Origin of the sequence: Lentzea sokolovensis (assembly GCF_033949975.1) — a bacterium.
Taxonomy (GTDB): domain Bacteria; phylum Actinomycetota; class Actinomycetes; order Mycobacteriales; family Pseudonocardiaceae; genus Lentzea; species Lentzea sokolovensis.
The window spans coordinates 919990-977660 of record NZ_JAXAVU010000001.1 but is presented as its reverse complement, the minus strand read 5'-3'; the positions used below and the strand labels follow the sequence as shown (position 1 = coordinate 977660).

General features: G+C 69.4%; 47 protein-coding genes (2 of these 47 only partly in view). 31 read left to right on the top strand and 16 right to left on the bottom strand.

Going from position 1 to position 57671, the window contains the following annotated elements; all coding sequences use genetic code 11:
• The 4 genes in view from SK854_RS04060 to SK854_RS04045 are tightly spaced (each overlapping or abutting the next) and all read right to left on the bottom strand, a layout consistent with a single transcriptional unit that may run on beyond the window.
• Positions 1–697, bottom strand: partial view of a glycosyltransferase gene (locus tag SK854_RS04060; protein WP_319973577.1) — the 5' portion only. Its footprint begins 332 nt before the window's first position; only the first 697 of its 1029 coding nucleotides appear in the window; its start codon is at positions 695–697; the stop codon falls past the left edge of the window.
• Positions 679–1851, bottom strand: coding sequence for an O-antigen ligase family protein (locus SK854_RS04055; protein ID WP_319973576.1), 1173 nt, complete (start codon positions 1849–1851; stop codon positions 679–681). Before SK854_RS04055 ends, SK854_RS04060 begins: the two co-directional genes overlap by 19 nt.
• A complete protein-coding gene (locus SK854_RS04050) occupies positions 1842–2786 on the bottom strand; it encodes a polysaccharide deacetylase family protein (RefSeq protein ID WP_319973575.1) in 945 nt (314 codons plus the stop codon). Before SK854_RS04050 ends, SK854_RS04055 begins: the two co-directional genes overlap by 10 nt.
• Complete coding sequence (locus tag SK854_RS04045; protein ID WP_319973574.1) at positions 2783–3610, bottom strand: hypothetical protein; 828 nt, start codon at positions 3608–3610, stop codon at positions 2783–2785. Before SK854_RS04045 ends, SK854_RS04050 begins: the two co-directional genes overlap by 4 nt.
• Positions 3611–3734: 124 nt before the next feature.
• On the opposite strand from SK854_RS04045, the gene wecB reads away from it, so the two are divergent.
• The gene (gene wecB / locus SK854_RS04040) at positions 3735–4859 is read left to right on the top strand and encodes a non-hydrolyzing UDP-N-acetylglucosamine 2-epimerase (RefSeq protein ID WP_319973573.1); all 1125 of its coding nucleotides are present in this window, start codon (positions 3735–3737) and stop codon (positions 4857–4859) included.
• On the opposite strand, the gene SK854_RS04035 is transcribed toward wecB, so the two are convergent.
• On the bottom strand, positions 4792–5658 hold the full coding sequence (locus SK854_RS04035; RefSeq protein WP_319973572.1) for a sporulation-delaying protein SdpB family protein: 867 nt from the start codon (positions 5656–5658) through the stop codon (positions 4792–4794). The two genes, wecB and SK854_RS04035, sit on opposite strands and share 68 nt — an antisense overlap.
• Entirely contained in the window at positions 5643–6203 is a 561-nt protein-coding gene (locus SK854_RS04030) for a hypothetical protein (RefSeq protein ID WP_319973571.1), read from the bottom strand. Before SK854_RS04030 ends, SK854_RS04035 begins: the two co-directional genes overlap by 16 nt.
• Positions 6204–6650: 447 nt before the next feature.
• Between SK854_RS04030 and SK854_RS04025 the strand changes: the two genes are divergently transcribed.
• From SK854_RS04025 to SK854_RS03955, 15 genes are all read left to right on the top strand, one after another.
• Complete coding sequence (locus SK854_RS04025; RefSeq protein ID WP_319973570.1) at positions 6651–9695, top strand: AfsR/SARP family transcriptional regulator; 3045 nt, start codon at positions 6651–6653, stop codon at positions 9693–9695.
• Between the two features lie 101 nt (positions 9696–9796).
• The gene (locus SK854_RS04020; RefSeq protein WP_319973569.1) at positions 9797–12694 is read left to right on the top strand and encodes a BTAD domain-containing putative transcriptional regulator; all 2898 of its coding nucleotides are present in this window, start codon (positions 9797–9799) and stop codon (positions 12692–12694) included.
• Between the two features lie 105 nt (positions 12695–12799).
• On the top strand, positions 12800–13531 hold the full coding sequence (locus tag SK854_RS04015; RefSeq protein ID WP_319973568.1) for a thioesterase II family protein: 732 nt from the start codon (positions 12800–12802) through the stop codon (positions 13529–13531).
• Positions 13528–16689, top strand: coding sequence for a non-ribosomal peptide synthetase (locus SK854_RS04010; protein ID WP_319973567.1), 3162 nt, complete (start codon positions 13528–13530; stop codon positions 16687–16689). Before SK854_RS04015 ends, SK854_RS04010 begins: the two co-directional genes overlap by 4 nt.
• The gene (locus tag SK854_RS04005; protein WP_319973566.1) at positions 16686–19910 is read left to right on the top strand and encodes a non-ribosomal peptide synthetase; all 3225 of its coding nucleotides are present in this window, start codon (positions 16686–16688) and stop codon (positions 19908–19910) included. The genes SK854_RS04010 and SK854_RS04005 overlap by 4 nt, the downstream gene beginning before the upstream one ends.
• Positions 19907–22882, top strand: a complete 2976-nt coding sequence (locus SK854_RS04000) for a type I polyketide synthase (RefSeq protein ID WP_319973565.1) — start codon at positions 19907–19909, stop codon at positions 22880–22882. Before SK854_RS04005 ends, SK854_RS04000 begins: the two co-directional genes overlap by 4 nt.
• Complete coding sequence (locus tag SK854_RS03995; protein ID WP_319973564.1) at positions 22879–28605, top strand: condensation domain-containing protein; 5727 nt, start codon at positions 22879–22881, stop codon at positions 28603–28605. The genes SK854_RS04000 and SK854_RS03995 overlap by 4 nt, the downstream gene beginning before the upstream one ends.
• Entirely contained in the window at positions 28605–29951 is a 1347-nt protein-coding gene (locus SK854_RS03990; protein WP_319973563.1) for an MFS transporter, read from the top strand. Before SK854_RS03995 ends, SK854_RS03990 begins: the two co-directional genes overlap by 1 nt.
• 9 nt (positions 29952–29960) lie before the next feature.
• On the top strand, positions 29961–30137 hold the full coding sequence (locus tag SK854_RS03985) for an MbtH family protein (protein ID WP_093588364.1): 177 nt from the start codon (positions 29961–29963) through the stop codon (positions 30135–30137).
• Entirely contained in the window at positions 30134–30361 is a 228-nt protein-coding gene (locus tag SK854_RS03980; protein ID WP_319973562.1) for an acyl carrier protein, read from the top strand. Before SK854_RS03985 ends, SK854_RS03980 begins: the two co-directional genes overlap by 4 nt.
• Positions 30361–31662, top strand: a complete 1302-nt coding sequence (locus tag SK854_RS03975) for a hypothetical protein (protein ID WP_319973561.1) — start codon at positions 30361–30363, stop codon at positions 31660–31662. The genes SK854_RS03980 and SK854_RS03975 overlap by 1 nt, the downstream gene beginning before the upstream one ends.
• Positions 31659–32675, top strand: a complete 1017-nt coding sequence (locus SK854_RS03970; RefSeq protein ID WP_319973560.1) for a 3-oxoacyl-ACP synthase III family protein — start codon at positions 31659–31661, stop codon at positions 32673–32675. The genes SK854_RS03975 and SK854_RS03970 overlap by 4 nt, the downstream gene beginning before the upstream one ends.
• A gap of 13 nt (positions 32676–32688) precedes the next feature.
• On the top strand, positions 32689–34542 hold the full coding sequence (locus SK854_RS03965) for an HAD-IIIC family phosphatase (protein ID WP_319973559.1): 1854 nt from the start codon (positions 32689–32691) through the stop codon (positions 34540–34542).
• Positions 34535–34780, top strand: coding sequence for an acyl carrier protein (locus SK854_RS03960; RefSeq protein ID WP_093588359.1), 246 nt, complete (start codon positions 34535–34537; stop codon positions 34778–34780). The genes SK854_RS03965 and SK854_RS03960 overlap by 8 nt, the downstream gene beginning before the upstream one ends.
• A complete protein-coding gene (locus SK854_RS03955; protein WP_093588358.1) occupies positions 34777–35193 on the top strand; it encodes a VOC family protein in 417 nt (138 codons plus the stop codon). The genes SK854_RS03960 and SK854_RS03955 overlap by 4 nt, the downstream gene beginning before the upstream one ends.
• Here the strand turns inward: SK854_RS03955 and map are convergent.
• Together map and SK854_RS03945 are read right to left on the bottom strand one after the other, a co-directional pair.
• Entirely contained in the window at positions 35175–36002 is an 828-nt protein-coding gene (map, locus tag SK854_RS03950) for a type I methionyl aminopeptidase (protein WP_319973558.1), read from the bottom strand. The genes SK854_RS03955 and map overlap by 19 nt on opposite strands.
• Before the next feature lie 70 nt (positions 36003–36072).
• Complete coding sequence (locus tag SK854_RS03945; protein ID WP_319973557.1) at positions 36073–37668, bottom strand: hypothetical protein; 1596 nt, start codon at positions 37666–37668, stop codon at positions 36073–36075.
• Here SK854_RS03945 and SK854_RS03940 point away from each other — a divergent pair.
• The 5 genes from SK854_RS03940 (at position 37648) to SK854_RS03920 (ending at position 42721) form a co-directional block, all read left to right on the top strand.
• A complete protein-coding gene (locus tag SK854_RS03940; RefSeq protein ID WP_319973556.1) occupies positions 37648–38202 on the top strand; it encodes an EF-hand domain-containing protein in 555 nt (184 codons plus the stop codon). The two genes, SK854_RS03945 and SK854_RS03940, sit on opposite strands and share 21 nt — an antisense overlap.
• Positions 38203–38265: 63 nt before the next feature.
• Positions 38266–38970, top strand: a complete 705-nt coding sequence (locus SK854_RS03935) for an NUDIX hydrolase (RefSeq protein ID WP_319973555.1) — start codon at positions 38266–38268, stop codon at positions 38968–38970.
• 101 nt (positions 38971–39071) lie between these two features.
• Entirely contained in the window at positions 39072–39569 is a 498-nt protein-coding gene (locus tag SK854_RS03930; protein WP_319973554.1) for an NUDIX domain-containing protein, read from the top strand.
• 240 nt (positions 39570–39809) lie between these two features.
• Entirely contained in the window at positions 39810–40694 is an 885-nt protein-coding gene (locus SK854_RS03925) for a 5'-methylthioadenosine/S-adenosylhomocysteine nucleosidase family protein (RefSeq protein WP_319973553.1), read from the top strand.
• Positions 40691–42721, top strand: a complete 2031-nt coding sequence (locus SK854_RS03920; RefSeq protein ID WP_319973552.1) for a hypothetical protein — start codon at positions 40691–40693, stop codon at positions 42719–42721. Before SK854_RS03925 ends, SK854_RS03920 begins: the two co-directional genes overlap by 4 nt.
• Positions 42722–42760: 39 nt before the next feature.
• On the opposite strand, the gene SK854_RS03915 is transcribed toward SK854_RS03920, so the two are convergent.
• Positions 42761–43585: an alpha/beta fold hydrolase gene (locus SK854_RS03915; RefSeq protein WP_319973551.1), complete on the bottom strand. Its 825-nt coding sequence runs from the start codon at positions 43583–43585 to the stop codon at positions 42761–42763.
• A 222-nt stretch (positions 43586–43807) separates the two neighbouring features.
• On the opposite strand from SK854_RS03915, the gene SK854_RS03910 reads away from it, so the two are divergent.
• From SK854_RS03910 to SK854_RS03900, 3 genes are read left to right on the top strand one after another with little or no spacing between them, the layout of a single operon-like run.
• Positions 43808–44278, top strand: coding sequence for a MarR family winged helix-turn-helix transcriptional regulator (locus SK854_RS03910; RefSeq protein WP_319973550.1), 471 nt, complete (start codon positions 43808–43810; stop codon positions 44276–44278).
• A 39-nt stretch (positions 44279–44317) separates the two neighbouring features.
• Positions 44318–44608, top strand: coding sequence for an antibiotic biosynthesis monooxygenase (locus SK854_RS03905; RefSeq protein WP_319973549.1), 291 nt, complete (start codon positions 44318–44320; stop codon positions 44606–44608).
• On the top strand, positions 44605–45459 hold the full coding sequence (locus SK854_RS03900; protein ID WP_319973548.1) for an alpha/beta hydrolase family protein: 855 nt from the start codon (positions 44605–44607) through the stop codon (positions 45457–45459). The genes SK854_RS03905 and SK854_RS03900 overlap by 4 nt, the downstream gene beginning before the upstream one ends.
• A gap of 6 nt (positions 45460–45465) precedes the next feature.
• Here the strand turns inward: SK854_RS03900 and SK854_RS03895 are convergent, their stop codons facing one another.
• A complete protein-coding gene (locus SK854_RS03895; RefSeq protein WP_319973547.1) occupies positions 45466–46023 on the bottom strand; it encodes a hypothetical protein in 558 nt (185 codons plus the stop codon).
• 28 nt (positions 46024–46051) lie between these two features.
• Here SK854_RS03895 and SK854_RS03890 point away from each other — a divergent pair, with 28 nt between their 5' ends.
• Positions 46052–46459, top strand: a complete 408-nt coding sequence (locus tag SK854_RS03890) for a winged helix-turn-helix transcriptional regulator (protein WP_319973546.1) — start codon at positions 46052–46054, stop codon at positions 46457–46459.
• A gap of 51 nt (positions 46460–46510) precedes the next feature.
• On the opposite strand, the gene SK854_RS03885 is transcribed toward SK854_RS03890, so the two are convergent.
• Positions 46511–47986: a tannase/feruloyl esterase family alpha/beta hydrolase gene (locus SK854_RS03885; protein WP_319973545.1), complete on the bottom strand. Its 1476-nt coding sequence runs from the start codon at positions 47984–47986 to the stop codon at positions 46511–46513.
• Between the two features lie 93 nt (positions 47987–48079).
• Between SK854_RS03885 and SK854_RS03880 the strand changes: the two genes are divergently transcribed.
• Complete coding sequence (locus SK854_RS03880; protein ID WP_319973544.1) at positions 48080–49642, top strand: serine/threonine-protein kinase; 1563 nt, start codon at positions 48080–48082, stop codon at positions 49640–49642.
• 66 nt (positions 49643–49708) lie between these two features.
• Positions 49709–50182 (top strand): cupin domain-containing protein, encoded by a 474-nt coding sequence (locus SK854_RS03875; protein WP_319973543.1) that lies wholly within the window; start codon positions 49709–49711, stop codon positions 50180–50182.
• 2 nt (positions 50183–50184) lie between these two features.
• On the opposite strand, the gene SK854_RS03870 is transcribed toward SK854_RS03875, so the two are convergent.
• Together SK854_RS03870 and SK854_RS03865 are read right to left on the bottom strand one after the other, a co-directional pair.
• A complete protein-coding gene (locus SK854_RS03870; protein WP_319973542.1) occupies positions 50185–50379 on the bottom strand; it encodes a ferredoxin in 195 nt (64 codons plus the stop codon).
• A gap of 3 nt (positions 50380–50382) precedes the next feature.
• Complete coding sequence (locus SK854_RS03865) at positions 50383–51591, bottom strand: cytochrome P450 (protein WP_319973541.1); 1209 nt, start codon at positions 51589–51591, stop codon at positions 50383–50385.
• 74 nt (positions 51592–51665) lie between these two features.
• Between SK854_RS03865 and SK854_RS03860 the strand changes: the two genes are divergently transcribed.
• The 3 genes from SK854_RS03860 to SK854_RS03850 all read left to right on the top strand — a co-directional run bounded on the left by SK854_RS03860 (position 51666) and on the right by SK854_RS03850 (position 56074).
• Complete coding sequence (locus SK854_RS03860; RefSeq protein ID WP_319973540.1) at positions 51666–52304, top strand: TetR family transcriptional regulator; 639 nt, start codon at positions 51666–51668, stop codon at positions 52302–52304.
• Between the two features lie 458 nt (positions 52305–52762).
• Positions 52763–53167 (top strand): hypothetical protein, encoded by a 405-nt coding sequence (locus SK854_RS03855; RefSeq protein ID WP_319973539.1) that lies wholly within the window; start codon positions 52763–52765, stop codon positions 53165–53167.
• A 6-nt stretch (positions 53168–53173) separates the two neighbouring features.
• Positions 53174–56074, top strand: coding sequence for an ATP-binding protein (locus SK854_RS03850; protein ID WP_319973538.1), 2901 nt, complete (start codon positions 53174–53176; stop codon positions 56072–56074).
• On the opposite strand, the gene SK854_RS03845 is transcribed toward SK854_RS03850, so the two are convergent.
• Together SK854_RS03845 and SK854_RS03840 are read right to left on the bottom strand one after the other, a co-directional pair.
• Positions 56061–56282 (bottom strand): hypothetical protein, encoded by a 222-nt coding sequence (locus SK854_RS03845; RefSeq protein WP_319973537.1) that lies wholly within the window; start codon positions 56280–56282, stop codon positions 56061–56063. The genes SK854_RS03850 and SK854_RS03845 overlap by 14 nt on opposite strands.
• A 64-nt stretch (positions 56283–56346) precedes the next feature.
• The gene (locus SK854_RS03840; RefSeq protein WP_319973536.1) at positions 56347–56661 is read right to left on the bottom strand and encodes a hypothetical protein; all 315 of its coding nucleotides are present in this window, start codon (positions 56659–56661) and stop codon (positions 56347–56349) included.
• Positions 56662–56730: 69 nt separating this feature from the next.
• Here SK854_RS03840 and SK854_RS03835 point away from each other — a divergent pair, with 69 nt between their 5' ends.
• Complete coding sequence (locus tag SK854_RS03835; protein ID WP_319973535.1) at positions 56731–57594, top strand: aminoglycoside phosphotransferase family protein; 864 nt, start codon at positions 56731–56733, stop codon at positions 57592–57594.
• On the opposite strand, the gene SK854_RS03830 is transcribed toward SK854_RS03835, so the two are convergent.
• On the bottom strand, positions 57584–57671 hold the 3' end of the coding sequence (locus tag SK854_RS03830; protein WP_319973534.1) for an SRPBCC domain-containing protein. 365 nt of this gene lie beyond the right edge of the window; 88 of the gene's 453 nt are visible here — the last part of the coding sequence; the start codon falls outside the window, past its right edge; the stop codon is at positions 57584–57586. The two genes, SK854_RS03835 and SK854_RS03830, sit on opposite strands and share 11 nt — an antisense overlap.

The following is a 57671-nucleotide window of genomic DNA, read 5'->3' as shown; positions in this document are numbered from 1 at the left end:
TGCCCAGAAAGCGCACGCGGCCAGGCGCCGAAGACTCCAGCGAGGAACGCAGGCTGCCGTCGCCGGCCAGCCACAGTTCGGCGTCGCCGGGGATCTGGGCCCACGCGTCGAGCAGCACGTCGTGCCGCTTCTGCGGTTCCAGGCGGGCCGGGCAGAGCGCGACGGGCACGTCGAGCGGGGTGCCGAGCCGGGCACGCACGGTCGCGCGGTCCGCCGATGGCACAGAAGGGAAGGCCGCGTTCGGGATCACGACCACGGAGTCGAGACCGGACAACCGTTGGGCGGCGGCCGAAGCGACCGTCACGACGACGGTCGACACTCGCCGCAGCACCCGGACGGCACCGGGCACGTCGGCCTCGGCCACGCCGTGGAACACCGTCACGACCGGCCGTCGAGGCGAGGCCAGACGGGCGACGAGCGACGCGGAAACGTTGTGCGCCACCACGACGTCCGGGCGGAACCGGCGCACGGCCACCCGGACCGCCCACGTCGCGCGCAGCACGCCCAGCGCGGAGCGGCGCGCCACCGGCACGTCGAAAACAGGGACTCCCGCGGCGCGCAACGCATCGACGCGGAATCCGCCGCCGCTGGCCACCGCCGACTCCCAGCCGACGTCGCCGCCCGCGAGAGCCATGCCGGCCACGAGCGCCTCCGCGCCGCCCGCGCCCATCTCGCTGATCACGTGGAGGACGCGCATCGACTCTCCTCAGAAGAACGCCGCTCGATCGCGACCGCGATGGCGACGAGCGACCACAGGGGCAGGTAGTACTGCTCGGACAGGAAGATCGAGGCGACCAGCACCGCGATCAGCGCCGCCTGCACGGCCACGGCCTCACGCCGGTCCGCCACCCGCCGCCACGCCCGTTCGCTGGACACGAAACCGACCGCGATCAGCCCGATCAGCAACGCGAACCCGGGAACCCCGAGTTCGGCGGCGACTTCGAGGAACAGGTTGTGCGCCACCGGGGTCTGCTCGTCGATCTCCGCGTTGTGCCCGGCCGCCGCGTACTCCTGGCGGAACCCGCCGGGTCCGACGCCGAGCACCGGGTTGTCGGCCAGCATCCGCGACGCCGCCTGCCAGCGCAGCATCCTGGTGTCCGCGTTGGTGCCCGCGATGTGGCTCTTCTCCTGGAACGCCCGCGACAGCTCGGCCTGCGCCGTCGACGCGAACACCAGCGCCGCCACACCGGTCACCGCGGCTGTCACCACCACCGCGCGGACCGGCAGCCCGCGCCGCACGATCAGCCACACCAGCGCACAGGCCAGCGCGATCCCGCCGCCACGGGAGAACGTCGCCGCGGCACCGGCCAGCAACACCGCGCCCAGCAACAACAACACGATCCGCGACCGCCCCCTGGCGGGCAGCGCGACCAGCAACGGCAGCGCCGCCACGAGGAAGAACGCCAGGTCGTTGGGGTCCTCCAACGGCCCGGTGGCGCGCAACGAGCCGCCGACGACGCTGAACAGCCCACCCGCCGCCGCCACCACCGCGCCGGCCACCGTCGCCGCGAGCAGCGCGCGGACCGGCACCTCCCGCGCGGCCACGTCGGCGAGCACCACCGCCATCACCAGGAACGGCACCCACCGCACCAGGTACTCCAGCGTGAACGGCTCTGCCTCGTGCACCGCGGAGGTCGCCAGCAGCACCACCGCCAGCAACGCGATCAGCAGGTGCAGCGGATGCGGGGCGGGCAGCCGCCGTTGCCGGTACAGCGAGAACAGCCACCCGCCGATCAGCAGTGCGGGCACGACCTTGGCCGACTGCCCGTGCACCTGCAGCAGATAGCCCTCCAACGGGGCGAGCGCCACCGTTCCGCAGGCGAGGACGCGCAGCAGGGCGGTCAGCCACATGCGACCGGATCCCGTTCGCGCAGCAGGGAGCCCGCGACCCGTTCGACGTGCTCACCGGTGCCGACCACGTCGAAGTGCTTGCGCAGCAACGACAACACCCAGCCCAGCAGCTCGACCTTCGCGGCTCCCGGCAGGGCCATGCCGGGGAAGAACTCCATTCCGGGCGCCTCCGCACCCGAGAGCACGTCCGTCGGATGCAGCAGCAACGACGGGGAGACGTTGCGCGCCAGGCACAACCGCAACGCCGTGCGGAAGTACCCTCGTGCCAGCCGGGGCGAGATCTGGTGCAGCTGCAACAGGTACGCGCCGTGGATCGGCACGCGCAGCAACGGCATCGTCGTCACCGGCAGTTCGATCAGCCCGTTGTCCCGCCAGCGGTACGCGGTGTTGGGAGCCCGGACCTTGCCGAAACCACCGAACAGGTCCTCGCCGCCGTCGGTCGACCCCGCCGTCCGGTTGTGGTAGGCACGGGCCAGCGGTCCGATCCACGTCGGCAGAACGCTGGCGTCGTACCGGTAACCGCGCCGCGCGAGCACGTCGAGCAGGGCGGGCGTGACGCTGTAGCCGGGACCGCGGAACCCGATCGGCTTCGGAGCTCCGGCCGCCATGATCGCCTCCTCGGCGCGCATGACCTCCTTCTCGACGTCCTCGTCGGAGAACCGGTGCAGCCAGGGCTGGTGCCAGAACGAGTGGTTCGCGATCTCGTGCCCGGCCGCGGTGATCGACGCGACGGCCTCGGCGCCGTCGTCGCGTTCCGCGTCCGCGCCGACCACGAAGACCGTGGTGGTCAACCGGTGTTCGCCGAAGACGTCCAGCAGGCGCGGCACCGCGGACGGCAGGAAACTCGGCCTGCTCTCCCATCGGGAGTCGCCGTGCGTGCGCAGATACGCCCACAGGTTGTCGAGGTCGAGCGAGACACTGGCGACGGGCTTCATCGCTCACCTCTGGCGGAGACCAGTTCGGCGGCGGGCTTCGCGACGGACCCGAGCACCAGCACGCCGGACACCACCAGCAGCACGCCCAGCACGACCCACCACTCCCGCCCGGCCGCGATCTGGTCGCCCATCAGCGCGAGCCCGGCCACCGAGCCGATCACCACGGTGGTCGCGTCCATCGACGCCACCGCGGACGTGGCCGAACCGCGCTGCAACGCCGTCGCGAGGCACGCCTGCCCGACGAACGCGGCGATCACCATCAGCCAGGTCAGCGGGTGCAGCACCAGGTCGAGCGCCGGTTTGCCGGCGACGTTGCGCGCGGCCACCGCGACCACGGCGAACGCGATTCCGGCGAGCACCGGCGTGACGGTCTTGAACGTCCGCGCCAGCGGCAGCACCGCCAGGGTCAGCAGCCCCAGCACGACCAGGGCGGGCACCAGCGGCAGCTCGTGGGCCGTCGACGGCGCCGCCGCACCCGTCAGCAACAGCAGGCCGCACGCCATCACCACCAGCACCGCGATCTCGACCCGCCGGATCCGCCAGCCGAGCAGCAGCACGCCGATCACGGTGGCCAGGCCGACCGCGCACGACGACCCCGCCTGCACCAGATAAAGGGGGAGGTCCTCACGAGCCAGGAACGCGAACAGGAAACCGCCGACCTGACCGGTGAACCCCAGCAGGTACACCCGGTCCGCGGCGAGGCGCGCGAGCAGCCCGACCCCGGTGCCGGGACGTTCGTCGGCCCTCCGCGCGGCGACGGTCTGCGCGACTATCCCCAGGCCGTAGAGGACAGTGGACACCGCAAGTGCCAGATGACCGGACATGAGCGCGGACACTACGACACGCCTGTGCCGCAACACTTTCGAGCGATATCCCAGGCAACTCTTTCGGGTGAACGCCGGTGAGAATCGCCCGGATTCGTCAAGATCGATGAAGTACCTTGCCGCGGTGCGGGAAACGAACATCGTGACGATCGTCTGCGGCACCAGGCCCGAACTGATCAAACTCGCGCCGCTCGTCGAACACTTCGGCAGCGCGTGCACCATGATCTACACCGGCCAGCACTACGACCGCTCGATGTACTCGCTCATCCGCCGCGATGTGCCGGAACCGGGCGGCTTCCACGAACTGCGGCTGGGCGGCCTGCGCCGGGGCGACCAGCTCGGCCGCGCCGTCTCGGCCGTGGACGAGGTGCTGGCCGCGGAACGCCCTGCCGCCGTGATCGTGCAGGGCGACACGACCTCCGCACTCGCCGGCGCGCTGGCGGCCAACGCCTGCGACGTGCCGCTGGTGCACGTGGAGGCGGGCCTGCGCAGCTATGACCGCGCGATGCCGGAAGAGCACAACCGAGTGCTCATCGACCACCTCTCCGACCTCTGCTGCGCGCCCACGTCGCTGAACCGCACCAACCTCCTGGCCGAAGGCGTCGCGGACGCCCGCATCGCCGTCACCGGCAACACCGTCGTGGAGGCGCTGGCGCACGCGTTGCCGTCCGCGGAGGAGGAGGACGTGGTCCTGGGCGACCTCGGCCTCAAGCACGACCGCTACGTTCTCGCCACGATCCACCGCCCGGAGAACGTCGACGACGCGGGCAACCTGGAGACCGTCCTGCGCGAGCTCGGCCAGCTGCCGCTCCCGGTCGTGCTGCCACTGCACCCCCGCACCGCGCAACGCGTCGCCGCCTTCGGTCTCGACAGCCTGCTGCACGGCCTGCAGGTGATCGAACCCCAGCCGTACCGGACCTTCCTGGCCCTGGCGCACGGATCCGCGGTGATCGTGTCGGACTCGGGCGGCATCCAGGAAGAGGTGAGCGTGCTGAAGCGCCCCGTCGTCGTCGTGCGGCGCAGCACCGAACGGCCGGAGATCGAGGGCACGTTCGGCACGCTCGTCCCTCCCGGCCCACTGGTGGGCGACTCGGTGCTGGCCTGGCTGGACGACGTGGAGGGGCATCGGGCCGCGCTGCGGGAGATCCCGTCCCCGTACGGCACCGGCTCGCCCTCGGAGCTCATCGCAGCGGCAGTGCGGGCGCTCGGCACTCCGAACGGCCACTGCCGGCCGCGGCCACGAGGCTGATCATCACCAGTCCGAAGCTCACCAGGCCGAGCGCGAGGACGATGCCGCCGTGCAGCACGACGGCGAGTGCGAGGCCGATGTGGCGCAGTCTCGAATTTCCGAGTACGCAGACCACGATCGCCGATTCGAGCAGGATCGTCCCCCACGTGACCGACGTTGTCAGGACGTTCCATTCCAGTAAGCCCGTGAGTTCGGAAGCGACTCCGAAATACGCGTCCTGCATCACATGACGCATCGCGCTGCCGTCACGCCATTCCGGCTCCACGACCTTGAGCCAGACCGCCTGTCCGTAGACGATCGCGACCTGCAGGCGGATTGTCAGATGGGTGATGTAGGCGCTGCCCCGCGACCACTCCGGTAATGGGGTGGCGGGACGTCTCCAATGCCAGGTCCGGTCGTCGGCGAGGCACAGCGGGATGAGCAGCAGAGTGAGGAATCGGGCCACGTTCTCGCCGCCGTTCGGCACGTGGATCGCGGCCGCCAGACTGAAGGTGGCGTACCAGTGCGGAATGCACGTCCAGCGCGGGCGGTAACCCGAGGCGGCGAGCACGAGTGCGGCGATCGTCACGAACCGGGAAATCGTCTGGGCGGTCGCCGACGAGTCGAAGCACCACAGTGAAAGGGCGCGCAGGCCGTCGCAGCGAGGACCCGTTGGTCCATTCGGTACAACGGGGAACAGGTCGGTGTCCGAGGTGAACACGAGTACGGTCAGTTCGGCGATCGCGACCAGTGAACGGGCGATGCCGAACGCCGGCGTCCTGGGTTCGAACGCCAGCGCGCGGGCTACCGGGGTGCGCATGTGAGGTCCACGGCGGCGACGCGGACGACCTGTCGCGACGAGGTGTCACGGCTGGGGCGCTCGATCGCGAACACTGTCGGGCCGCAGGGTGTCTCGGCGGAGAAATAGCTGTTCAAAGCCACTCTTGGGGCCTGGGAGAGGACGGCGGCGCAGTCGGAGACGGTCGCCGCCGCGCAGTTCTGCCAGGACTCGCCGGGAAGCTCGTCCACGGTGGCCAGCAGCCGGGTCAGGTCGGCGTACGACGCCCGGTCGAGTCCCGCCAGGTAGTCCCGGTCACCCGCGGTCCGGGTGATCGGGACGAACGTGCCGGCGGATTCGTCGTGGTGGTACGCGACCGTGAACTCACGCCCCGCCGCATTCGTGAAGAGCTTCATTCCCTGCGGCCAGAACAGCCGGAAAGCATCCCGCTGTGCGCCCATGCGTTGCCCGACGACATCGGCGGGCAACTGGGCGACGGTGGTCGCGAGGAGAAGCATCCCGAGTGCGGCACCGGTGAAGGCCATGCCTTTCGCGGCACGAGCCTGGGAATCCATTTCGGCGGACATCGGACCTGTTTTCCGGTCGGTCAGCACTCGCCCGTCGTGCAGGGCCCGATGATGAGTGCGGTCCTGTTTCCTGAATCAGTGGGTTGAACGTCCGACGCGGAACTCGCGATGGTCACGGCGACAAGTGCCGCGGCAGCCAGCAGTGCGCCAAAAAAACCGGCCCGTCTCATCTTTCTTGATCCCCTCCTGGATGCGACGAGGAACCTCCCTTCCTCATCGCTGCGGAGGGAATATGGCAGCGTTTGTCCACTTCGTCAACTGATAACGGGCCGTGTTCGACCGGCTGCTCTGCGTGATTCCACGTGACACTGAATCGGTACAGGGAATCGGGCGTATCTTTCCGCCTCATGCCGACTCTTAAAGGTGATATCTCATATCACCGCTGCGGTGCCACTGGTGTCTCCGCCGGCTCCACCGTCGTACTCCGAGATGGAAGCGTGCGTCCGAATGGATTATCGCATTTTGGGCCCGCTGGAACTGCGGTCCGCCGGGCGCCCCGTCGCGCTCGGCGGAGAACGTCAGCAGAAGCTGCTGGCGCTCCTGCTGCTCGGCACGGGCACCGTCGTGTCCTTCGACCGCCTGATCGACGAACTGTGGGAGGACCCGCCGCAGACCGCGCGCCGCCAGGTCTGCAACGCGGCGGCCGCGGTGCGCCGCGTCGTCACCAGGGGCGGCGGCCGCCTGACCACCAGCACCCACGGCTACCGCCTCGACCTGCCGGACGGGCGGCTCGACGCGGATCTGTTCCGCGCCCAGGTCCGTGACGCCGAGGTTGCGGCGCGGGAGGGCACACCGGCACAGGCCGTGGCGCTGCTGCAAAGCGCGCTCGACCTGTGGCGAGGGCCTGTGCTGGCCGGGCTCGGCTCGGCGTCGATCGACGCGGCGGCGGAGGGCCTGCGCGAACAACGCCTCCAAGCCGTGGAACGACTCGCGGAACTGCGCCTGGAGCTGGGTGAGGTCGCCTCGCTGCTGGGTGAGCTCACGGGCCAGGTGGCCGAACATCCGCTGCGGGAGTCGTTGCGCGCCACACTGATGCGCGCACTGGACCTCGCCGGCCGCCGGGGCGACGCGCTGACGGTCTTCGAACAGGGACGGCGAGCGCTCGCCGAGGAACTGGGCGCCGATCCCGGCCCCGAGCTCCGAAGCCTGCACGCCGAACTCCTCCGTGCGGAACCGAAGCCGGAAAGACCGGCCACGCAGATCGGCCGATCGTCGCTTCCGTTCGACATCCCCGACTTCACCGGCCGCGAGTCCGAAGTGGACTCACTGGTCGAGGCGATCGGCACGCGGTCGCCCGCGATCGTCACCATCGAGGGCATGGGTGGCATCGGCAAGACCGCGCTGGTCGTGCACGTGGCGCACCGGCTGGAGAGCCGCTTCCCGGACGGGCGTTGCTACGTCGACCTGCGCGGGTTCACCGCGGACACGCCGCCGATGACGGCGAGTGCCGCGCTCGAATCACTGCTGCGCCAGATCGGCGTGCCACCGGAGGAGATCCCGGTGGATCCGGAGGCGCGCCGCGACCTCTGGCTGACCGAGACGGCACACCGGCGGGTGCTGGTGGTGCTGGACAACGCGGCCGACGCCGGTCAGGTCAGGCCACTGCTGCCCGGTGCGCCCGGCGCGGTGGTGCTGATCGTGAGCCGGTGCCACCTGATGGCGATCGAGGGTGCCGTCCCGGTGTCGCTCGACGTGCTGCCCGCTGCCGACGCGGTGGCGCTGTTCCGCCGGATCGCCGGCCCCGAGCGGGCGGACGCCGAACCGGAGGCGGTCGCGGACGTGATCTCGTTGTGCGGCAGGCTGCCGCTGGCGATCAGGATCGCCGCTTCCCGGTTCTGCCGAAGACCGTGGAGCGTCGCCCACCTCGCCGAGCAGCTGCGTGACCGGCAACGCCGTGCTCGCGCGTTCACCGCGAACGACCTGAGCGTGGCCGGCGTTCTTGCCCTGTCGTACCACCACCTCGCCGCGAACAGGCGGAAGCTGTTCCGGTCGCTGGCCCTGGTTCCCGGCGCCGACTTCGACGCCTACGCGGCGGCGGCGCTCGCCGGGGTGCCGGTCTACGACGCGCAGGACGTGCTGGAGGAACTGGTCGAGTGCAACCTGCTGATGCAGCGGAGGTCAGACCGCTACTGCCTGCACGACCTCGTGCGCGACTGCGCCCGTGACCTGGCCGACGCGGCGGATCCACCGTCCGAACTGGACACCGCTCGCCGCCGGTTGTTCGACTACTACCTGCATCTCGCGGACGTGCGCGGCCGGCGCAGCCTGCCGGGGCGGCGCGGCTTCGAGACCGGCCTCACGTGGGAACCGGAGCTGCCCGCCTCGGCGTCCGAAGAGGACGACATCCGCCAGCTGCGGGCCGAGTACAAGAACATGGTGGCGGTGGCCGACTTCGCGAGCGCGCACGGCTGGCACGTGCACGCGTGGCAGCTGCCGTGCCTGCTCACGCCGTACCTGACCCGCGTCGGACTGCGTTCCGGCGTGCTCGAACTGTCCCGCAACGCGTTGAAGGCCGCGCAGGCGCTGGGCGATCGGTGCGGCGAGTCCATGGCGTTGACGAACATCGCGTTCGCACTGCGGGAAGCCGGTCGGCACGGCGAGGTGCTGGAGTTCCTCGACCGAGCCATCGCGATCAGCCGCGAGCTCGGCGACCTGCCCGCGGCGATCGGCGGCCTGCGCGACCTGGGGGCGTCCCAGGTGCAGGCGGGCATGCTCGACGACGCGGCGGTCAGTTTCGCCGAGGCGGTCGCGCTCGCGCGGTCGATCGGTGATCAGCGGGCCGAGGTGAACTCGACCATCGACCTCGGGTTCGTGGACTGCAACCTCGGCCGGTACCGCGAGGCCGACGCCCGGTTCCGCGACGCGCTCGCGATGCACCAGCTGGGCGGCTACGTCGGCGGCGAAGTGGTGGTGCTCATCAACATCGGCTGGCTCGCGCAGCTGCGGGGACGCGACGCGGAGGCGGCCGTCGCACTGGAACGGGCCGTGCGGCTGAGCCGGGAGATCGGCATGAGCCGGGGCGAGGGAATCTCCTTGGCGTGGCTGGGAGTCACGTATCGGAGGCAGGGCAGGATCGCGGATGCCCTTGCCGTGGGCAGGGAAGCGCTGGAGTCGGCGCGGCGCATGGACCTGCGGGAACCCGAGGGCGACGCGCTGAACGGACTCGCGGAGACCTGCCTCGCGGCCGGACGGCTGCGCGAGGCGGAGGCATTGCTGTGGGACGCCGAGGAACTGGCGATGGCCGGGGCGTTGCCGATGGTGCGAGCACGGGCTCATGAGGGACTCGCCCACGTCGCCGCCCGGCGGGGAGATCAGGACTGGGCTCGCACGCACTGGGAACGGGCCGTCGCGCTGTATCCGGACGGTGCCGTGGACGCGGAGAACCCCCGCGCGCACCTGGATGATGCCGGCGCACAGTGCATGCGTTGTGTCAGCGGCCAGGAGACGCCGAGGGCGCTGACGGTCGTCCGCGAGATAGCGTCAGTGGGCTGACCAGTCACGACATCCGTGCATCGGTCGTCGATGCGGCACGGATGCAAGGCATTGATGCACTCCTCCCAACAAGTTGAACGGCGAGGAAGTGGTGTTCGAAGATGCTGCAGCCCGCGTTATCCGCAAGGCTGGTGGACAGGCCCGCGCTGATCGCGACGCTCGACGCCGCGTCCGCCCACGAGGTGGTCGTGGTGAAGGCAGGACCTGGTTGGGGGAAGACGACTTCGGTGGCCGCGTGGGCGGCGACGCGACGTGCCTGCTGGCTGAACGCCGCCGACGCGGGCACCTCGCTCGAACGCCTGGCGCGCGGACTGGTGCGGGCTTTGCGCCAGCGGTTGCCGCGCCTGCCCGCCGAACTGGTCACGACCACCGCCCAAGGCGCCGACACCGTGGCGACTCTGATCCGCGGGCTGCTGGACGTGCACCTCGACGAGCCCGTGGTGCTGGTGGTCGACGACGCCGGGGTGCTGCCCGAGGGCAGCGGCTCCGCCCGGTTGATCGAGTCGTTGTGCCTGGGCGGCCCGGAACTCCTCAGCGTGGTGCTGCTGACCCGCGGCGAGCTGGGGTTCGATCCCGGACCGGCCGTGGTGCTGACCGGCGAGGGCCACAGCGAGGACGAACTGGCGGCGTCCGTGCTGGCCGCCGAACCCGAGGAGAACCGGGAACTGTTGCGTGCCATCGCAACGCTCGGCCGGGTGAGCACGGCGCTGTGCGTGGCGCTCGGGTTCACCGACGTCCGGGAGACGCTGCGCGGACTCGCGCGGCGCGGTCTGCTGACCGGCCCGGACTGGAGCGTCCCCGAACCGATCGCGGAGTTGGTGCGCCGGGACACCGAGGACCCGGAGATCCGCGTCAAGGCCGCCGTGTTCTGCGAACGCACTGGTGCGCACGCCGAAGCCCTCAGACACCTGGTCGCCGCGCGGAAGTGGGATCTGGTCGCACAACTGCTGCTGCGCAGGGACGAGCGGATCGTCGCGGGCGGTGACACCGACGCGGTGCTCGCGGCCCTGGAACAGCTGGAGATCGACGACTCCCGCCTGTACCTGGTGTGGGGTTTCGCCTTGCAGCACAAAGGCGACTGGCTCGGGTCGCTGCACTGCTACGAACAGGCGGGCGAACGCACCGTGAGGTCGTCGTGGCGAATGGGACAGCTGCACGCCCTCACCGGGCAGACCGACAAGGCCGTCGAGGTGTTCGAGCGCACGGTGTTCGACGACGTCGCGTCGCTGGACGAGGTGCGGCTGCTGTCGCTGGCGGTGCGCTGGTTCCGCGAGACCGGGCGGCACGAGAAGGCGCGGGAGCTGGCCGGCAGGTGTGCGGAGGCGGCTCGCCGGTGCGGCGGCCACTCCGCGTTGGCCTGGAGCAGCAGGGCTTGCGGGCTGCTCGCCGGGTTCGACGGCGACCGGGCGGCGTTCGAGATGCACTACAGGCAGGCCGTGGACCGGGCACGACGGGCGGGCTGCCGGATGCTGGAGCTGACGATCCGGTCCGAACGGGCGTGGTTCCTCGCGGGCGAGGCCGGTCCGGCGCAGGCGCTGGCCGAGATCGACGAGGTGCTGGTCCTCGGCAGGCAGGCGGGTCTCACGGGCCACGAACCGGACTGCCTGGGCATCCGGGCGCTCGCCGCGGTCAGGCTGGGGAGGTTCGACGAGGCTCTGCGTGACGCCGGCCAGTGCCCGCGCCACCTGGTGATCAGGGCCGAGGTGCACCGCCGGCGTGGCGAGCCCGGCCAGGCGCAGGCGTTGCTGGACGAGGCGCTGGCGCTGCCGGGCGCCGATCCGCTCGTCGGCGCCACGCTCGCCAGGGTCGTCGCGGCCGAGGATCTGGACCGGGCACGACAGCTCGCGGAACAAGCCGTTGCCACCAGCCAGGTTCTGCGGTTGCGGGAAGTGCCCGCGTTGCTCGCCCGCGGCTGGGTCGCCGTGCTGGCAGGAGATCGGGAGACTGCGCGGGCGGACGCGGCCACCGCACGGGCGTTGGCGGGCCGTCGCGGTGACAAGGCGGGACTCGCGGACGCGTTGCAACTGGCGGCGGCGACCTCGGCCGATCGGAAGGCGTTGCTGGCAGAGGCCGTGATGGTGTGGCGGGCTGCGGACGATCCGGTGGGCGCGGCGACCGCGGAGCTCGCGGTGGCCCGGCTGACCGGGGTGGATGTGGCCGGGTTCGAGAAGGCGGTGCACGCGCACGGGGTTCGCACCGACGTGTCGATGGCCGACGTGCTCGGTGCGGGTGCACCGAGGAGCGCGCGGATCGTCGTGCGGACGCTCGGCGGGTTCCAGGTGCTGCGCGACGGCGTTCCGGTGCCGTCCGCGTTGTGGCAGTCGAAGAAGGCGAGGGATCTGCTGAAGATCCTGGCGGGCAACAGTGGACGGCCGGTGCCCCGGCCGCAGCTGGTGGAGCTGCTGTGGCCGGACGACCTGTCGGCCCGCACGGCGAACCGGCTTTCCGTGCTGTTGTCGACGTTGCGGACCGTGCTGTGCGTGCCGGGGTTGCCCGCCGACGCCGAACCGCTGGTCGCCGACCGCGTCACGGTGTCGCTCGATCTGTCCCTTGTGGACCTCGACGTGGCGGCGTTCCTCGGCGCCGCGAGCACCGCGCTGGTGGCGCACCGGCGAGGCGACCAGGCCGCAATGCCGTTGCTGATCGCCGCGGACGAGCTGTACCTCGGCGAGTTCCTGGCCGAGGAGCCCTACGAGCAGTGGGCGATCCAGGTGCGCGAGGAGGTGCGGGGCAGGTACACCGCCGTGCTGCGCGCGTTGGTGCAGCTCGTGCGCGATCCCGATCAGCGGGTCGGGTACCTGATCCGGATGCTCGAACTCGACCGCTACGACGAGGGTGCCCATGTGCGGCTGGTGAGAGCGCTCAGGGCGGCCGGTCGGCACGGCGAGGCGCGCCGGCGGTATCAGGTCTACCTGGAGCAGATGCGCGAGATCGGCGTCCCGCCCACCGAGCCGGATCTGTTCGGCAGCACGCCTTCTGACGTTCTCCGGGCGGGCTGAGCTGCGCTTTTCGGTGGCGGTAAGGGAACCATCACGTTTCCCGAAGGCTGCGCTAAGGGGCACTTCGTAACTTCCTCGCGGTGAAGGAACACGGGGGTGTTACGGGTGGGGAGTAGCTGGCTGATCTGTCCTCGGCCTCGGCCGAAGGCGGCGCTGCGGGTGGTGTGCGTTCCGTACGCCGGCGGTGGTGCGTCGGCGTTCTGGGACTGGCCTGACCTGCTGGGCGATTCCGTCGAGCTGTGGAGCGCGGTGCTGCCGGGCAGGGAACGGCGGTTCGGCGAACCCGCGGTCACCGACGCGGCGCTGATCGCCGCGCCACTGGCCGAGGCGATCCGCGCGGAGGTCCCGAAACCGCTGGTGTTGTTCGGCCACAGCATGGGCGGGCTGCTCGCGTTCGACGTCGCGCGCCGGCTCGGCGACCAGGTCGAGCACCTGTTCGTGTCCGCGGCCAAGGCCCCGCACCTGGCGTTCGGTGGCGAGCCGCACCTGCTCGACGACGACGGTCTGCTCGACTGGATGACCACGCTCGGCGGTGTGCCCGCGGACCTGCTGGCGCACAAGGAGATGCTCGGCCTGCTTCTGCCGACGCTGCGCTCCGACCTGACCGTGTGCGCCGGGTTTCACGGCACGCGGGACGTGATCGACGTGCCCATCACGGCGTTCGCCGGCACCGACGACCCGCTGGCGAGCGTGGCCGACGTCGCCGCCTGGCAGCACCACACCGTCGCGGGCTTCGACCTCGTGGTCCGGCCCGGCGGCCACTTCTACCTCAAAGACGATCCGGCAGCGGTGACGAGCGTCCTGCGTTCGGCGGCCGCCAGGGAAGGTGTGCAGTGACCCAGCAGCACCCCGCGGCCACCCGCGGTCAGCAGCAGATCTGGTTCTCCGACCAGCTCGCGCCGGACGCCACGTTCAACACCGTGCCGGTGTACGTGGAGATCACCGGCGAGCTGGACACCTACGCGCTCGCCGCCGCGCTGACCGCGGTGGTGAACCGGCACGAACCGTTGCGCACCAGCTACCGGCTCGTCGGCACCGAGCTCGTACCGGAGATCGCGCTGGAAGCGCACGTGTCGATCGCGACGCGCGACCTGCGTGATCTTCCTCCCGCCGAACGCTCGGCGCGCGCGGAGGCGTTGGTGGCGGCCGAACTCGCCCGCCGCGTCGACATCTCCAGCGGGCTGCCGCTGCGCATCGTGTTGCTGCGCCTGGAGGAGGACCGCCATCAGCTCGTCCTGCTGGTTCACCACATCGCGATCGACGGCGCGTCCGTCGCGGTGATCCAGGACGAGTTGCCGCGCTGCTACCAGGCCGCGGTGGACGGTGCGGACGTCTCGCTGCCCCGGCCTTCGGTCGCCTTCCGCGACATCGCGCCGTTGGCCGGAGAGGTCGAGCACTGGCGTTCGGAACTGGCCGACCTGCCGGAACCGCTGGAGCTGCCGGGGATTCGCACCCGCCCGGCCCAGCCCGACTTCGCCGCCGAGGCACTGCCGCTGGTCGTGCCGGAGGAGCTGGCGAACGCGGTGCGGCACGCGGCGAGCACGCACCGGTCGTCGTCGTTCATGGTGCTGCTGAGCGCGTTCTCCGTGCTGTTGCACCGGTTGACCGGCTCGTCGGACGTCGTGGTCGGCTCCCCGTCCGCCGGACGGGAGCACGCCGACACCCACGACCTGGTCGGCTACTTCGTCAACATGCTCGCGTTGCGCGTGCGGCTCGGCTCCGACCCGACGTACCGCGAGGCGATGGACGTCGTCCGCGACACCGTGCTGGACGCGCTCGACCACCGCGACGCGCCGTTCCACCAGGTCTGCGAGGCGCTCGGGCAGACCGGTGACGTCGACCGGCACCCGATCTTCCAGGTGGTCTTCGCGTCCCCGCCGCCGCTGGCCGGTCCGCTGGCCGCCGGTGGCTGCGTCTTCACGTTCACCCAGGGCACCAGTGATCAGGGGATCTACGACCTCGAACTGCAGCTGCCCGACTCCGGCAGCGGCGAGATGCGCGGCTGGGTCAAGTTCCGCACCGCGCTCTACCGGCGTGCCGACGTCGTCGACCTGACCGAGCGTTTCGCCACCGTGCTCGGCCAGCTCACGACCACACCCGACGTGCGGCTGTCCAACCTCTCGCTGCTGTCCGGTGATGAGCGCGGCCGGATCGTCCGTGACCTCAACGCGAACGCGACGGCCTATCCGGCGGACGCGACGCTCGTCGAGCTGTTCGAGCAGACCGTCGACCGGTACTCCGGCGACATCGCCGTCGAGTTCGGCGGCGTGAAGCTCACCTACGCGGAGCTGGACCAGCGGGCCAACCGGCTGGCCGCGCACCTCGGCACGCTCGGGGTCGGCACGGGAACGCCCGTCGGCATCCTGATGGACCGCGGCGTGGACTGGATCGTCGCCGCGATCGCCGTGCTCAAGGCGGGTGGCGCGTACCTTCCGCTCGACCCGGCTTACCCGCTCGATCGCCTGCAGGCGTTGTGCGCCGACGCTTCCGCGACTGTCGTTCTCGCGGACCGGTCCGCCGAGTTGTCCGGCGTCGAGCTGGTCGACCTGTCGGCCATGGTCCTCACCTGTCCCGCTGACCGTCCACAACGGACTTCGGTCGCGGACGACCTCGCGTACGTGATGTACACGTCCGGTTCGACCGGCATGCCGAAGGGCGTGTGCGTCAGCCACCGCAACGTCGTCCGGCTGGTCCGAGACACGAACTACGTCGACTTCGCGCCTGGTGACCGGGTCGCGCAGGCGTCCACGACCACGTTCGACGCGGCGACGTTCGAGATCTGGGGCGCGTTGCTGAACGGCGGCCGGCTGATCGGGCTGCCCAAGGACGTCGCGCTCGACCCGGCGGCGCTGGGGGAGTGGTTGCGGGCCAACGAGATCGACACGTTGTTCCTCACCACCTCCGTCGCGATGCACGTGGCGCGGGAGATGCCCGGCGCGTTGTCGGGGTTGCGCTACTTCGTGTTCGGCGGCGAACAGCCGGATGAGCACGCGATCGCCACGCTGATCGCGCATCCCGGCGGTCCCAGGCACGTCGTGAACGGCTACGGCCCCACCGAGACCACGACCTTCGCGTCCAGCCACGAGTGTGAGCGCGCGGAAGGCCGCATCCCGTTGGGGCGCGCGCTGAGCAACACGCAGCTCTACGTGCTGGACCAGTACCTGGAGCCGGTACCGCCGATGGCCGTGGGCGAGCTGTGCGTCGGCGGTGACGGTGTCGGCCGCGGTTACGTCGGCAATCCCGCTCTGACCGCCGAGAAGTTCGTGCCCGACCACCTCGGAGGCAAGCCCGGCGCGCGGCTGTACCGGACCGGTGACCTGGCGCGGCTGTTGCCCGACGGGACGTTCGAGTACCTGGGACGGGCCGACCGCCAGGTCAAGATCCGCGGGTTCCGGATCGAGCCGGGTGAGGTCGAGGCCTGCCTGCACTCGTCGGGGCTCGTCCGCCAGGCCGTGGTCGTACCGCGCGAGGACGCCGCCGGGGACGTGAGCCTGGTCGGCTACGTCGTGCTGGAGCAGCCGGCGGAGGAGCAGCTCGACGAGCTGATGCGGCACGTGCGGGACGCGCTGCCCACCTACCTGGTGCCGTCCGCGCTGGTGCCGCTGGACGCGTTGCCGTTGACCCGCAACGGAAAGCTCGACCTGAGGGCGTTGCCGGACCCGGAGATCGCCGCAGAGGTGCTGGAGGAGCCTCAGACGCTCACCGAGGTCGCCGTCGCGAACCTGTGGCGGCAGGTGCTCGGCGCCGAGTCGATCGGCAGGGACAGCGACTTCTTCGACCTCGGCGGCCATTCGCTGAAGGCCGCCCGGATCCTCTCGCGCATCGAGGGCGAACTGGGGGTCCGGCTCCCGATGCGGTCGCTGTTCGACCACCCGACCGTCGCCGGCATCGCCACCGAGGTCGATCGCCTGCGTGACACCACACCCGTATCCGTCGGTGCGATCCGAGCCGAGGCCAGGTCCTCGCTCTCCGTCGCCGACCTGCTCGATCTGTGAAAGAGGGGGAAGTCGTGCAGGACGTGTTGCGGCGCTTGAAAGCGCTGGATCCCGACAAGCGCGCGGCCGTGTTCGCGCAGCTCGCCGAACGGGGTGAGGACTTCGGCGTGTACCCGGTGTCGTCCGGGCAACGCCGGCTGTGGTTGCTCGACCAGCTGCACCCCGGCAGCCCCGTCTACAACGTGCCGTACGCCTTCCGGCTGCGCGGAACCGTGGACAGCGCTGCCTTGGCGGCCGCACTGCTGGAGATCGGCCGCAGGCATGAGGTGCTGCGGACCGTGTTCCTCGACCTCGACGGCGACCCGCGGCAGGTGATCCTGCCGGAGCCGCAGTTCTCGCTGGTCGTGACCCACGTTGACGTCGTCGACCGCGATGGCTTCGCGGTCGCTCGTGCCGCTGAGGCCGCCCAGGAACCGTTCGATCTGGCGGATGGGCCGTTGCTGCGGGCCGAACTGGTGGTGTTCGACGAGACCGACGCGTTGCTGCTCGTCTCGATGCACCACATCGTCTGTGACGGCTGGAGCACCCAGTTGCTGTTCGCCGAGTGGCGAGCCGCTTACGAGTCGCGTGACCTCGGCCCGGCACCGACGCAGTACCTGGACTTCAGCCGCTGGCAGGCCGAGTGGCTCGATGGTCAGGACGGCGCCCGGCTGCTGGACTACTGGACCGCGCAGCTCGCCGGGGTGCCGCCGGTGCTGGAACTGCCGACGGACCACCCGCGTCCGGCCGTGATGAAGATGCGGGGTGGTGCCGTCGAGTTCGCCTGGCCCGCCGCGCTCAAGGAGCGGCTCGACGCGTTCTGCCTGGCTGAGCGCGTCACGCCGTTCATGGTGCTGCTGACCGCGTGGAACGTCCTGCTGCACCGCTACTCCGGCGCGGACGACATCGTGGTCGGCACCAACGTCGGCAACCGCAGGGCCGAGATCGAGAACGCGATCGGCTTCTTCGTCAACACCGTCGCCATTCGGTCCGGTGTGGACTCCGCCGCGAGCTTCCGGTCGTTGCTGCACCAGGTGCGGGACACGACGCTGGCCGCGCAGCAGCACCAGGACCTGCCGTTCGAACGGGTCGTCGAGGCCCTCGCCCCGCCGCGCAGCACCGCGCACCAGCCGGTGATCCAGACGATCGTCGGCATGGAGGACAGCCAGCACGAGATCTTCGCGCTGCCCGGTATCGCCGTCGAACGGGTCGCGTCGCACTCCGGGACCGCGAAGTGGGACCTGGAACTCGGCGTCACGTCCACCGAGGGCGGGATCACCGGCCTGCTGGAGTTCGACAGCGCGCTGTACGAGCCCGCGACCGCACGCCGCCTGCTCGGCCACCTGGAGATGCTGCTCAGCTCCGGTCTCGCCGACCCGTCGTGCCCGATCGGCCGCCTGACGATGATCACCACCGCTGAACGCGCGCAGATCCTTCAGGACTGGAACCCACCGGCCTCCGCGCGACTGGACGACGTGCTGGTGCACGAACTGGCCGAGGCCTCCGCCGACCGCACGCCCGACGCCGTGGCGCTGGTGTTCGAGGACCAGCGGCTCACCTACCGCGAGCTCGACGAGCGGGCGAACCGGCTCGCGCACCTTCTGCGGGCACGCGGAATCGGCCGTGGCGACTTCGTCGGCATCAGCCTGCCGAGGTCGCTGGACCTCGTGGTGGCGCAACAGGGTGTGCTCAAGTCCGGAGCGGCCTACGTGCCGCTCGACCCGGAGTACCCGGCGGATCGGCTGGCGTACATGGTCTCCGACTCGGGCCTTCGCGTCGTCGTGACGCTGGCGGCGCTGGCCGGGCGTTTTCCCGGTGTGCCGACGCTTCCGTTGGACGAGACCGACTTCTCGGGCGTTCCGGACGCGCGCCTGCGGCGGACCGTGGAGCCGGACGACCTGGCGTACGTGATCTACACGTCCGGGTCGACGGGCAAGCCGAAGGGCGCCATGCTGCCGCACCGGGGCGTGGTGAACCTCGCGGACGAGCTGGCCAGGATGCTCGGCATCGGCCCCGGCAACCGGATGCTGCAGTTCGCGTCGTTCAGCTTCGACGTGTCCGTCGCCGACATCATGGTCACGCTGCGCTCGGGCGCCACCGTGGTGCTGGCCGCGCAGCACGACCTGCAGCCCGGCCCCGACCTGGCCCGCACGATCACCTCGCAGCGCGTCGACATGGCCTGCCTGCCGCCGACCGTGCTGCGGCTGACCGACCCGGCGCTGGTGCCCGGCCTGCGCACGCTGATGGCCGGCGGCGAGGCCTGCCCGGACGAGGTGGCCGCCGCGTGGGCACCGGGCCGCCGGTTCGTCAACGTCTACGGGCCGACCGAGGCGAGCATCTGGATCACCGCCGCGGAGTGCGACGGCACGGAGAGCCCGTTGCCGATCGGCCGTCCGATCACGGGCAGCACGGCCTACGTGCTGGACGAGAACCGGGAACCGCTGCCCGTCGGGATTCCGGGGGAGCTGTACCTCGGCGGAGTGCAGGTCGCCCGCGGCTACCTGAACCGGCCGGAGCTCACGGCCGAGCGGTTCGTGTCCGACCCGTTCGGTGCCGGCCGCCTGTACCGGACCGGTGACCTCGCGCGGTTCCTTCCGGACGGGCAGGTCGAGTTCCTGCGGCGGATGGACGACCAGATCAAGCTGCGCGGCTACCGCATCGAACTGGGCGAGATCCAGACCGCGGTGAGCCAGCACCCCTCGGTGCGCGCGGCGGTCGTCATCGCCCGCGAGGACGTGCCGGGTGACGTGCGGCTGGTCGCCTACGCGGTGGCCGCGGACGGGTGCCGGATCGACGGTGCGGAGCTGCGGGCGCACCTGCGGCGCGGGCTGCCCGAGTACATGGTGCCCTCGGCGTTCGTCGAGGTGCCGACGATTCCGCGCAACCCCAACGGAAAGCTCGACCACCGGGCGTTGCCGAAGCCGGAGGCGGTGCGGACCGAACGGGTCGTGGTGCCCGCCGGCAACCAGACCGAGCGCGCGATCTCCGACGTCTGGCGCGAGGTCCTGCGAATGGACCGGGTCGGCGCCGACGACAACTTCTTCGACCTGGGCGGCAACTCCTTGCTGCTGGTGAAGGCGCGGAGCAGGTTGGCCGAGCTGTTCGCACGGGAGGTGCCGACGGTCACGTTGTTCACCTACCCGACTGTTCGAGCGCTCGCCGCTCATTTCGACGGAAGCGGCCAGGTGGAGACGCGGGCCGTCGGCGGCCGGAAGGCATTGCTGGCAAGGGGGAGAAAGTGACCGAGTACACCGGACTGGAGATCGCGGTCGTCGGCATGGCCGGCCGCTTCCCCGGATCGTCCACTGTGGATGAGTTCTGGGCGAACGTGCTCGCCGGTGAGGCCGGCGTGCGCCGCTTCACCGACGAGGAGCTCGACGCCGCGGGTGTGTCCGCGGAAAGGCGCGCGGAGCCGGGTTTCGTACCCATGGGTGGCGCGCTGGACGGCATCGAGTACTTCGACGCCAAGCTGTTCGGCTACAGCCCGCGTGACGCGGCCGTGCTGGACCCGCAGCAGCGGGTGTTCCTGGAGTGCGCCTGGCACGCGCTCGAACACGCCGGGCACCTCGGCGGCGGGCAGGACGTCGGCGTCTACGCGTCGGCGAGCATCGACACCTACCTGTTGCGGCACCTGTGGAACAACCCCGCGGTGCCGGGCGGGTTGCAGCCGCTCGACCTGCTGCTGGCCAACGACAAGGACACGCTCGCCAGCCGCGTCGCCTACCACCTCGATCTGACCGGGCCAGCGATCACCGTGCAGACGGCGTGCTCCTCGTCGCTGGTCACGATCCACGTGGCCTGCCAGGCGTTGCTGGGCCGCGACTGCGACATCGCACTCGCCGGCGGCGTGTCGATCAGGCCGCCGGTGCACGAGGGCTACCAGCACACCGAGGGCGGCATCCTCGCCGCCGACGGGCGCTGCCTGCCGTTCGACGCCGACGCGCACGGCGTGGTCGCGGGCAACGGTGTCGCCGCCGTGGTGTTGCGCCGCCTGGAGGACGCGATGGCCGACGGCGACACGATCTACGCCGTCGTGAAGGGCACCGCGGTCAACAACGACGGCGCGGACAAGGTGGGCTTCACCGCTCCCAGCGTGAACGGCCAGGCCCGCGTCATCAGGGCCGCGCACGATCTGTCCGAAGTGGACTCTTCGACGATCGGTTACGTCGAGGCGCACGGCACCGCCACCCCACTGGGCGACCCGATCGAGGTGGCCGCGCTGACGCAGGCGTTCGTCAGCCCGCCCGAGGCCTGTGCGCTCGGTTCGGTCAAGGCGTTGATCGGTCACCTGGACGCGGCGGCCGGAGTCGCCGGGTTCGTCAAGGCCGCGCTCGCCGTCCAGAACGGTGTGGTGCCGCCGAGTCCGTACTTCACCGCGCCCAACCCCGAGACCGGGCTGGAGAACAGCCCGTTCTTCGTCAACCGCGAGCCCCTGCCGTGGCCTGGGTCGGGACCGCGCCGCGCCGGGGTCAGCGGGTTCGGCATGGGCGGCACGAACGCGCACGCCGTGCTGGAGGAGCCGCCGTCGCCCGAACCGATGCCGCCGAGCAGGTCACGGCACCTGCTGGTGTTGTCGGCCGCGAGCGAGAAGTCGTTGGAGGAGAGCCGTGAGCAGCTCGCCGAGCACCTCGCCACGGGAGGCCATGAGCTCGCGGACGTCTCGCACACCTTGAGGACGGGGCGGCGGGTGCTGAGGCACCGGATGGCCGCTGTCGTGGGCGGCGGGGAGAGCACGGCACACGCCGCCACCGCTCTCTCGGAGGCGTGGACCGGCTCCGGTGACCGGCGCGACACCGTCTTCCTGTTCCCCGGCCAGGGTTCCCAGTACGCGGGCATGGCCTCCCAGCTCGCGGACGAGGAGCCGGTGTTCCGCGCCGCGCTGGACGAGTGCGCCGCGCTGCTGCCGTTCGACCTGAACGAGGTGCTCGCCGACGCCGATCGGCTGACCCGAACGAAGTACACCCAGCCCGCGCTGTTCGCGGTCGAGTACTCGCTCGCGAAGCTCTGGGAGCACTGGGGTGTGCGGCCGAGCGCGATGCTCGGGCACAGCGTCGGCGAGTACGTGGCGGCCTGCCTGGCCGGGGTGTTCTCCCTGGAGGACGCGCTGAAGCTCGTCACGGCACGTGGTGAGCTGATGGACGCGCTGCCCGCGGGCGCCATGCTGTCGGTGCCGCTGGGTGCCGACGATCTGGTGCTGCCCCAGGACGTGTGCCTCGCGGCGAGCAACGCGCCGAACATGAGCACGGTCGCGGGCACGTTCGAGGCGATCGAGAGGTTCGAGGCGGAGCTGAGCGTCACCAGCCGCCGGCTTCACACCTCGCACGCGTTCCACTCGTCGATGATCGACCCGATGCTCGGCGAGTTCGCCGCGCTGGTGAGCCAGGTCGAGCTGCGCGAGCCGCGGATTCCCTTCATCTCCAACGTGTCGGGCACGTGGATCACCGCGCAGGAGGCGACCGAGCCCGGTTACTGGGCCCGGCACGCCCGTGCCGCCGTGCGGTTCAGCGAAGGACTGCGGGCGATGCTCGCCGATGGACCGGTGAACGTGCTGGAGGTCGGGCCGGGCAACGTCCTGACCACGCTGGCGCGCCAGCACGATCTGGCCGGCAGTGCCGCGTTCGGGTCGCTTAGGCACCCGCGTGAGGACAAGCACGACCTCGACACGATGCTGGCCGCGGCCGGCAGGCTGTGGATCGCCGGTGCCGAGGTGGATCTCGGTGCACTGACGGCGGACGAGCGCAGGCGCCGGGTTCCGTTGCCCCAGTACCCGTTCGAGCGGGCACGCCACTGGGTCGATCTTCCCGGTACGACACCGCGCGAGATCGAAGTCATCGAGGTGCTGCCGCAGACGGCCGACACCGCTGTGGGCGGCGACCTGGCCGTGATCACCGGCATTTGGCAGGAACTGCTCGGCATCGCGCGCATCGGCCCGAACGACGACTACTTCGAGCTGGGCGGGCATTCGTTGCTGGCCACGCAGATCCTCGCGCGGATCACGGCGGAGCTCGGCGTCGGGCTGCCCGCGGCCGCGATCTTCGAGGCACCGACTCCCTCGAAGCTGGCCGCCAGGATCGACCAGCTGCGCGCCGAGGCCGTGCCGGCGCAGGACGACGAGTTCGCCCGGCTGCTCGCCGAGATCCGCGACATGTCACCGGAAGAGCTGCGGGCCGAACTGGACCGCGAGCGGGACGCCCAGGAGATCTCCCAGTCATGACAGACCACCTGACCAGCTCGCTGACAGAAGAGCAGCGACAACTTCTCGCACTGCGGTTGCGCAACGCCGACCGCTCGCAGCCGGTGTCGTTCACCCAGGAACAGCTCTGGTTCCTCGACCGCCTCGACCCCGGCAACCCCGCCTACGCGATCCCGTTCGGGCTCAGGCTCACCGGGCCGCTCGACCGCACCGCCCTCGAACTGGCCGTCGGCCGGGTCGTGGACCGCTATTCCGCGCTGCGCACCACGTTCTTCGAACGTGACGGCGAGCTGCGGCAACGGGTGCGTGACAACGTGTCGATCGCCATCGAGGTCACCGACCTGTCGGAGCACCCCGAACGGGCCCAGGAGATCGCGCTGGAGCACGCCCGGCACGTGTTCGACCTGAGCGCCGGTCCGCTGGTGGCGTTCCGGCTCGTGGTGCTCGGCGAGCAAGAGCACCTCCTGCTGGTGACCGCGCATCACATCGTGTTCGACGCGGCATCGGCCGAGGTCTTCGGCGCCGACCTCGTCGCCTACTACGGCGGCGAGACGCTGCCCGAACTGACCACGTCGTTCGGTCGGCACGCGGCGGCCGAACGACGCAGGCTGACCGACGAGGTGATGGACGAGCACCTGGCCTACTGGCGGGAGAAGCTCGCCGACAGCCCGGCGCGGTCCACCGTGCCGTCCGACCTGCCGCGCCCGGCAGTTCAGACGCACACCGGCGGACGGCACCACTTCGTCGTCCCGAAGGATCTGACCGAACGGCTCGCCTCGAAGGCTCGTGAGCTCGGAGTGTCGCTGAACGCCGTGGTGCTCAGCGGGTTCGCGGCGCTGATCGGGCAGGAACGGGTGCTGCTCGGCATGCCCGTCAGCGGTCGCGGGCGTCCAGAGCTGGAGACGATGATCGGCTCGCTGGCGAACATGCTGGTGCTGCGGGTCGATCTGGACGGTGACGCGAGCGAGGTCATCCGGGGCACGCACCGCGCGATCACTGAGGCCTATGCCCACCAGGACGCGCCCTACGCGCGAGTGGTGGAGGCCGTCGACCCGCCGCGCGACCCGAGCCAGAACCCGTTGTTCCAGGCCATGCTCAGCCTCACCGAGGCGCCGGCCGCACGGGTGGCGGACGGTGTCGAGTTCAGCCCGTTCGAGGTCGACAACGGCCTCACCGACTTCGACCTGTTCGTCGTGCTGTCCAGAGTGGACGGCGAACTGCGCGGAGTCCTCGGCTACAACGCGGACCTCTACCTCGGCGAGACCGTCAGCGAGCTGGGAGAGCAGTTCCTCACCGTGCTGTCCGGGCTGGTGTCGGGGCAGCCGCTGAGGAACAGGGAACGGATCTCGATCGCGGCCACGTTCACCGCGGACCCCGTGCGCGAGCCGCTCGACGTGCTCCACGGTGTGCTGCGACTGCCCGTCGACGTCGAACTGGCGCCCTACCAGCAGATCGTGCAGCACCTGCTCGCCGGTGACGGTGGCAGGCTCGCCGACGTCGTACTGCTGCGCTGGGAGGACTGGCGACGGCACGGCGACGCTGTGGAGGCGAACTGGCAGGACCTGGAGACCGCGGTCGCGGCCTACCGGCAACGGTCCCAGGCGCCGCTGTTCCTCGTCGTGTGCCCGTCCGAGCAGACGTTCGGTCATCTCGACGACCGGCTGGCCGTGCTCGCGGACCAGACCGAGGGCGTGCACGCCGTGTGGTTCGCGGACTGGACCAAGGCACTGCCGGTCAGCGGCACGTTCGACCCGCAGGCCGACAAGCTCGGGCACGTCCCCTACACGCAGGAGATGTTCGCCGCGCTGGCGATCCTGCTGACCCGCAAGCTGCACCCCGGCGCGGATCGCCTGCACCTGCTGGAGACCGCGCTCGGTGACCCGGCGTCGCTGGCCGACCGCGCCGCGCCCGCCATCAGGGCCGTCGCGATCGACACGCCTCCGGTGGCACCACGCACGAAGACCGAGGAACGCCTCGCCAAGGTGTGGCGGGAGGTGCTCAAGCTCGACGAGGTCGGCGTGACGCACGACTTCTTCGCACTGGGCGGCCACTCGTTGCTCGCGACGCAGCTGCTGTCGAAGGTGTTCGCCGAGTTCGGCGTCGACGTGTCGCTGCACGCGCTGTTCACCCACCCGACCGTCGAGGCACTGGCCGCGCTCGTCGACGAGCCGCGGGAGACCGGGCATCCGCTGTCGCCGATCTCCCGCACCGGCACCCTGGAACTGTCGGCGATCCAGCAGCGCATGTGGGCGGCGACCCAGCTCGACACCACCACTACCAGGATGAACACGACGTTCGCGGTCCTGCTGCGCGGCTCGCTGGACGTTCCGGCGTTGCGCGGTGCGGTCGCGGAAGTCGTGCGCAGGCACGAGATCCTGCGCACCACGTTCGCCGAGCAGGGCGGCCGGCCGGTCATGGTCGTGCACCCGGACATGGACTGCTGGCTGCCCGAGTCCGTCGGCTCGCCGGAAGAGTTCCTGGTCGAGCACACGAACCACGTGTACGACCTGGAGCACGGGCCGCTGCTGCGAGTACGGCTGGTGCGGACCGGTGCGAACGAGCACCACCTGCTGCTCGGCATGCACCACATCGTCTGCGACAACACGTCCTGGGGCGTGCTGCTCGCCGAGCTGTCCGCCTGCTACGCCCAGGGCGACCTGCCCGAGCTGGCGGTCCAGTACGCGGACTACGCGGCGTGGCAACAGGAACTTCTCACCGAGGACGCGCTCGAACCGCACCTGAACCACTGGCGCAACTACCTCGCCGACGCCCCGTCACAGTTGGAGGTGCCGGCGGAACGTCCCGAGCGCAACGAGACGCGCCGCACGTCGTCCGAGGTGCCGGGCGAGGTCGCGGAGGCGCTCAAGGAACTGGCCCGCGCCGAGGGCAGCACGCCGTTCGCCACGCTGCTCGCGGCGTACGCGGTGGTGCTCTACCGCCGCAGCGCCCAGCCCGACGTCGTGCTGAGCGTGCCGCAACAGGGCAGGCCGCGGCCCGAGGTCGAGCACCTGATCGGCTGCTTCACCGACCTGCTGCCGATCCGCGTCGACCTGGCCGGGCGCCTCACGTTCCGGCAGATCCTGCAACGGGTTCATCGCTCGATGGTCGACGGCTACCAGCACGCCGACGTGCCGTTCTCCAGCGTCGCCCACGTGCTGCCGCGGCAGAAGGGGCGGCACCCGGTCTACCAGTGCGCCTTCAACTACGCGGACCTGCCCGACGAGGCCATGTCGTGGCCGGGGCTCGATCTCGTGCCGCTGGAGGTGCCGGTCACCAGCCTCGACTTCGACCTGTTCCTCACGCTGACGACCGAGAACGGCGAGCTGGCCGCGACCCTGGAGTACAGCGCGGACCTGCTCACCCCCTGTGGAGCGGACGAGCTGCTGGAGTCGTTCGTCGCGCAGCTCACCGAACTGGTCGAGGCACCGGACGCGCAGATCGTCATCGAGCGAGTCGAGTCCACTGTGGATGGCTGCCCGATGAGCATCGTGTCGTCGCGACCGCTCGACGGTGTGCTGCCGGTGCTGTCGACGTGGGCGGACAGGCTCGACCTGCCGATGACGATCCGCACGACGCCGGCGGGTCAGGTCCTGCGACCGCTGCTGGACCCGGAGGCCGGGCTCGACGGTGTGGAACGCGAGACGACCGCGCTGGTGCTGCGCTGGGAGGATCTGTTCGACGGCGGAGTCGGCGAGTTCGAGAACGCCTTCGCCCGGCTGTGCTCGGCGATCGAACGGTGGACCGGGCGCACGGGCTCGGGGCTGGCGGTGCTGGCCACGTCCCAGCGTGACGAGAAGCCGTGGCCCGGCGTGTTCGGTCACGCGACCGACCGCCTCGCCCGGCGCTTCCCGGCGGTGTCCGTCGTCGACCTGCTGACGGACGAGGGCGACCAGGACGTCGTGCTGGGCACCGCACTCGCCCGGCTCGTGCACTCGGGCGACCTGCCGGAGGACGCGAGCACGACCGAAGCCCCGCGCACCGACGAGGAACGCGCGCTCGCGGCCGTCTGGCAGGACGTGCTGAAGCTGTCCGAGGTCGGCGTCCACGACGACTTCTTCGCGCTGGGCGGCGATTCGATGACCGCCATTCAGGTGGTGTGGCTGGCGAACCAGGCGGGCATCAGGTTCACGCCGGCCCAGCTCACCGCGAAGCGCACGATCGCCGAGTTGCTGCGAGTGCCGATGTCCGAGGAGCAGCAAGCGCTTGCGGCCGTGTGGCGCGAGGTGCTGAAGCTGTCCGAGGTCGGCGTCCACGACGACTTCTTCGCGCTCGGCGGCGACTCGATGACCGCGATCCAGGTGGTGTGGCTCGCGAACCAGGCCGGCATCAAGTTCACGCCCGCTCAGCTCACCGCCAAGCGGACCATCGCCGAGCTGTGCGCTTCGGCGGCACCACAGCAGGTCGCGAACCAGGGACCCGTCGAAGGCGACTTTCCGGCGACCGGTGCCCAGCGCTGGTTCTTCGAGGCACTGGCGACGTCGATGGTCGCGCCCGCCCACTTCAACCACCCCTACTACCTCCAGTTGCGAGTGCCGGCCACGCCGGAGCAGCTGGAGCAGGCCACGAACGCGCTGGTCGCCCACCACGACGGAATGCGGTTGCGGTTCCGGCGTGAGGGCATCGACTGGCACGCCTCGCACGGCCCGGTCGAGGGCGCGATGCCGTTCGTGTCGTTCGACGTCTCCGGCGCCACCGACCGCGAACAGGCCATCGAGGACCACCTCAACGAGGTTCACCCGACGCTGGACATCGCGAACGGCCCGCTGGCCAAGGTCGTCCACTTCGGACTCGGCGGGGACGAGCCCGACCGCGTGATGGTCATCTGCCACCACCTGGTCACCGACGGCATCTCCCGCAGCCTGATCCTGGAGGACTTCCAGAACGCGCTGCGCCAGGTCCTCGCGGGCCGGAAGGCCGACCTCGGCTCGAAGACGACGGCGTTCAGGGACTGGGCGCTGAAGATCGACGAGTACGCCCGCGGCCCGAAGCCGCTGGAGGAGCTGGAGTACTGGGAACGGCAGGCTCCGGGAAGCGAGGAGATCACCGCCGACCTGCCCGGCCGGAACACGTTCGGCGTCATGCAGGACATCCACACGACGATCGACGCCGAGACCACCGCGCGCCTGCGCGAGCTGGCCAAGGCACACCAGGTCGGCGTGAGCGACCTGCTGGTGTGGGCGTCCGTGCGGATGGCCGCCGACCGGTCCGGCAGTCCTGAGTGGACGATCGCGACCACGGGACACGGCCGGGAGGCGTTGTTCGACGGGCTCGACCTGTCCCGCACGGTCGGCTGGTTCCAGGTCATGTACCCGGTCCGGCTCACGCTGCCCGACGTGAGCGACACGGCCGCGATCGTCTCGCTGGCCGAGCAGCTCAGGCAGGTGCCGGTCAACGGCATCGGCTACGGCCTTCTCCGCTACAACAACCCGGATCCCGCCGTGCGGCAACGCCTGGAGACGCCGAACCCGCAGCTGACCGTGAACTACGCCGGCGCGTTCGGGTTCACCGACCTCTCCAGCGCCGACGAGCTGTTCGACCTGTGCCAGTCCGAACTCGGTGTCCTGCAGGACAAGGGCACCGTCTGGCCCGGCCGGATCGACGTCGTCGGATCGCTCGTCGACGGCCGGATCCGCGTCGAGATGAACTACGGCACCGAGATGTACCTGCCCGAGACCGCGCGCCGGATGCTCGGCGACATCGAAGAGCTGCTTCGCCGGCTCGTTGACCAGAACAGGATGAGGTAATGCCCAAGCCTTCGGGATTCGGCGCGTTCACGATCATGTGGGTAGGACAGCTGCTGTCCGCGCTCGGCACCCGCATGACGAACTTCGCGCTCAGCATCTGGGTGTGGCAGCACACCGGTTCGGCCACCGCGATGGCGCTGATGATGTTCTGCGGCTTCGGCTCGACGGTCCTGTTCAGCCCGATCGCGGGCAGCCTGATCGACAAGTGGAGCCGCAAGACGTCGATCATCGTCAGTGAGATCGGGTCGATCGCCGTCACGTTCATCCTGCTGGCGTTGTTCCTCACGGACTCGACCCAGCTGTGGCACCTCTACCTCGTCAACGTGCTGACCGGCGCGTTGCTCGCGATCCAGGGCCCGGCGTTCGGGGCGACCATCGCGCTGATGATGGAGAAGGGCAAGTTCCTGCGGGCCAACGCGATGATGTGGTCGGTCAAGAGCTTCCCGGTGATCTTCGCGCCGGCGTTCGCCGCCACCCTGCTCGGACTGACCGGCATCAAGCTGATCCTGTTCATCGACGGGCTCACCTACGTGGCCGCGATCATCACGGTGCTCGTGGTGACCATCCCGCGGGTGCCGGGGCAGGACCGCGAGAAGACCACCTTCTGGCAGGACTGCGTGTTCGGGTTCCGCTACATCGTCGAACGGCCGCCGCTGCTGGCCGTGCAGATCGTGCTGTTCTCCATCAGTCTCCTGGCCGCGCTGGCCTGGGCGTTGATCGTGCCGCTGGTCCTCGCTCGCACGCTGGGCGACGAGGGCACGCTCGGCCTGGTGCAGAGCATCGGCGCGGTCGGCGGTGTGCTCGGCGGTACGTTGCTGGCCTTCATGAAGCCGCCCCGGCGCAAGATGCTGGTGGTGCTCGGCGCGATCCTGGTGTTCAGCATCGTCGGCCGGATCCTCTACGGCGTCGGTGACGGCCTGATCGCTTGGGCCGCGGCGATGTTCTTCGTGGAGCTGACCATCCCGTTCATCGACGGTCTCGCGCAGACCATCTGGCAGGAGAAGGTCGACCCCGCCGTGCAGGGCCGGGTCTTCGCGGCACGCAACTTCTTCGAGAACCTGTCGGTCCCGATCGGTTTCGCCGCGGCGGGTCCGCTGGTGGACAAGGTGCTGGAACCGGCGATGCGCGGTGACACCGCGTTGGCCGACACGTTCGGCTGGCTGGTCGGCACCGGACCGGGCTCGGGCATCGGGCTGCTGTTCGTGGTGGTCGGCGTGCTCGGCGCGGGTGTCGGTGTCGCGGGCTTCCTCAGCCGCAACGTCCGCGAGGTCGAGACCCTCGTCCCCGACCACGAGCCGGAGCCGGAAGCCAAGCCGCTCGACCGCCAGCCCGCGCTGGCCGACTGAGGAGCCGACATGACTCATCGAGTCGTCATCAACGACGAAGAGCAGTACTCGCTCTGGCCCGCGCACAAGGACAACGCGCCGGGGTGGCGCGACGCGGGGGTCAGCGGAACGAAGGACGAGTGCCTGGCGCACATCGGTCGCGTGTGGACGGACATGCGCCCGCTCAGCCTGAGAGGAAGGTCATGACGTTCACCGATGTGGTGGCCGGAGCGCTGGACGTCGATCCGGCGCACGTCACCGACGACGCCGGCCAGGACACGCTGGCGAGCTGGACCAGCATGCGGCACATCCAGCTGATCGTGATGCTGGAGGAGGCCTACGGACTGTCGTTCGACTACGAGGAGATCGCCGACGCGCGCACCGTCCGGGACGTCCGGGAAGTGCTGCGGGCCAAGGGGGTCGAGGTCTGATGGACGTGCGTCTGCGCTGGCAGGAGATCGCGAAGACCGAAGTCCGCCCAGTCGTGAGCGTGGGGCTGCTGGCGAGTTACACGATCGACCCGCTGATGCCGTACGTCGGCGTCGCACTGCACGACGCCGGACTGCCGGTCTCGTTCAGCACCGCGCCGTTCAACCAGATCGTGCGGCAGTGCCTGGACGACACGTCGGCGATGGCGCTGGCGAGGCCCGACGTGCTCGTGGTGGCTCCCCGGTTCGAGGAACTCGGTGACGAGCTGCAGACCGCGGTCGACGCCGCGTTGTCGGCGGCCCGGCGCTGGAAGTCGTTCCTGGTCGTCGTGCTGCCCGCGGTGCCGGAGGAACGGGCGTTCGGGCATCTCGACGACGGACGGGCCGCGGGAACGGCCGCCGTGGCCCACGAGGTCAGGGAAGCGATCCGGGCCGAGCTGGCGGGCCGTGCGGACGCCTGGGTGGTCGACGCCGAGCAGGCGATCCGCGCGGTCGGCACGGCCAAGGCCCACCACGCCGCGATGTTCAAGTTCGCCAAGATCCCGTACACCGAGGCGGTGTTCGGCGAGCTGGGAGCTCAGCTCGCCGGCGTGCTCCGGGCCGTGTACGGGCTGACGCCGCGGGTCGTCGTGGTGGACCAGGACTCGGTCGCCGAGTTCGACGAGCCGGTGAACCGGCTGCGCGAGTCCGGGGCCAGGGTCGTGGTGCGGACGGGCACGGAGGAGGTCGCGGCGCTGGCCGTGGCGGCCGGTGTCCCTGCCGAGTCCGCGGTCCTGTTGCGGCTGGGTGCCAAGCCCGACGCGTGGCGGGACGAGCTCGTCCGGTCCGGGCTGCTGGACCGCCTCCCCGCCCCGGACACCGCTGTCCGGCGGGTTCGGCGCACCGCCAGGGAGACGGTCTCGCTGGACGACTTCATGGCGGGCCTGAACGTCGAGGTCGACCTGCGGCCCGTGGGGCCCGAGTCGGCCGCCAAGGTCGTCGAGGTCGTGTCCAGGGCCAAGGACTTCACGCTGGGCACCGAGAAGCTCGACCTGTCCGAGGACCGCGAGGTGTTCGCGGTGCGCGTCAGCGACAAGTTCGGCGAGTACGGCGTCAGCGGCGCGGTCGGCATCACCGGTGACGGCGTCGTGGACGTGTTCTCGCTGTCCTGCGTCGTGCTCGGCAAGGGAGTCGAGGACGTCGTGCTCCAGCGACTGCGCGAAGAACGCGGCGACATCGCCTTCCGGCACCGCCGCACCCCGCACAACCAGATCACCGCCGGATTCCTGACGGACGCCGGGGCCAGAATCGAGGAGATCCCGTGACCGTCCACTTCGGAATCATGTCGCTCGGCCACGTTCTCGGGGATCCCGTGGACGTGGCGTCCGCCGCCGCCGGCTACACCGCCGACGTCGACCGCGTGCTCGGCTGGGGCTACCAGACCTTCCACCGCGCGAAGGACGGCGTCGGGCTCACCGACCTGGCCGCGGAAGCCGGTGCGAAGGCGCTGAGCAACGCGGGTGTCCAGCCGCACGAGGTGGACCTGATCGTGCTGGCGATGTCCGACCTGTCCGAGCACCTGTACTGGGACGCCGCGGGCGCCACCCAGGCCAAGATCGGCGCGCACGGGTCGGAGAACGTGCTGCTGACCCAGGCGTGCGGCGGGGGAGTGGCCGCGTTCGACGTCGTCGCCGGCAAGTTCGCCACGCACCCGGACTACCGCACGGCGCTGATCATCGGCGCCAACCGGGTGTGCGAGCCGTACTGGAACCGGATGGAGATCAACACCAGCATCTTCTCCGACGGCGCGGCGGCGGCCGTCCTCCAGCGCGACCACCCGCGCAACCGGTGGCTGAACACCGAGATCATCAGCGACGGCCGGTACGCCGACTTCATGATGATGGACGTCGGTGCCGCGGCCCGCCCGTTCGCGGGGCAGTCGGACGTCGGCGTGAAGAGCCCGCAGAAGCGGCTCGAGGAGTTCTTCGCGGGCGACATCCGCAAGATGTTCGAGTTCGTCTCGACGATCCGCACGAACAACCACGAGGTCGTGCGCAGGGCCTGCAAGCGGGCCGGCATCACACCCGGCGACCTGCGCAAGCTCCTGCACCTGCACGACAGCGTGCCGGCGATGACGTTGCTGGCCAAGGACCTCGACCAGGGGCCTGAGTGGACGAACACCGAGGTCTCGCAGGCGTACGGGCACGTCGGGTGCGCCGACCAGCTGATGTCGCTGGAGCACTACCTCACGACGGACGAGCTCACCGAGGGCGACGTCGTGGCACTGACCAGCACGGCCAGCGGCATGCACTGGCTGTGCACGCTTCTGGCGATCTGAGGGGGAGAACACCGTGGAGACCAAAGAGATCCTGGCGCGGATCCGCCAGTTGACCAAGCCCGACGCCGCCGCCGACCCGGCGTTGCTGACCGATCTCCAGCAGCTGAAGGACGTTCCGGCGTTGCTGGAAGCCGGACGGCTGCTCGCGAAGGTACCGGCGGGGCTGCTGGGGAAGCTGAAGCCGGTGAAGATCGCGATCACCGGCACGTTCACCGCGTCCGGGGTCGCGCCGCTGCTGCGGGTCGCGTTGCTGGGCAAGGGGATCGCGCCGGAGATCCACGTGTCCGGCTTCGACCAGCTGGCCGTCGACCTGAGCAGCCCCGACTCGCCGCTGGCGTCGTTCGAACCGCAGGTGACGCTCTGCCTGCTGCACGACGACTGGTTCGTGCCGGCGGAATGGGACGACGTGGAGTCGTTCGACAACAACATCCGCGGCCGCTTCTCGATGCTCGACAACCTGGTTCGCGGCTTCACCGAACGCTCCGGCAGCGCTGTCCTCGTGCACACCGTGCCGTTGTCGCCGGTGGAGATGCGCGGTGTCGTGGCGTTCGACGGCAGGGCCGCACTGGGCCGGGCGTGGCGCGACCTGAACAGCGACCTGCTCGGCATGGCCCTGCGCCACGACCAGGTGCACGCGCTGGACCTGGAGGCGTACCTGGTCGACGCCCCGGCCCGGCTGCGCGACGAACGGCTGTACCGGTTCGCCAGCGCGGCCTGGACGCCCGAGGTCGAGCAGGTCTACGCCGCTGAAGCCGCGAACTTCTGCCGCGCGTTCCTCGGCCTCGCCAAGAAGGTCCTGGTGCTCGACCTGGACAACACGCTGTGGGGCGGCGTCGTCGGCGACGACGGCCCGAGCGGCATCCAGATCGGCTCGATGTACCCCGGCAACGCGTTCCGCGAGATGCAGCGCCGTGCCGTCCAGCTGCGCAAGCAGGGCGTGGTGCTGGCGCTGGCCAGCAAGAACGAGGCCGCGATCGTCGACGAGGTCCTGACCGGCCACCCGGACATGGTGATCCGTCCTGCCGACATCGCGGCGAGCGCGGTCGACTGGCAGCCCAAGGACCACAACATCCGCGGGCTCGCGAGCCGCCTCAACCTCGGCCTGGACAGCTTCGTCTTCGCCGACGACAGCACGTTCGAGACGCAGCTCGTCCGCGGCTCCATCCCCGAGGTCACCGTCGTGCACCTGAACGGCGACCCGGCCGACCACGTGACGGCGTTGCAGCGCAACGGTTCGTTCGACGTGCTGACCACCACGGCGACCGACCGCGATCGCACCCAGCTCTACAAGGCGCGTGCCGAACGCACCGAGTTCGCCGGCTCGTTCAGCTCGGTGCAGGACTACCTGCGCAGCCTGGAGATCCAGGTCTCGGTCCGCGAGGCCGACGAGTTCAGCCTGCCCCGGCTCGTCCAGCTCGGCCAGCGCACCAACCAGTTCAACATGATCGGCACCTCGCACGCCGAGTCCCGCACGCGGGAGATGGCCGCGTCCGAGGACCACGTCGTGCTGGTCTTCGAGGTCGCGGACCGGTTCGGCGCAGAGGGCATCGTCGGCGGCGTCTGGGTGTCGAAGCACCACGACCACTGGCTCGTCGAGAACTTCGTGATGAGCTGCCGGGTCTTCACCCGCGGCGTCGAGCACACCGTCGTGCAGCACATCGCCGACCGCGCCGCGTCCTCGGGCGCCGTGCGGCTGGAGGCCGACTTCGCGGCCACCGACCGGAACAAGGCCGCGGCCGCGTTCTACCCGGACGCCGGCTTCGAACGCCTGGCGGAAGGCCGTTTCGCACTGCCGCTGCACCCGCGGCCGCAGATCAGTCCCGAGTGGACGAACCTCGTCGTGGAAAGGGAGTCGGCCGATGTCTGAGGTTTTCGTGGAGGTCGCGGACCTCGTGGGCCAGGTGACGGACCTGCCGGCCGAGGACATCTCGGCCGACGCCCGGTTCGACGCGCTCGCCAACTGGACGAGCTACGACGCGTTGCGCCTGCTCACCGGCATCGAGCAGAAGTTCGCGGTGCGCCTGGACCTGCAGGAGTACTTCGCGATCAAGGACGTCGGCAGCCTCGTCGCCGCCGTGTCGAGCGCGCAGGAGAAGTCGGGATGATCCTGCGCATCGACCACGTGGGCGTGGTCACCAACGACATCAAGGCCGCCGCGTCCGGCATGGGCCTGATGGACCTGAAGTGCACCTACGAGGACGACGTCGACGTCTACGGCGTGGCGACCTCGTTCTGGCAGTGCCCCGGCGACACCACATCGATCGAACTGGTCGCGCCGGTGCGCCCCGACGCCGCCGTCCACGGACATCTCGCGCGGCTCGGCCCCGGCCTGAACCACGTGGCGTTCGAGGTGGACGACATCGACGCGGACCTGGCGGCGCTGCAGGACCGCGGCGCGATCCTCGTCGACGAGAAGCCGTGCCAGGGCGGACGGCCCGGGTTGCGGGTGGCGTTCGCGCACCTCGGGCCGTCGACGGGCCTGCTGGTCGAGCTCGTGGACTACGGCAACCGCGCCTGAGTCGACTCGGAGGCCTCAGACCCTGTCTGAGGCCTCAGCTCGCTCTTGCGGCGCGTCAGCACCAACGGCCCGTCCTCGGTGATCGCGACGGTGTGCTCCGAGTGCGCCGTGCGCGACCCGTCGGCCGAACGCAACGTCCAGCCGTCCTCGTCGTAGATGATCTGGTCGGTCGTGGCGGCGAGCCACGGCTCGATCGCGATGGTCAGACCGGGCTTGAGCTTCATGCCGTGCCGGCGGCGCCCGTTGTTGGCGACGTGCGGCGCCTCGTGCATGGTGCGCCCGATGCCGTGCCCGCCGAACTCGAGGTTGGGCTTGTACCCGAGCCCGGTGCAGACCTCACCGATCGCCGCGGAGATGTCGCCGATGCGGTTACCGGCCTGCGCGACCTCGATCGCGGCCGCCAGCGCCACCTCAGTGGCCCGGACCAGCCGCAGGTCCTCCTCACGCGGCGTGCCGACGACAACGGTCATCGCCGAGTCGGCCGCCCACCCGTCGACCGTGACCGCGATGTCCATCGTCAGCACGTCACCGTCCTCCAGCACGTAGCTCTTCGGCAGCCCGTGCAGCACCGCGTCGTTGACGGCCAGACAGGTCACGTTGCGGAACGGCCCACGCCCGAACGAGGGCGAGTAGTCCCAGTAACAGGACACGGCGCCGCGCTCCTCGATCATGTGGCGCGCGTGATGCTCGAGGTCGAGCAGGTTCACGCCCACCGCGGCCCTGGCGGAGAGCTCGTCGAGCACCTCCGCGATGAACTGGCCGGTGACATGCATGCGCTCGATCTCCGCGGGCGACTTGAGCTCGATCAACGTGTTCCTCCATCAGCGGGTGCCGGTATAACTATACCGGCACCCGTGGCGGGTGTGCGACCAGCCGACGCTACTGCTGCCCGGCCTCCTTGGCCACGCGGTTCGCGTAGCCCTGGAGGTCTCTGGTCTGGAGAACCCAGAACCACGCGAACTCCAGGATCAGGGCGGATTCGACGGCGAAGATGGCGATGGGCCACTTGTAGACGAAGTGGAGCACCGCGACGCCGAGCAGGGTGAGCCCCATGGCGACGGCCACCACCCAGTAGCTGCCGCCCCTGCCCTGCCACCTCTTGTAGGTGGGGTCGCCCTTCCTGCCCAGGTGGTTGCCCCAGACGACGCCGATGATGCAGGCGAACAGTCCGAACGCCGCGATCCCGTGCGCCATGTCCCGTGAGTTCTCGTGGAAGAACGAGAACCAGACCAGCGCGGCGACCTGTGCGCACAAGCCCGTCCTGAGTCGGATCAACTCGTGGCGCCTGTCCTCCGGCTTCGTGGCCCGGTGGCACGCCACCAGTGCCCAGATCGTGGCGACGAGCGTGACGGCCAACAGCGGGAAGACGTTGCGCTGCACGACGTCCAAGCGGATGTCGTTGGAATCGATGATTCCGGAATCGATGATGCTTTCCGCGCATCTGTCATCGCCGGGCGCGGTCGGTACGAATGCGACGATGAAGGCGAGGAAGCCCGCGACGTCGAGGAGAATGTTCTCGATGTAGGTCGTGCCCTGGTAGACGATGAGGCACACACCGACCGCCATCAGAGTTCCCACGAACATCGGCTGCAGCGCTGTGTAGTAGTAGGCGCTGATGGATCCGCGCACGCAACCGGCCAAGACGGCACTCAGCAACACTGCTCCGAGAAGTAGGAACACGAGTGCGGCCAGCCCCGCCCGAAGTGAGCGGTAGGTGCGTTCGACGCTGTCCTCGTTCTTGTACTTCTCCGCATCGACAGCGCGCTTCTTCAGCAAGCGATGGGCGGTCAGCAGCACCGGGATGAGGAGGGCGATGGCGAAGAACGTGAATTTGCCGATGCCCAAGAGTCGAGCCTCGGCCAGAGCCGATTCCAACGGCTCGGTGCCGTTGAGCCAGCTCAAGATCGTGAGGTCTTCGACGAGGTCGAAGAGCGCGGCGATGACAGGCACCAGCAGCAGGAGGCGCCACCAGCGGTTGGGAGTCGTCGTGTCTCCGTCCGCGTTCTTGCTCTCCCACGTGAGGGCTGTGTAGTTCGCGACCAGCAGTGCGATCCCATAGGCGATCATGAAGAAGAAGTCGCGGTACTGGAACTGCCGGTACGCCTCGATTTGATTCGGTTCGAAGGCCGTCAGCGTCATTCTCGCCGCATCCAGGTTGAACGCGATCTTGGTTTCGATCACCGGTTCGATGGCGGAGCTGACCCAGAGGCCGACCGCGACGGCTGCGAGGACGAGAACGACTGAAATGCCGAGCCAGACCTTCTGCTTCGTCTTCTTTTCCATTTTCACGGCCTCCGATCGCACGGCCGGCGCATGTCGTCGTCGACAGCGCTTGATCGTGGATTCGCGGGCCCGTTCACTTCCGTTATGGCCGTGACGTAATCGTTGCGCGACACCACCCAGGTGGGCGACGTGGTTTGCGCTCCCCAAGTGACAACAGCACAGTTTCCGAACATGAAGCAGGTGCTGCAGCACAGGATCGACTCCACGTTCGCCCACTACGACGTCAACGGCAACGGCGTCATCGAACTCGCGGACATCTACGCGCTGGCCAACCGGCTGCTGCAGGCGTTCGGCGAACCGGCGTCCTCGGAGCGGGGCCGCGACCTGATCGAGGCCTACGACAGGTTCTGGGAGATGCTGGCCGACCACTGCGACGCCGATCGCGACGGCCGTGTCGGTCCAGCGGAGTACCGCGAGGCCATGATCGAGGCGTTCGTCGAGGGCGGTCCGATCGCCATGGACTTCCTGGAGGTCGTGCAGTCGCTGCTGGTCATCATGGACACGAACGGCGACGGACGCGTCGACGCGGACGAGTTCGGCGTGCTGCTGAAGGCGCGCGGGCTGGCCGAGGCGGAGTGCAGGACGGCGTTCGGGCACCTGGACACCGACGGCGACGGCGCGATCAGCGTGCAGGAGTACGTCACGGCCGTGCGGGACTACTACACGAACCCGGCGGAGGACACGCCCGGAAGCTGGCTGTACCCGAAGGCCTTGCAGCGCATCTGACCTGGGAGCGGAGGCCGCCGCGTCCGCGTCGTCGGCCTCCGCTCGCCTTGTACGCTTCGCGCCATGAGCCGCCGTCCTCGGCAGACAGTCGCAGTCACCGCCGACCTCGTGATCCTGACGATCCGCGGCGGCGTTCTGTGCGTGCTGGTCGTGGAACGCGGCAACGATCCCTTCGCGGGGCAGCTGGCGTTGCCGGGAGGCTTCCTGCGCGGTGAGGAGAGTCTCGATGAGACGGCGGAGCGTGAGCTCGCCGAAGAGACCGGGCTGGACGCGAAAAACCTTCACCTGCAACAGGTCGGCGTGTACTCCGCGCCTGACCGCGACCCTCGCCGTCCGCGCGTGGTGACGTGCGCCTACCTTGCCATCGCCCCCGACCTGCCGCTGCCCGCGGCCGGCACCGACGCGCGCGCCGCGCACTGGCTGCCGGTGACCGGTGTGCAACGCTCCGGTCTGGCGTTCGACCACGACGAGATCCTGCGCGACGCCGTCGAACTGGCCCGCACCGAACTGCAGTTCCGCACGATCGCGACGGCGTTCTGCGCCGACGAGTTCACCATCGGCGAGCTTCGCGAGGTGTACGAGGCGGTCTGGGGCGTGGACCTCGACAAGCCGAACTTCCATCGCAAGGTCACCGAGTCCGCCGGGTTCGTCGAGCCGAGCGGGGCGAAGCGGCCCAGTCCGAACGGCAGGCCCGCCGCGCTGTACCGCGCGGGTGGCGCGGTGACGTTGTCGCCGCCGATGATGCGGCCGCGACCTGCTGGTTCCTGACATCCCTCTAGTTCATGTCAGTTTGACAATTGGCTTGCTTCAACGAAAATCATGCCGTCGAACCACTTGATGTCGATCTGACAATAACCTAGCCTCCTGGTATGGCTGATGACACGGAACCCGGCCGCGGTCGGCTCACCGCGGACGTCGTGTTGTTCACGAAGCAGGGAGGTGTGCTCGCGGTTCTCTTGGTAGAGCGAGGAAAAGAGCCGTTTCTCGGTGCGCTCGCGCTGCCCGGCGGATTCGTCGAACCGGGGGAGCGCGCAGCCGACGCGGCGGCGCGCGAGCTCGGCGAGGAGGCCGGCATCGTGGTGGCGCGCGACCGGTTGAAGCGGTTCGGGCGATACAGCACTCGCGGCCGTGATCCGCGCGGCGCTGTCGAGAGTGTGGCGTTCCACGGCTACCTCGCCGGGGCGCCGGCTCCGCGAGAAGGGGGTGACGCCGCGTCTGCCCGCTGGGTGGGCTTGGTCGAGTTCTTCGACGTGAACGCCGCGGTCGCGTTCGACCACCGTGACATCGTCTCGGACGCGATCGCTCACCGATTCGGCTTTCGTTATCGCGTGGAATCTTCGGCAGATGTCCACTTTCCGGGTCTGTGAACGTCCTTTGAGGACTTCTGGACAATCCGGGCGAAAGGTTTGACGCGAAACGTGCGGCGGGGTTAGTCTCCTCCGCGCCGCGGGCCGATGCCCCGCGATCCCTCGAACGACACCCACTCGTACTGGGTGCTGTCTTCACCTTCTCCACCTGAACGAACCGGCCGTGTCGCGGACTCGCCCTCCGCTCTTTCGTCGCGCGTATAAACGACCCGCTGTGGCGGATCGTGTTGGGGTGAAACGATGATCGTGATTCTGACCGCGTTGCCGGTCGAGCAGGAAGCGGTGCTGGAGCACCTGGTGGACGTCCGCGAGCACCGGCACGCCCAGGGCACGTTGTTCGACGTCGGCACGCTCGTCGGCCGGCCGGACCGGCAGATCGCCCTCGGCGTGACTGGACAGGGAACGCTGGCCGCCGCCACGCTCACCGAGCGCGCGATCGCCGAGTTCTCGCCGTCCGCCGTGCTGTTCGTCGGGATCGCGGGAGGCCTGCGGGCCAAGCTCGGCATCGGCGACGTCGTGGTGGCGACCAAGGTCTACGCCTACCACGGCGGCAAGAGCGAGAACGACGAGTTCCTGGTGCGGCCCCGATCCTGGGAGATCTCGCACGACCTGGAGCAGCTCGCGCGCCGGGTCCGCCGCCACCGCGCGTGGTGCGAACCGCTCGCGCCTCCCGGTGAGGCACCCACCCCGGAGGTGCACTTCGAGGCGATCGCGGCGGGCGACGTGGTGCTGAACTCCGCGACCTCGCCGATCGCCAACGCCCTGCGCCACAACTACAACGACGCCGTCGCGATCGAGATGGAGAGCGCCGGGTTCGCCCTCGCTGCACACCTTGCGGGCCGGATCGCCACGGCGACCATTCGTGGCATCAGCGACCGCGCGGACGGCACCAAGTCCTTCACGGACGGCCAGGGCAGCCAGCGACTCGCCGCACGCAACGCCGCGGCCTTCGCGGTCGCCCTCGCCGCCGCGGTCCACGAGGACACCGGCACGAAGAGCGGGTCCGCGAAGCCCTCGCCGCCGATCCGCAACTGGAACATCGCGCGGGAAGGCGCCACGGTCGGCCAGCAGAACGGCGTGAACCACGGTGCCTTCACCATGAACGTGACGCGGGAGAACCGATGAACTACCCGCCAGGCAGCCACAACTTCGCCCAGCCGGGCGCCAACGTCGGCCAGCAGAACGCCGTGAACTACGGCGACACGGCCGTTCACGTCGAGGCGATCTACCACGTCAACCAGGGCGACCCGCCCGAGCATCGCCACAACGTCGCCCGCAACTTCCTCGCCGCCGGTGTAGCGCGAGAGGCCGAACGCCTCTTCGGTGACCTGTTGCGAGAAGGTCAAGTCACCACACAAAGGGCCTACTACTACGCACTTTCCGTCGTCAGCGGACGTTCGTGCGGCGAGGTGGGCGGCGAACTGTTCAAGAACGTCCGCGACGCGCGCAAGATCGCGCAGTCGCTCCCGGACGACACGTGGCAGGACGCCTTCACCGTGGTCTGGCGCCTGTTGCACCTCGTGCGAGGCGAGACCGCGACCGATCGTCCCGGTGAGAACGTGGACGACGTTCTCGCGGCGTTCGGCACACTGCCCCCGGACCGACAGGAGGAGATCACCCAGCACCTGGCCACGATTCAGGACGGCGTCACGCAAGCCAGCCTGGAAGGCGCGTACGCACACCGCGTCGTGACCCAGCGGATGTCGAACAACCGCGTCCAGCGGGCCTGGAAGTTCTTCGAAGCGGAACCCGCGCCGCCGCGCCCGTTCGTGGCGGCCGAGACGAGGCCCGAGCAGAGGCATTGGCTTCCGGTCGTCTTCGGCGGTTTCGCCGTCGTCATCGGCCTGCTCAGCAGCTTCACGGGCACGTCGTTGCCCGGAGTCCTTCTCGCACTCCCGGTCGTGGCCGGCGGCGGCGTTCTCCTGGTCCACCACGGCGCACAACGGCTGGGAGCGACGATGTGGGGGCAGATCCGGCTCAGCCAGGTCACCCCGCCGCCGTACCAGCCAGAGCCACGGTCACCGGGTCACTGGGTGCGGACCGACTTCGTCCAGGAGATCCACCGGATCGTCGACAGCCGGTTCACCGAGGCACGGCCGCACGTCGCCGGAGACTGGCCCACCTACACCGCGGGCATCCGGGCACACCTCAAGCACCGTTTCGTGGCCCTCTACGGCAATGCCCAGGTTCCGGCGGGCGGGGTGAGCTGGCTGGCCCGCTGGCACGCCCGCAAGGTGGCGGAGGGCTGGAGCAGCAACGCGTTGTTCCAGACCACCGTGCGATCGACGGAACGCGACACGCTCCTGTACCGCGTGGGCATGGGCGTCGCCATCGCGGGACTGGTCGTGCTGACCGCCTCCGGTGCGATCGCGGCGGTCATCTTTCTCGCTCCCGGCTTCTTCTTCCTCGTCAACGGAATCATGCGGATTCGTGGCCTGCAGAAGATGAGCGCACTGGCTCGCGCCCACGACGAGCACATCTTCGCCGCGGAGACGCAAGGGTACGAGGACTGGCTGCGGGTGATGGCCGACCGCCCGTCCGACGGCGAGATGGCCCGCTGGCTGTCGATGGACAAGATCTGCCTGAAGAACGACCTGGTGCGGCGCAACAACCTCACGACCCATGACCTCGTGACGCACGTGGTCATGACCGAGGGAGCGAACGGTGCGAACCGCGCCCGCGTGCTCCATGGTCCGCCGCGCTACTCGAAGTACGAGGTGCAGATCTTCCTCCTCACCCGCAGCGGCGTGCGCGAAATGAGGGTGGAACTGGACTTCCTCACCGCGGAGGCGCGCAACGAGCGGCGCAACCTCTTCCGCTACGACGCTCTCGCGTCCGCCAGCGTGACCGAGGTGGGCCTGCGCGCCACCCGCGGCGAGGGTGACGGCACCAGGGAGGTCGAGAAGCTGCGCAGCCGCAAGTTCCGCCTCACCCTCGTCAACGGCGCGGACATCACCGTCGTCGCGGAGAACTTCCGCAACGCCGACGACGCCGTGCTGGAGGACGAGTCCGAGCTGTACCTCGTGGCGCTGCAGACCTCCGGCATCGACGCCGCACTGCCCGTTCTGGAGGCGGTTGCGGCGGAGGGCAGCGACTGGATCGACCGGGAGCAGGAGCGGCGCGAACGCTGGTCCCGCGAGTGGTACGAGTGACGACCAGGCCGGGCGCGACCGCGCCCGGCCCGAGCCGCGTCAGGATCGGATGAACCCCAGTAGATCAGCGTTGATCACGTCCGCGTGCGTGGTGGGCATCCCGTGCGGGAAGCCCTCGTAGACCTTCAACGTCCCGTTCTTCAACAACGGCGCCGACAACAACGCGGAGTCGGCGATCGGCACGATCTGGTCGTCATCCCCGTGCATGACCAGCACAGGCACGGTGATCTTCCGCAGATCCTCGGTGAAGTCAGTCTGCGAGAACGCGACAATCCCCTCGTAGTGGGCAAGCGCGGACCCCATCATCCCCTGCCGCCACCAGTTCCGGATCAAGGCCTCGCGAGGTTCGACCCCGTCCCGGTTGAACCCGTAGAACGGCCCGGACGGCAGCGCCAGGTAGAACTCCGAGCGGTTGGCGGCCAACTGAGCCTGCAGGTCCTCGAACACCGAGAGCGGCAGCCCACCGGGATTGGCGGGAGTCTGCACCATCAACGGCGGCACGGCCGCGAGCAGCGCAGCCTTCGCGACGCGGGACTCGCCGTGTCGCGCGATGTAGTGCACGACCTCGCCGCCACCCGTCGAGTGTCCGATGTGGACGGCGTCGTGCAGGTCGAGGTGCTCGGTCAGCGCGGCCAGGTCGGCGGCGTAGTGGTCCATGTCGTGGCCCGTGGCGACGTGGGACGAACGGCCGTGGCCGCGACGGTCGTGCGCGATGACCCGGAAGCCCTGTCGCACGAAGAACAGCATCTGGGCGTCCCAGTCGTCCGACGACAGCGGCCAGCCGTGGCTGAACACGATCGGCTGTCCGGTGCCCCAGTCCTGGTAGAAGATCTCGACGCCGTCGGGGGTGGTGATCGTGGGCATGTCGTTTCTCCGTCCTGTGTCGCTTTCGGAAGCTACTCCTCAATGTAGTAAGATATAGTGACTATCATGATAAGTGACTACCTGGGGGCGTGATGGTCACCACGCTCGATCACGAGGCGGTCTTCGAGCGGGTCTGGACCGCTGCCGGCGCCACGACGGCGGACCTGCCGCCGGTTCGAGGCTCCGAACGGCCGCGTGTTGGTCCGTCGCTAGGGTGTTCCGATGGTCACCCGCGCGGAACGCAACGCCTCGAACCCCGATCTGGGAGTCCTGTCGGGGCGCCTGCTGTTCGCGGTGCAGCGCGAACTCTTTCAGACCCTTGCCGAGTTGGGGTTCGGTGACCTGAAGCACCGCCATGGCGCGGTGCTGGCCTATCTGGATCCGGAAGGGGTGCGCGCGACGGACCTCGCGCACCTTTCCGGGCAGCACAAGCAGATCATCGGCACGTTGATCGACGAGCTTGAAGCGCTCGGCTACGTCGAACGGCGGCCGGACCCGAGCGACCGCAGGGCGAAGCTGATCTGCCCGACCGAGCGCGGGCTCGCGCAGATGCGGGCGGCGGACCACATCATGGCCGCCATGCAGGAACGGCACGCCGAACGCGTCGGCAAGGGCGAGTACACGCGCTTCAAGCGCATTCTGGCCGACATCACCGAACACCAGCGTCTGACGAGTCAGCCCTCACGGGACTGACTCCTGGATTTAGTCACTGATCATGACTATCATGAATTCGTGACTACTTCGGTGGAACTGACCCGCTTCCGCGTGGCGCCCGAGAAGGTCGAGGCGCTGCTGGCCGCCCGTCCGGCCATGATCGCGGACTTCGAGGCGGACCGAGAGGGATTCCTCGCCGCCCGGCTCGTGCGGCTGCCCGGCGACGAATGGCTCGACATCGTCGAGTGGCGTTCGTCGGAGGACTACGCGGTGTCCAGCCGCAAGGGCCCGAACCGGCCCGGCATCAAGGCGTTCTTCGACGCGATCGACTCACTCGTCACGGCAGAGGAAGGCGTGCTCTCCGCATGACGACCCCGCTGTCTCGCAAGATCGTTTACGGCACCGAACCGTCCCAGTACGGCGTGTTGCGCCTGCCGTCCGGTGACGGCCCGTTCCCGGTCGTCGTGATGATCCACGGCGGCTGGTGGGCCGCGATGTGGGACGACACGGCCGTGCAGCCGCTGATCGCCGACCTCGTCGAGCAGGGCTACGCGGTGTGGAGCATCGAGTACCGCCGGGTCGGCGAGGCCGGTGGCGGCTGGCCGGGCACGTTCGAGGACGTCGCCCGTGCCGTCGACCTGGCCGCGGAGTTGGACGCGCCACTGGACATTTCGCGTGTGGCCGTCGTGGGTCACTCGGCCGGCGGTCACCTCGCGACGTGGACCGCGCACCGGGCCGGACTGGCGGACGGCGTCGTCGGCGCGCGTCCGGCGGTCCGGCTGGTGGGCGCGGTGTCGATCGCTGGTGTGCTCGACCTGGTCTCCGCCGACAACGCTCGGCTCGGCACCGAGCTCGCCGACCTCGACGGCGAGCCGCCGCGGGGTGCGCCCGGCCCGTCCGAACCCGGCGCCTGGCCGATCGTGGCGGCCGGGGTCGGGAACGGCATGACGCGGCTGCTGCTCGGGGCCTCGGCGGTGGAGGACCCCGGCCTGTACGCGGTCACGTCGCCGGTGGAGATGGCGGACGGCGGTGTGCCGGTGCTCGCGATCCACGGTGCCGCGGACGAGGTGGTCCCGGCGGAGTTCAGCCGCACGTACGCGAAGACGCACGCGCTGGCGGAGTTCGTGGAATCGCCTGATGGCGACCACTTCAGCGTCATCGAACCCGACGGGCACGCGTGGACGGTGGCGCGGAAGTGGTTGGGGGAGAAGCTTTCCTGACGATGGTCAGATCCGTCGGTCGACCGCGATCCAGTTCGTCTCCCACGTCGTTCCGCCGTCGCCGGAGAAGGCCTGTTCGAACCTGGCCCTGTCCTGCCCCTGGCGGAAGACGAGGAACCGCACCTTGATCGGGCGGCCGCCGAGCTGGTCGTCGCCGTAGAACTCGCCCGCGCCGTCGCGGAACCCGCCGAACACCGCAGGCGTGAGCAGCCCGTCGCGCAGGCTGACGAAGCTCAGGCTCCAGCGGTTCGCCTGCGGTTCGAACAGCCGCAGGTTCATGCCCTCGATCCGTCCGCTGTCGCCCGCGATCTTGAGCTCGACGACGTTCGCCCGCCGGTCCATGAGGGGACGCACGAGGCTGGTGCCGGTGAACTGGAGCCATTCGTCCGCGGACTCCGACAGCGGTTCGGCGAGCACGCGCACGCTGGTGCGCCAGTTGCCGATCTCCCAGTCGAAGTCGCGCTGACCGTCGGTGGCCTGAGTCTCGGAGGCGGACGCGGCCGTCGCGGCCACCATCAGGAAAGACAGGACCGCGATCAGGATTCGCTTGTGTGGCAAGGTCATGGCCTGACTATCCGAGCGGAGTGCGGCCATGGACAAGAAGGCACCTGCGGGTAACCCCTCGCGCCCCAACCCGCTGCCCGGCTGCCCGATGGCCGCCGCGTTCGCCGCGATCGGCGGGAAGTGGAAGCTGACCCTGCTCTACTGGCTGGCTCACGGGGAGTCCCACTTCGCCGGGCTGCGCCGCCGCGGCGCGCCGATCACGCCCAAGGTGCTGGCCGAGCAACTGCGCGAGCTCGAAGCAGACGGACTCGTCGAACGCGTGGAGACCGGACCCGTTCCGGCGCCGGTCATCTACCGGCTCACGCCTTACGGGGAAACGGTTCTGCCCGTCGTCGAAGGGGTCCGGGTGTGGGGTGAGACGCATCTCTTGCGCACTCACGGCGAGGCCGCGCCGACCGCCGCGATGAGCTGCGGCGGTTCGCTCAGAGGTCGATGACGACCGGGGACGGCGACGAACTCCGCCGCCGTCCCGAACGGCCGGTACGACCTAGACGCAGCGGTAGCTGGAAGCCGCCTTCGGGTCGCCGTGGACGTACCGCGAGGTCTTCGGGTACGCGCACAGGTTGCGGGTCGAGTCAGCCGTGGCGGCGGTCAACGTCGCGGGAGCCTTGCCGCGCTCGACCCAGTCGACGAGCTGGCCCAGTGCGTTCGTGGGCTGCGGGCCGTTGCCGCCGAAGCAGTGGTCGACGCCGGGCGCGGTGAACAGGCGGTAGAAGTCGTTCACGTATCCCATGTGCCGCTCGACCTGGTCGCGGTACCGCAGCGTGCCGCCGGGCGGGATCAGCTGGTCGTTGGTGCCGACGAACGTGATCAGCTTGCCGCCCGAGCGCCGGAACGCCGACAGGTCGGGGTCCGAGGTGCCGATGACGCCGTCGAACTCGCGAACCGACTGCCGGAACAGGTCGCGGTACTGGGCGTAGGTGAGCTTCGAGGTGTCGAAACCGGGCTGCTTGAGCAGAAAGCTCTGCACCCACTGCGCGGCGACGGGGAAACCGAAGCTGGGGAAGCCCGGAATCGTGCCCGCCAGCCAGACCGGGTCGGCGCCCTTCGGCAGACCTGGCCAGAGGGTGCGGCCGCGTTCGTCCGTAGGCCCGTCCCAGATCTTGCGCATGACGTCGGCGTCGGCCTTGGACACCGTGACCTCGTTGCCCTCGCACAGGATCTTCGCGCCGATGAGCTGACGCGGGTCGTAGCCGCAGCGGTCCGGCCGGTCGACGATGCCGTTCGTGACACCGTCCTGCGCGTCGCACGCCTCGACGGCGGCCTTCTGGAACGCCTGCAGCACGCAGTTGCCGACGACGTGCCCGTCGTTGCCCTGCACGACCTGCGGCCACAGCGTCGCGACGGCGAACTGGGACCAGTTCACGGCGGGAGCGTTGGCGAGGACGCCGTCGTAGTCGTCCGGGAAGCGCTGCGCCTCCGCGTACCCCTGGCGGCCGCCGGTCGAACAGCCGTTCCAGTAGGAGTAGCTGACCGAACGCTGGTAGTGCTTGCGCACGACCTGCTTCGCGATCACGGCCGCCTCGTGCACCGACCGCGTGGCGAAGTTGGTCAGCAGCGTGCGGTCGATCTCGCCGTTCTTGAGCGCCCAGCTCGTGTTGAGGCCGTCCAGCACGCCCGCGTCGGTCGTCACGGCCGCGTAGCCGTCCTTCACGGCCTGGGTGAACGGCGCGCCGGTGTCACCCGCGGCGTACGCGCTGCCACCGACGCCCTGCAGCCGGCCCGTCCAGCCGGTCAGCGGGAGACCGACGACGACCTTCACGTGGTCGTCGGCGTGCGTGAGTGCCACGGTGATCTCGCAGTGCTCGGGACGGCTCACGGCGTCCACGGATTCGATCTTCGCACCGGCGGGGGCGGTGACCGCGACCGTCGTGCAGTTCGGGGTGCTCGCCGATGCCGGCGCGAGGGGCGCCAGCCCGGTCAGGAGCAGCGTTGTAGCCAACAGCTTCGTCAGTCGTCTCACGCCGCGCGACGTTAAGCGGGGCCTCCGGCCCGTCGCGCCCGTCAGGTGACGCTGCTCGTGTACGTCACTGGACCGGGTGAAAGACTGCCGCGCATGCGCGAGGTGGGCAACAGACGCTACCGGCTGGAACGCGAGCTGGGCCGGGGTGGCATGGGGGCCGTGTGGCTCGGAAAGGACACCGTCCTCGGCCGCGACGTCGCCGTGAAGGAACTGCTTCTGCCCGTGGGTGTGCCGGCTCAGGAACGCGCTGTGTACCAGGAACGCGTGCTGCGCGAGGCACGCATCGCCTCGCAACTTCAGGACCCGGCCGTGGTCACCGTCTACGACCTCATCTCCGAGGACGACCAGACGTTCATCGTGATGGAGCTGATCAACGCTCCGACGCTGGAGTCCCTGGTCGAAAGCTCCGGACCGCTCAGCGCCCGCGCGGCGGCGATGCTCGCGGGTCAGCTGCTGAACGCGTTGGAGGCGGCGCACTTCTCCGGCGTCGTGCACCGGGACGTCAAGCCCGGCAACGTGATGGTGCCCGGCAGGGGTACCGCGAAGCTCACCGACTTCGGCATCGCCCAGTCCGTCGACGATCCCCGGCTGACCGCGACCGGCACGTTGATCGGCTCGCCCGCCTACATGTCCCCGGAACGTCTCGCGGGCGGCGAGGCCTCGCCCGCCTGGGACCTGTGGGCGTTGGGGGCGACGCTGTTCTTCGCGGTGGAGGGACGCGGCGCGTTCGACCGCGCGACCACCTCGGCCACGATCCTCGCGGTGATGAGCGAACGGCCGGTGCCCGGGGTCACGGGTCCGCTCGGCGAGCTGATCACCGGCCTGATGGAACCCGATCCCGCACGCAGAATCGGCGTCGCCCAAGCACATCGGCTGATCGACCGCGCGCTCGCCGTCGCGGAGCCCTACCCGACCAGGCCGCCCGCCGTGGACAGCAACCTGACCATGGCCGTTCCGACGCTGAAGGTGGACGTCGCGGCATTGTCCGGTGCCGCACCTACGTCAGGCCCCGTGGTCATCGGCCAGTTCGCCCCGGCCCCGGCCTTTCCCGTTCCCCCGCGCCGGAAGCGCCCGGTCGGACTGATCCTCTCGGCGACGCTGATCCCGCTGTTCCTCGTCGGCGCGCTGGTCCTGTTGTACTTCACCGTGTTCAAGCCGATGTTCACGAACATGGGCCTGGGCGTGCCGGACGGCCCGGCGAGCACCGCCGCGATGCAACCGGTCCTGACCCTCGGCCCGGACGGCGACATCAAGGGCGACACCCTGATGGCGTTCCGCAACTCGTGCCTCACCTGGCTGCCCGCGAAGGACGCCCCGAAGATCCAGACCAAGGACCGCGTCGGCTGCTACGCCGAGCACGACGTCGAACTGCTCGACACCGTGCTCGCCAGCACCGAGATCGAGAAGGACGTGCCGTACCCCGGTGCCGAGCAGCTCACCAAGCTCGGCGGCACCGGGTGCACGCGCACGTTCCTGTCGGACAAGGTGACCGGTCAGGACAAGGAGAAGACCCTGCGGTACTGGGTGATCATCCCGACCGCCGAGGCGTGGAAGGTCAAGACGGAGAACGGGTACCGCAGTTCGAGTCGTCTCATCCACTGCTTCGTGGGCAAGGCGGACGGCTCGAAGCTGGTCGAGCCGCTGATGAAGCAGTAGCTGTCACATTCTCGTGGGCAATCCGGTCTTTCTGGAGCAGACACCCATGAGCAAGGGATGAACACCATGTCCTACCCCGAGAAGGTCTACTTCGGAGAAGCCGGCGAGGTGAGCGCGCGCTACCGGCCCGCGAGCACCCCGATCGACAACGGTGTGCCCGACAGCGGCATCCACTACCTCGCGACCACCGAGACCACACGCGGCGAGTTCGGCCTGTACCGGGTCGTGATGAGGCCGAAGGCGGGAGGTCCGGCGACGCACTTCCACCGGCGGATCTCCGAGTCGTTCTTCATCCTCAACGGCACCGTGCGCCTGTACAACGGCGACAAGTGGGTCGAGGCGGGGGAGGGCGACTTCCTGCACGTTCCGCAAGGCGGGTTGCACGCCTTCCGCAACGACTCCGACGCACCGGCCGAGATGTTGCTGCTGTTCACGCCCGGTGCGCCGCGCGAGGAGTACTTCGAGCGGCTCGGCGAGGTCGCGGCGGCCGACCGCGCCGCGTTCCTCGACGAGCACGACTCGTACTTCGTGGAGAACTGAGGTCAGTCCTCCACGGCGATCGCCGACGCCGGGCACACGGCTGCCGCGTGCCGCACGTCAGCGAGGCGCTCCGACGGCGGGCTGGCGTCCAGCAGGTCCACCAGACCGTCGTCGTCGCGCTGGTCGAACACGTCGTCCGCGGCCAGCACGCACTGCCCGGCGCCGACGCACTTCCCCTGATCCACCACTACCTTCACGGCCTACCTCCAGGTCACGGGCAGCTCGGCGACGCCACCGGTGAGCGTCGCGCGGACCTGCAGCTGATCGAGGTCCTTGGCGAGCCTCATCGACGGCAGGCGCTTGGCCAGCGCGGCGAACACCACGCGCAGTTCGGTGCGGGCCAGGGAGGCGCCGATGCAGAAGTGGGCGCCGTGGCCGAAGCCGAGGTGTGTCCTTTCTGGACGGTCCGGGTTGAACTCCTCGGCCTCGGAGTACACCGAGGCGTCGCGGTTGGCCGCGTTGATCGAGAGGACCAGCGCGTCACCGGCCTGAATGGTCACGCCCGCGATGTCGACGTCCTCCCGCGCGTACCGCAGCAGGCCCAGATCGCCGGGCGCGCCGAGGCGCATGACCTCCTCGACCACCGCGTCCACGCGACCGTCCGGGTCGGCGACGAGTGCGTCCCAGCGCGAGCGGTCGGTGAGCAGGAACAGCACGCCGAGGCCGATGCGGTTGACGGTGGTCTCGTGGCCCGCGAACAACAGTCCGACGCAGAGCCGGACCATCTGCACGTAGTCGTACGCCGCGTCCTCGGCCTGGGCGCGCACGAGGTCGGAGATCACGTCCTCGCCGAGCTGCCCGCGCTTGGCCTCGACGAGCCCGACCATGTAGTGGAAGAACTCCTCGCGCGCCTTGTGCGCCTCCTCGCCGATCTCCGTGCCCGCCATGCGTTCGGACAGCGACGCGAACTTCTCGTTGTCCTCCTCCGGCACGCCGAGCAGCCGGCAGATCATGGCCACGGGCAACGGGAACGCGAGGCCGTGGTGCAGATCCACCACGCCGGTCCGCTCGTGCTCGGCGATCAGCTCGTCGATGCAGGCGTCGACCAGTTCTTCCATGTTGTCGCCCAGCATGCGCATCCGCTTGGCGGAGAACGCCGGCGTCAGCAGTCGCCGCATGCGCGTGTGGTCGGCCTCCTCGGTCGCGTACTCGCCGGTCGGACCGTCCTGGACGGCGGCGGTCGAGATGCGGGAGGCCTTCTCCGGTTCCGGGTGCGACCGGCCGAAGCGCTTGTCGCCCAGCAGGAGGCGGACCTCCTCGTACCGCGTCACGAGCCAGGCGGGGTCGCCGGCCGGTGTCGTCACGGGCGCGATCGGCGCCTCGCGTCGCAGCACCTCGTAGAGCGGAGCGAGATCGAGGACGTTCGGCCTGGCCAGCGGCAGCTTCAGGCGCTCTGCGTCAATGCTCATGCACCGACCGTAGCGCTTATTGGCAGATGGTGCCAATAAATGTTCCTGGTCGGGTGACGTGCTTAAATCGCCCGATGACGGACGTTGTGACAGAAAAGCCTCGCCGGGGCAGGCCGCCGGTCAGCGACGAGCAACGTCAACGTCAGCGCCTCGACATCTCGCGCCACGCGGTCCGGTTGTTCGCCGGCCAGGGCGTCGCCGCCACCTCGGGCGAGCAGATCGCGCAGGCCGCGGGAGTCTCCGAACGCACGTTCTGGCGCTACTTCCCGCACAAGGAGAGCTGCGTCGAACCGCTGCTCACCAAGATGGTCGACGCCTTCTGCGCGGTGCTGCACGACTGGCCGCGCGAACTCGAACTGATCGACCACCTGCGCGAGGCCTACAGCCCGCTGCTGGACGCGGCCACCGACGAGGACATCGAGGCGGTACTGGCCGTCGTGCGGCTGACCCACGGCGAACGTGCGTTGCGCGCCGCTTACCTGATGCTGCGCGAACGAGCGGAGGACGCGCTGGGCGAGGTGCTCGCCCAACGCGCGGGCCTGGCGCGCGACGCCATCGAGGTCCGCGTGCAGGCCGCCGCCATGAGCGCGGTGCTCAAGATCGCCACGGACGACGTCGCGACGGCCGCGGCCGACGGCGTCACGAGGGAGACGCTGGACGGGCACCGCGAGCAGATCGCCGCCGCGCTGCGCGGCCTGTCACGGATGCTGTAGCTGGCCCTGTGTGCGGCTGGGGCGTCCGTGGCAGTCGGGGGTATGACCGCCCCGTCTGTGACAGGACGGCGGGGCGATGTCGCCGCAGTCGTGTGCTCGGCCGGTATCACAGCAGGATGAGCATGGAGATGTGCCACGATTCGAAGAGGTCGTGTCCGGCATCCATTGCGACGGTACGCGGCCCGGACTTGGCGGAACCGGCCGGATCGGTCCTGATGGACAAGACCTGCGCCGCAAAGTCGCGAGCGGTGCACTAATCGTCTCAAGCATTGTCGTGGCCACTCGCCACTACACGACCTCTCGGTCACACCTCGCCGTGGTCATCTGACTCAAGACCGACCCACCAGACACTCTCTAGGCCGATCGAGTGGTTCGAGCATTCGTGTTGTCACGTTCGGTAATGCCATTTGGTTGCCGCGCGATGTGTCGGTCAACGGAAAACGTAGATGGGTGGGTGCGTGTTGCTGGAGTCGGTGGATCTGGTGGTGGCGGCGCTGGTGGCCGGGGCGGCGGCCGGCACGGGAGAGGTGGCAACAGCTGCGGTACGCGACGCGTACGAGGGGTTGAAATCGCTGACGCGCAAGGCATTGGGGCACTCGCCAGCAGATGCGGATGAGGAAGAGCGCGCCGGACTGGAGATGGAACTGGCCGCGCCGGAGGCGCATCGTGCGGAGCTGAAGCAGGCGCTGTCATCTTCCGAGGTGGAGGTCGACGCGGAGCTGGTGACCGCGGCGCAGAGGGTGCTGACGCTCGTCGATCCGGAAGGCGCGGCCGCCGGAAAATACGCGAACATGGTCGTGCAGGACAACAAGGGTGTTCAGGTGGGCGACCACAACACGCAGACGAACTCTTTCGGCTCCTGATGCGCCATGACGCAACATCGTTCGCCGGATTCCGAGAGAGCCATTGATTCGAGCGGCAGTGAGCTGGAGGTGCACGACAACTCTGGCTTGCAGCTGGGAAACAGGAATATCCAGTACAATATCGTCGCGAATGGTGAAACCGGACTCAACGAGCTGCTGACCGAGACCGCATTCCTGCCGTTCCTGGTCGTTGACCGGAAGTACCTGGAGGATCAAGCCCAACAGCCGAAGAGGCTGTACGTCGCCCGTGCGCCAGACTGGTCCGATGTCGTGCACGGTGCCGATGCCGAGCTGCGGTTCATCGAACGGGACCAGACTGCGGAACTGCTTGCAGCGGTGCGCACCGAGTTGTTGGAACCCGTCGCACGCGGCACGGATCGGATGCTGCATTCCCTGGTCGTCCTCGGCGCGCCGGGATCCGGTAAGACAACGCTCGTCCGGCGCGCGGCCGCGATGCTGGCATTGTCCGGCGCTTGCGTCATCGCCGACTTCGGTGTGAAGACTGGTCGTGTCACCGACTCAGAGGCTGCCTCATACATCCGTGCGCTGGATCAGCTCGCCGCACAGGGCACACCTGTGCTGATGCTGCTCGATGATCCGTTCTTCGCCAACTCGGGTTGGGTCGACCTGTTGCGGCGGCTCGGGCGGCCCCAGCATCGCGGGGTGGCGGTCCTCGTCGCGAGCCCGGACTTCCTGTACCAGAGGTTCGCTCATTGGCTGTTCGAAGGCCAGGTCGTCGGACGATCCTTCGTCGTCGGGCGACCGTCCGTTGCCGAACGCGAACAGTTGGCCCTGCTGTACGACCGCGACCAGCCCGCTTCCCTCAGCGACGACGAAGACCTCCTGGTCGTGGCGATGGAGGCGGCGACCGGCGAATCGTTCGGTGACATCATCCGCCGGATCTGGACCACCCTGAACGGTGGCGTTCCCGTGGACCCGGCCGTCGATGTTCGTCACCTGCCGTGGCAGGTCGTCGCCTTCGCGGTGGTGTGCTATTTCCACGGCAACGACGTGTTGTGCCCGGAGGTCCTGCTCCACGAGTTCCTCTCCAACGTCCTGGCTGAGCGCCTGCCGAGCTACCTGTCACACGAGCTGCAGGATTTGGTGACAAGTGACGGCTGGCGCGTTTTTTCGGTGCACACAGCAGATCGTGGGTTCTCTGACGTCAGGCTCATCGGCTCCACGCACGCCCTGGTTGCGCGGGAGGCGTGGCGCCGCCGACCGGTGCGCGGTCTCGACGTCGAAGGGGGCGTGCTCGATGCCTCTGTACGGGTGCCGGAATCCGCCCCGCAGCTGGCGGAACTGATCCTCGCACAGGAGAAGAACCAGGTGGTCTCGTTGGCCTCGCGGTTCTCCCGGGTCTGGGGGGCGGCTGTTGTTGCCGGGACGATGGAGACGAAATCGCTGTGCTCATTGGTGCGAACGCTGCAGCCGTCGCGAGCTGCACGACTGACCTTCCGCCCCGTCATGCGCAGATGTTTGAACGCGGAAGGGAGCCAGAGTTGGCTTGCCGCCTGGCAGCTGTTCCGGCTGGCGTCCGGCCCGACGCAGCTTCAGGATCGCAAGGTTCTGGTTGAGAACCGTCTTCCGTGGACGTTGACGTTCGCCGACCTGTCGGCCGGACCGATGGAGTCGATCGAGGTTGCCGGACGTTCGGAAAACCTGCGAGAGGTCATTGCCGAGCGGCTCACACGAGCGTTACGCGGTGAGCTGCCGTGGACTCCGGACCCGTTGCAGGTGGCGTGGTTGCTCGAGAACCGTCCGTCTGCCGAAGCCGTCGAGCTCCTGGAGCCCGTGTACAGCTGGCTGGACGAACACCTCGTCGCAGACGAGAGCTCGGCCCGTACAGGCCTCGTTTTCAAGGCGCTGATGCGGCTGATCGAAGTCAACGGGCTGCTGGACGATGACGAAAGCACCCGGCTGATCAGCGACGTCCTTGATTGGATGTCCACCACGGCTCAGCTCAACCGCAGCGTTTTGATGGCCCTGCTGGCCGTTGCGAGCTCTGCGGACGAGCGGTACGCAGAGAGAACCGAGTTGATCCTGCGTCAGCTGTTCGAGGTGCTGTCGACTCGGGCGGAGAGGAACGAAAGATCGTGGGCATCGTTCCTCGCGACACTTGGTCGCCTAGGTTCACTCGAAGTCGCAGGTGAGTTGGTACAGCGGGCCTGGGTGGTGCTGCGGGAGCGTCCCGAAGGCAACGAGTGGGCATGGAATGCGCTGTTGATAGCTCTGGGGCGAAGTCGTGAGCTGGCTGAGCTGGCGCCGGGAATGGTGCCGGAGATTCTCGCCTGGTTGCGGCAGCGGCCGGAGAGCAATGAGTCCGCCTGGGCTGCGTTGGTGACGCTCCTGTGGCGTTTGCCCGTGCTGGCCGAGCAGGTCGACAAGGTCGTACCGGAGGTGCTTGCCTGGCTGCGGGAGCGGCCGGAGAGAAATGAATCGGTGTGGAGTGCGCTGATCTCCCTGCTCGGGCGTGTGCCCGAGTCGGAGGACCTGATGGCGAGCATCGCGTCGGAGGTCATCGCGTGGTTGTGGGATCACCCGGAAGGTAACGAGTCGACCTGGGCCGCGATGATCTCGTCGCTGGGGCGCGTCCCCGAACTGGCGACGACCGTCGTGCCCGAAGCGCTCGCCTGGTTGCGGGAGCGGCCGGAGAGCAATGAGTCGGTGTGGAGTGCGCTGCTCTCGCTGCTGGGCAAGGGCGCCGAACTGGCCGAAATGGTGCCGCTGATCCTGCCCGCGGCCCTCGTACGACTGCGGGACCAGCCGGTGGGTTACGAGTCGTTGTGGGATGCGCTGCTGTCATTGCTCGGGCGGGCTCCCGAACTTGCGGCAGAGGCGGCGAAGGTTCTTCCTGATGTTCTTGTCCGGTTGCGCAACCTGTCTGGACCAACTACTTCAGAGTAGTTGGTCCAGACATCGCGCTCCTGGAATCAAGGCCGCGGCATCGCATCCCGGAGCCGGCGGGGCGCCACGGCTCCGGTGTGGCCTTGCTGACGACAGGGCCGGCGATCGCGGAGCCGAGCGCGATGAAGAAGAACACGGCGACGTACTCGATTTCCTGCCAGCCGAGCGGCCGCAGCGCGTCGGTCACCAGGGCGACGACGGTCAGCACGAGCAACACGGCGGTGGTGGGAACCCGGTCAGTGCGAGGCGGCCGCGGTCGGTTCTGGGCACGGCTACACCGACAGGTTCGACAGGGCCCACACGAACACCACGATCAGCGTGATGACGACGCCCACACCGACCGTGCCGGCGAGCGCCATTCCCGTTCCGGCAGAACGCCACGGAGCGGGCGCGGCCATCTTCACGACGAGGCCGGCGAGGGCGGAACCGAGCGCGATCCAGATGAACGAGTAGGCGTATTCGCCACCCTGCCAGCCGAACGACTCCAGGGCGTCGGTCTGGAAGGCGACGACGGTCAGCACCAGAAGCACCGCTGTGGTGGCGAACCCGGCCAGAGCGGCGAGGCGGCCACGGTCGATTTCGGTCACACGTCGAGAGTGCCGACGGTTCTCGCAGCGGGCATCGGTACAACTACTCAGCCCGGTAGCGTCGGGCCCGTGGAAGATCATGCGGGCATGACGGCGCGGCTGGCCAGGCGGTTCGGGCCGGAGGTCGCCGGCTGGTGCGCGGACGTCCCGGCGCTGGTGGACCGGGTGAGCGCGCGGTGGGGGCTCGTGCCGGGGAAGGCATTGGAACCCGGTGCCGTGTCGGTGGTGCTGCGGTGCCGGTGGGCCGACGGCACGCCGGCGGTGCTGAAGCTCAGTCCGGACACGGAGTTGCTGGCCGCGCAGAGCGAGATGCTCGCGCTGTTCGCCTCCTCGGGACGGGTGCCCGAGGTGCTCGCTCAGGAACGGGACGCCGTCGTGCTCGAAGAGGTGCGGCCGGGCACGCTCGCCGAGGACCTGCCGTTCGCAGAACTGCCCGGCCGGTGGGCCGACCTGCTGGCGGCGTTGCACGGTGTGCCGGCGTGGCCGGTGGGGTTGTTGCGCGGGCGGTGCGAGGAGTCCTTCGCACGGGTCGGGCGACGGCTGGCCGAACCGGTGATCGGGGCGCGCATCAGCGAAGCCCTGTGGAGCCGGGCGATCGCGCGGTGCCAGAAGCTGCTCGACACGGAGACGACAACGGTCCTGCTGCACGGTGATCTGCACCTGGGCAACGTGCTCGACGGCGGCGAGCGCGGGTTGATGGCCATCGATCCCAAGGCGTGCCTGGGTGATCCGTGCTTCGACGCGGCCGACCTGGTGGTGGCCGGAGCAGGGCAGGAGGGGGTGCGAGCCCGGTGCGAGGTCGTGGCGGCCGCGTGCGGGCTCGACGGAGATCGGCTGTTCGCCTGGAGTCAGGCGATCGCGCCGATGCTCGCCATCGCGCACCTCGCCCACGACGGTGACGAGGCGGCGATCGACGAGCTGCTCACACTCTGAGCAGGGAGACGACCCGGTCGCGCAGCGCGTGGGCGACGGAGTCGAAGCCGTTCTGCACATACGTCCGCTGCGCCTCG

Excerpts from the sequence above, each read along its gene's own strand:
- SK854_RS04055 (WP_319973576.1), bottom strand. The coding sequence starts at position 1,851 with ATGTGGCTGACCGCCCTGCTGCGCGTCCTCGCCTGCGGAACGGTGGCG.
- SK854_RS04050 (WP_319973575.1), bottom strand. The coding sequence starts at position 2,786 with ATGAAGCCCGTCGCCAGTGTCTCGCTCGACCTCGACAACCTGTGGGCG.
- SK854_RS04045 (WP_319973574.1), bottom strand. The coding sequence starts at position 3,610 with ATGTCCGGTCATCTGGCACTTGCGGTGTCCACTGTCCTCTACGGCCTG.
- SK854_RS04035 (WP_319973572.1), bottom strand. The coding sequence starts at position 5,658 with ATGCGCACCCCGGTAGCCCGCGCGCTGGCGTTCGAACCCAGGACGCCG.
- SK854_RS04030 (WP_319973571.1), bottom strand. The coding sequence starts at position 6,203 with ATGTCCGCCGAAATGGATTCCCAGGCTCGTGCCGCGAAAGGCATGGCC.
- SK854_RS04025 (WP_319973570.1), top strand. The coding sequence starts at position 6,651 with ATGGATTATCGCATTTTGGGCCCGCTGGAACTGCGGTCCGCCGGGCGC.
- SK854_RS04020 (WP_319973569.1), top strand. The coding sequence starts at position 9,797 with ATGCTGCAGCCCGCGTTATCCGCAAGGCTGGTGGACAGGCCCGCGCTG.
- SK854_RS03995 (WP_319973564.1), top strand. The coding sequence starts at position 22,879 with ATGACAGACCACCTGACCAGCTCGCTGACAGAAGAGCAGCGACAACTT.
- SK854_RS03990 (WP_319973563.1), top strand. The coding sequence starts at position 28,605 with ATGCCCAAGCCTTCGGGATTCGGCGCGTTCACGATCATGTGGGTAGGA.
- SK854_RS03985 (WP_093588364.1), top strand. The coding sequence starts at position 29,961 with ATGACTCATCGAGTCGTCATCAACGACGAAGAGCAGTACTCGCTCTGG.
- SK854_RS03980 (WP_319973562.1), top strand. The coding sequence starts at position 30,134 with ATGACGTTCACCGATGTGGTGGCCGGAGCGCTGGACGTCGATCCGGCG.
- SK854_RS03975 (WP_319973561.1), top strand. The coding sequence starts at position 30,361 with ATGGACGTGCGTCTGCGCTGGCAGGAGATCGCGAAGACCGAAGTCCGC.
- SK854_RS03960 (WP_093588359.1), top strand. The coding sequence starts at position 34,535 with ATGTCTGAGGTTTTCGTGGAGGTCGCGGACCTCGTGGGCCAGGTGACG.
- SK854_RS03955 (WP_093588358.1), top strand. The coding sequence starts at position 34,777 with ATGATCCTGCGCATCGACCACGTGGGCGTGGTCACCAACGACATCAAG.
- SK854_RS03940 (WP_319973556.1), top strand. The coding sequence starts at position 37,648 with ATGAAGCAGGTGCTGCAGCACAGGATCGACTCCACGTTCGCCCACTAC.
- SK854_RS03935 (WP_319973555.1), top strand. The coding sequence starts at position 38,266 with ATGAGCCGCCGTCCTCGGCAGACAGTCGCAGTCACCGCCGACCTCGTG.
- SK854_RS03930 (WP_319973554.1), top strand. The coding sequence starts at position 39,072 with ATGGCTGATGACACGGAACCCGGCCGCGGTCGGCTCACCGCGGACGTC.
- SK854_RS03925 (WP_319973553.1), top strand. The coding sequence starts at position 39,810 with ATGATCGTGATTCTGACCGCGTTGCCGGTCGAGCAGGAAGCGGTGCTG.
- SK854_RS03920 (WP_319973552.1), top strand. The coding sequence starts at position 40,691 with ATGAACTACCCGCCAGGCAGCCACAACTTCGCCCAGCCGGGCGCCAAC.
- SK854_RS03915 (WP_319973551.1), bottom strand. The coding sequence starts at position 43,585 with ATGCCCACGATCACCACCCCCGACGGCGTCGAGATCTTCTACCAGGAC.
- SK854_RS03910 (WP_319973550.1), top strand. The coding sequence starts at position 43,808 with ATGGTCACCCGCGCGGAACGCAACGCCTCGAACCCCGATCTGGGAGTC.
- SK854_RS03900 (WP_319973548.1), top strand. The coding sequence starts at position 44,605 with ATGACGACCCCGCTGTCTCGCAAGATCGTTTACGGCACCGAACCGTCC.
- SK854_RS03895 (WP_319973547.1), bottom strand. The coding sequence starts at position 46,023 with ATGACCTTGCCACACAAGCGAATCCTGATCGCGGTCCTGTCTTTCCTG.
- SK854_RS03890 (WP_319973546.1), top strand. The coding sequence starts at position 46,052 with ATGGACAAGAAGGCACCTGCGGGTAACCCCTCGCGCCCCAACCCGCTG.
- SK854_RS03880 (WP_319973544.1), top strand. The coding sequence starts at position 48,080 with ATGCGCGAGGTGGGCAACAGACGCTACCGGCTGGAACGCGAGCTGGGC.
- SK854_RS03875 (WP_319973543.1), top strand. The coding sequence starts at position 49,709 with ATGTCCTACCCCGAGAAGGTCTACTTCGGAGAAGCCGGCGAGGTGAGC.
- SK854_RS03865 (WP_319973541.1), bottom strand. The coding sequence starts at position 51,591 with ATGAGCATTGACGCAGAGCGCCTGAAGCTGCCGCTGGCCAGGCCGAAC.
- SK854_RS03860 (WP_319973540.1), top strand. The coding sequence starts at position 51,666 with ATGACGGACGTTGTGACAGAAAAGCCTCGCCGGGGCAGGCCGCCGGTC.
- SK854_RS03850 (WP_319973538.1), top strand. The coding sequence starts at position 53,174 with ATGACGCAACATCGTTCGCCGGATTCCGAGAGAGCCATTGATTCGAGC.